This is a genomic window from Sporosarcina sp. FSL K6-2383, from assembly GCF_038618305.1.
Classification (GTDB): Bacteria; Bacillota; Bacilli; order Bacillales_A; family Planococcaceae; genus Sporosarcina.
Genome location: NZ_CP152017.1, coordinates 597,501 through 655,171, shown reverse-complemented (window position 1 = coordinate 655,171; position 57,671 = coordinate 597,501). Strand labels below are relative to the sequence as shown.

Annotated in this window: 58 protein-coding genes, 2 rRNA genes, 1 pseudogene and 3 riboswitches (2 of these 64 cut by a window edge); of the genes and pseudogenes, 32 read left to right on the top strand and 29 right to left on the bottom strand. The window is 40.2% G+C overall.

The features are described from left to right. Positions 1-82: the final stretch of a hypothetical protein gene (locus tag MKZ10_RS03455; RefSeq protein ID WP_342507886.1), read on the top strand. It extends 185 nt beyond the left edge of the window; 82 of the gene's 267 nt are visible here — the last part of the coding sequence; its start codon lies beyond the left edge, outside the window; its stop codon occupies positions 80-82. Between the two features lie 140 nt (positions 83-222). On the opposite strand, the gene MKZ10_RS03450 is transcribed toward MKZ10_RS03455, so the two are convergent. The 5 genes from MKZ10_RS03450 to MKZ10_RS03430 form a co-directional block, all read right to left on the bottom strand. Continuing rightward, a complete protein-coding gene (locus MKZ10_RS03450) occupies positions 223-645 on the bottom strand; it encodes a MarR family transcriptional regulator (RefSeq protein WP_342507884.1) in 423 nt (140 codons plus the stop codon). A 34-nt stretch (positions 646-679) separates the two neighbouring features. Further along, entirely contained in the window at positions 680-1,285 is a 606-nt protein-coding gene (locus MKZ10_RS03445; RefSeq protein ID WP_342507882.1) for a flavin reductase family protein, read from the bottom strand. Positions 1,286-1,302: 17 nt separating this feature from the next. Continuing rightward, a complete protein-coding gene (locus MKZ10_RS03440) occupies positions 1,303-2,241 on the bottom strand; it encodes a ring-cleaving dioxygenase (protein ID WP_342507880.1) in 939 nt (312 codons plus the stop codon). A gap of 267 nt (positions 2,242-2,508) precedes the next feature. Further along, a complete protein-coding gene (locus MKZ10_RS03435; RefSeq protein WP_342507878.1) occupies positions 2,509-3,105 on the bottom strand; it encodes an NADPH-dependent FMN reductase in 597 nt (198 codons plus the stop codon). Between the two features lie 17 nt (positions 3,106-3,122). Next, positions 3,123-4,106: a ring-cleaving dioxygenase gene (locus MKZ10_RS03430; RefSeq protein ID WP_342507877.1), complete on the bottom strand. Its 984-nt coding sequence runs from the start codon at positions 4,104-4,106 to the stop codon at positions 3,123-3,125. Positions 4,107-4,476: 370 nt separating this feature from the next. On the opposite strand from MKZ10_RS03430, the gene MKZ10_RS03425 reads away from it, so the two are divergent. The 3 genes from MKZ10_RS03425 (at position 4,477) to dapA (ending at position 7,498) form a co-directional block, all read left to right on the top strand. Further along, on the top strand, positions 4,477-5,196 hold the full coding sequence (locus MKZ10_RS03425; RefSeq protein WP_342507875.1) for a GntR family transcriptional regulator: 720 nt from the start codon (positions 4,477-4,479) through the stop codon (positions 5,194-5,196). A 26-nt stretch (positions 5,197-5,222) separates the two neighbouring features. Further along, positions 5,223-6,140, top strand: a complete 918-nt coding sequence (locus MKZ10_RS03420) for a haloacid dehalogenase-like hydrolase (protein ID WP_342507873.1) — start codon at positions 5,223-5,225, stop codon at positions 6,138-6,140. A gap of 110 nt (positions 6,141-6,250) precedes the next feature. Further along, a riboswitch (Lysine riboswitch) is annotated at positions 6,251-6,428 on the top strand. A 185-nt stretch (positions 6,429-6,613) separates the two neighbouring features. After that, entirely contained in the window at positions 6,614-7,498 is an 885-nt protein-coding gene (gene dapA / locus MKZ10_RS03415) for a 4-hydroxy-tetrahydrodipicolinate synthase (RefSeq protein ID WP_342509987.1), read from the top strand. A gap of 172 nt (positions 7,499-7,670) precedes the next feature. Here dapA and MKZ10_RS03410 read toward each other — a convergent pair whose 3' ends face one another. Beyond that, entirely contained in the window at positions 7,671-9,836 is a 2,166-nt protein-coding gene (locus MKZ10_RS03410; protein ID WP_342507871.1) for a PQQ-binding-like beta-propeller repeat protein, read from the bottom strand. A gap of 239 nt (positions 9,837-10,075) precedes the next feature. After that, positions 10,076-11,047 carry a DMT family transporter gene (locus MKZ10_RS03405; RefSeq protein ID WP_342507868.1) on the bottom strand — a complete coding sequence of 324 codons (972 nt, stop codon included), beginning with the start codon at positions 11,045-11,047 and terminating at the stop codon, positions 10,076-10,078. 139 nt (positions 11,048-11,186) lie between these two features. On the opposite strand from MKZ10_RS03405, the gene MKZ10_RS03400 reads away from it, so the two are divergent. Next, positions 11,187-12,059 carry a LysR family transcriptional regulator gene (locus tag MKZ10_RS03400; protein ID WP_342507866.1) on the top strand — a complete coding sequence of 291 codons (873 nt, stop codon included), beginning with the start codon at positions 11,187-11,189 and terminating at the stop codon, positions 12,057-12,059. A 98-nt stretch (positions 12,060-12,157) separates the two neighbouring features. On the opposite strand, the gene MKZ10_RS03395 is transcribed toward MKZ10_RS03400, so the two are convergent. After that, complete coding sequence (locus MKZ10_RS03395) at positions 12,158-12,496, bottom strand: helix-turn-helix domain-containing protein (RefSeq protein WP_342507864.1); 339 nt, start codon at positions 12,494-12,496, stop codon at positions 12,158-12,160. Between the two features lie 152 nt (positions 12,497-12,648). Here MKZ10_RS03395 and MKZ10_RS03390 point away from each other — a divergent pair, with 152 nt between their 5' ends. Further along, positions 12,649-13,704 (top strand): LLM class flavin-dependent oxidoreductase, encoded by a 1,056-nt coding sequence (locus MKZ10_RS03390; RefSeq protein ID WP_342507862.1) that lies wholly within the window; start codon positions 12,649-12,651, stop codon positions 13,702-13,704. 14 nt (positions 13,705-13,718) lie between these two features. Next, positions 13,719-14,285, top strand: a complete 567-nt coding sequence (locus tag MKZ10_RS03385) for an NADPH-dependent FMN reductase (RefSeq protein ID WP_342507860.1) — start codon at positions 13,719-13,721, stop codon at positions 14,283-14,285. 90 nt (positions 14,286-14,375) lie between these two features. Here MKZ10_RS03385 and MKZ10_RS03380 read toward each other — a convergent pair whose 3' ends face one another. Beyond that, a complete protein-coding gene (locus MKZ10_RS03380; protein WP_342507858.1) occupies positions 14,376-15,434 on the bottom strand; it encodes a C45 family peptidase in 1,059 nt (352 codons plus the stop codon). 311 nt (positions 15,435-15,745) lie between these two features. Here MKZ10_RS03380 and MKZ10_RS03375 point away from each other — a divergent pair, with 311 nt between their 5' ends. From MKZ10_RS03375 to MKZ10_RS03345, 7 genes are all read left to right on the top strand, one after another. Beyond that, a complete protein-coding gene (locus MKZ10_RS03375; RefSeq protein WP_342507856.1) occupies positions 15,746-16,222 on the top strand; it encodes a DUF2975 domain-containing protein in 477 nt (158 codons plus the stop codon). 9 nt (positions 16,223-16,231) lie between these two features. Beyond that, a complete protein-coding gene (locus MKZ10_RS03370; protein ID WP_342507854.1) occupies positions 16,232-16,450 on the top strand; it encodes a helix-turn-helix transcriptional regulator in 219 nt (72 codons plus the stop codon). Between the two features lie 42 nt (positions 16,451-16,492). Further along, positions 16,493-17,263, top strand: a complete 771-nt coding sequence (locus MKZ10_RS03365) for a DUF817 domain-containing protein (RefSeq protein ID WP_342507853.1) — start codon at positions 16,493-16,495, stop codon at positions 17,261-17,263. A gap of 26 nt (positions 17,264-17,289) precedes the next feature. Further along, a complete protein-coding gene (locus tag MKZ10_RS03360; RefSeq protein WP_342507851.1) occupies positions 17,290-18,030 on the top strand; it encodes a GTP pyrophosphokinase family protein in 741 nt (246 codons plus the stop codon). Positions 18,031-18,497: 467 nt separating this feature from the next. Beyond that, positions 18,498-19,250: a GTP cyclohydrolase II gene (locus MKZ10_RS03355; protein WP_342507849.1), complete on the top strand. Its 753-nt coding sequence runs from the start codon at positions 18,498-18,500 to the stop codon at positions 19,248-19,250. Then, positions 19,243-20,355, top strand: a complete 1,113-nt coding sequence (ribD, locus tag MKZ10_RS03350; RefSeq protein WP_342507847.1) for a bifunctional diaminohydroxyphosphoribosylaminopyrimidine deaminase/5-amino-6-(5-phosphoribosylamino)uracil reductase RibD — start codon at positions 19,243-19,245, stop codon at positions 20,353-20,355. Before MKZ10_RS03355 ends, ribD begins: the two co-directional genes overlap by 8 nt. Before the next feature lies 1 nt (position 20,356). Beyond that, a complete protein-coding gene (locus MKZ10_RS03345) occupies positions 20,357-20,923 on the top strand; it encodes an HAD family acid phosphatase (protein WP_342507845.1) in 567 nt (188 codons plus the stop codon). A gap of 600 nt (positions 20,924-21,523) precedes the next feature. On the opposite strand, the gene MKZ10_RS03340 is transcribed toward MKZ10_RS03345, so the two are convergent. The 4 genes from MKZ10_RS03340 to MKZ10_RS03325 form a co-directional block, all read right to left on the bottom strand. After that, on the bottom strand, positions 21,524-23,617 hold the full coding sequence (locus MKZ10_RS03340) for an MMPL family transporter (RefSeq protein WP_342507843.1): 2,094 nt from the start codon (positions 23,615-23,617) through the stop codon (positions 21,524-21,526). A gap of 88 nt (positions 23,618-23,705) precedes the next feature. Further along, positions 23,706-24,284, bottom strand: a complete 579-nt coding sequence (locus MKZ10_RS03335) for a TetR/AcrR family transcriptional regulator (RefSeq protein WP_342507842.1) — start codon at positions 24,282-24,284, stop codon at positions 23,706-23,708. Positions 24,285-24,541: 257 nt separating this feature from the next. Then, positions 24,542-24,847 carry a monooxygenase gene (locus MKZ10_RS03330; RefSeq protein WP_342507840.1) on the bottom strand — a complete coding sequence of 102 codons (306 nt, stop codon included), beginning with the start codon at positions 24,845-24,847 and terminating at the stop codon, positions 24,542-24,544. A 16-nt stretch (positions 24,848-24,863) separates the two neighbouring features. After that, positions 24,864-25,790, bottom strand: coding sequence for a DsbA family protein (locus MKZ10_RS03325; protein ID WP_342507838.1), 927 nt, complete (start codon positions 25,788-25,790; stop codon positions 24,864-24,866). Between the two features lie 149 nt (positions 25,791-25,939). Between MKZ10_RS03325 and MKZ10_RS03320 the strand changes: the two genes are divergently transcribed. Continuing rightward, complete coding sequence (locus MKZ10_RS03320) at positions 25,940-26,518, top strand: TetR/AcrR family transcriptional regulator (protein ID WP_342507836.1); 579 nt, start codon at positions 25,940-25,942, stop codon at positions 26,516-26,518. A 259-nt stretch (positions 26,519-26,777) separates the two neighbouring features. Here the strand turns inward: MKZ10_RS03320 and MKZ10_RS03315 are convergent, their stop codons facing one another. Together MKZ10_RS03315 and MKZ10_RS03310 are read right to left on the bottom strand one after the other, a co-directional pair. Beyond that, positions 26,778-27,851, bottom strand: coding sequence for a sorbosone dehydrogenase family protein (locus tag MKZ10_RS03315; protein WP_342507834.1), 1,074 nt, complete (start codon positions 27,849-27,851; stop codon positions 26,778-26,780). Between the two features lie 19 nt (positions 27,852-27,870). Continuing rightward, positions 27,871-28,758: a LysR family transcriptional regulator gene (locus tag MKZ10_RS03310; protein WP_342507832.1), complete on the bottom strand. Its 888-nt coding sequence runs from the start codon at positions 28,756-28,758 to the stop codon at positions 27,871-27,873. A gap of 122 nt (positions 28,759-28,880) precedes the next feature. Between MKZ10_RS03310 and MKZ10_RS03305 the strand changes: the two genes are divergently transcribed. From MKZ10_RS03305 to MKZ10_RS03295, 3 genes are all read left to right on the top strand, one after another. Further along, the gene (locus tag MKZ10_RS03305; RefSeq protein ID WP_342507830.1) at positions 28,881-29,450 is read left to right on the top strand and encodes a sugar O-acetyltransferase; all 570 of its coding nucleotides are present in this window, start codon (positions 28,881-28,883) and stop codon (positions 29,448-29,450) included. A 108-nt stretch (positions 29,451-29,558) separates the two neighbouring features. Beyond that, on the top strand, positions 29,559-29,927 hold the full coding sequence (locus MKZ10_RS03300; RefSeq protein ID WP_342507827.1) for a cyclophilin-like fold protein: 369 nt from the start codon (positions 29,559-29,561) through the stop codon (positions 29,925-29,927). A gap of 37 nt (positions 29,928-29,964) precedes the next feature. After that, entirely contained in the window at positions 29,965-31,026 is a 1,062-nt protein-coding gene (locus MKZ10_RS03295; protein WP_342509985.1) for an alkene reductase, read from the top strand. Positions 31,027-31,270: 244 nt separating this feature from the next. On the opposite strand, the gene MKZ10_RS03290 is transcribed toward MKZ10_RS03295, so the two are convergent. Continuing rightward, on the bottom strand, positions 31,271-32,599 hold the full coding sequence (locus MKZ10_RS03290) for a 6-phospho-beta-glucosidase (protein WP_342507825.1): 1,329 nt from the start codon (positions 32,597-32,599) through the stop codon (positions 31,271-31,273). Positions 32,600-32,783: 184 nt separating this feature from the next. Between MKZ10_RS03290 and MKZ10_RS03285 the strand changes: the two genes are divergently transcribed. The 3 genes from MKZ10_RS03285 to MKZ10_RS03275 all read left to right on the top strand — a co-directional run bounded on the left by MKZ10_RS03285 (position 32,784) and on the right by MKZ10_RS03275 (position 34,413). After that, positions 32,784-33,518 (top strand): MurR/RpiR family transcriptional regulator, encoded by a 735-nt coding sequence (locus tag MKZ10_RS03285; RefSeq protein WP_342507823.1) that lies wholly within the window; start codon positions 32,784-32,786, stop codon positions 33,516-33,518. 69 nt (positions 33,519-33,587) lie between these two features. Further along, a riboswitch (guanidine-I (ykkC/yxkD leader) is annotated at positions 33,588-33,685 on the top strand. Positions 33,686-33,757: 72 nt separating this feature from the next. Further along, the gene (locus MKZ10_RS03280; RefSeq protein WP_342507821.1) at positions 33,758-34,099 is read left to right on the top strand and encodes a multidrug efflux SMR transporter; all 342 of its coding nucleotides are present in this window, start codon (positions 33,758-33,760) and stop codon (positions 34,097-34,099) included. Beyond that, the gene (locus tag MKZ10_RS03275; protein WP_342507819.1) at positions 34,099-34,413 is read left to right on the top strand and encodes a multidrug efflux SMR transporter; all 315 of its coding nucleotides are present in this window, start codon (positions 34,099-34,101) and stop codon (positions 34,411-34,413) included. Before MKZ10_RS03280 ends, MKZ10_RS03275 begins: the two co-directional genes overlap by 1 nt. A 337-nt stretch (positions 34,414-34,750) precedes the next feature. On the opposite strand, the gene MKZ10_RS03270 is transcribed toward MKZ10_RS03275, so the two are convergent. Further along, a complete protein-coding gene (locus MKZ10_RS03270) occupies positions 34,751-35,374 on the bottom strand; it encodes an FMN-binding negative transcriptional regulator (RefSeq protein ID WP_342507817.1) in 624 nt (207 codons plus the stop codon). A 1,190-nt stretch (positions 35,375-36,564) separates the two neighbouring features. On the opposite strand from MKZ10_RS03270, the gene MKZ10_RS03265 reads away from it, so the two are divergent. Both MKZ10_RS03265 and MKZ10_RS03260 read left to right on the top strand, forming a co-directional pair. Then, positions 36,565-37,470: a LysR family transcriptional regulator gene (locus MKZ10_RS03265; RefSeq protein ID WP_342507815.1), complete on the top strand. Its 906-nt coding sequence runs from the start codon at positions 36,565-36,567 to the stop codon at positions 37,468-37,470. A gap of 151 nt (positions 37,471-37,621) precedes the next feature. Further along, positions 37,622-38,209, top strand: coding sequence for a LysE family transporter (locus MKZ10_RS03260; RefSeq protein ID WP_342507813.1), 588 nt, complete (start codon positions 37,622-37,624; stop codon positions 38,207-38,209). A 195-nt stretch (positions 38,210-38,404) separates the two neighbouring features. Here the strand turns inward: MKZ10_RS03260 and MKZ10_RS03255 are convergent, their stop codons facing one another. Further along, the gene (locus tag MKZ10_RS03255; protein ID WP_342507811.1) at positions 38,405-38,806 is read right to left on the bottom strand and encodes a helix-turn-helix transcriptional regulator; all 402 of its coding nucleotides are present in this window, start codon (positions 38,804-38,806) and stop codon (positions 38,405-38,407) included. A gap of 323 nt (positions 38,807-39,129) precedes the next feature. Here MKZ10_RS03255 and MKZ10_RS03250 point away from each other — a divergent pair, with 323 nt between their 5' ends. Both MKZ10_RS03250 and MKZ10_RS03245 read left to right on the top strand, forming a co-directional pair. Beyond that, positions 39,130-39,474, top strand: a complete 345-nt coding sequence (locus MKZ10_RS03250) for a toprim domain-containing protein (RefSeq protein ID WP_342507809.1) — start codon at positions 39,130-39,132, stop codon at positions 39,472-39,474. A 404-nt stretch (positions 39,475-39,878) separates the two neighbouring features. Next, entirely contained in the window at positions 39,879-40,241 is a 363-nt protein-coding gene (locus MKZ10_RS03245; RefSeq protein WP_342507807.1) for a hypothetical protein, read from the top strand. A 21-nt stretch (positions 40,242-40,262) separates the two neighbouring features. Here the strand turns inward: MKZ10_RS03245 and MKZ10_RS03240 are convergent, their stop codons facing one another. From MKZ10_RS03240 to MKZ10_RS03230, 3 genes and pseudogenes are all read right to left on the bottom strand, one after another. Next, a complete protein-coding gene (locus tag MKZ10_RS03240) occupies positions 40,263-40,526 on the bottom strand; it encodes a pirin family protein (protein ID WP_342507805.1) in 264 nt (87 codons plus the stop codon). An 87-nt stretch (positions 40,527-40,613) separates the two neighbouring features. Beyond that, positions 40,614-41,879, bottom strand: coding sequence for a hypothetical protein (locus tag MKZ10_RS03235; RefSeq protein WP_342507803.1), 1,266 nt, complete (start codon positions 41,877-41,879; stop codon positions 40,614-40,616). An 85-nt stretch (positions 41,880-41,964) separates the two neighbouring features. Beyond that, positions 41,965-42,072 (bottom strand): annotated as a pseudogene (locus tag MKZ10_RS03230) (hydrolase); the annotation flags it as partial. 270 nt (positions 42,073-42,342) lie between these two features. On the opposite strand from MKZ10_RS03230, the gene topB reads away from it, so the two are divergent. From topB to MKZ10_RS03215, 3 genes are all read left to right on the top strand, one after another. Next, positions 42,343-44,502, top strand: a complete 2,160-nt coding sequence (topB, locus tag MKZ10_RS03225; protein WP_342507801.1) for a DNA topoisomerase III — start codon at positions 42,343-42,345, stop codon at positions 44,500-44,502. A 57-nt stretch (positions 44,503-44,559) separates the two neighbouring features. After that, complete coding sequence (locus MKZ10_RS03220) at positions 44,560-45,000, top strand: GNAT family N-acetyltransferase (protein WP_342507799.1); 441 nt, start codon at positions 44,560-44,562, stop codon at positions 44,998-45,000. Positions 45,001-45,340: 340 nt separating this feature from the next. After that, positions 45,341-46,822 carry an MDR family MFS transporter gene (locus MKZ10_RS03215; RefSeq protein WP_342507797.1) on the top strand — a complete coding sequence of 494 codons (1,482 nt, stop codon included), beginning with the start codon at positions 45,341-45,343 and terminating at the stop codon, positions 46,820-46,822. A 117-nt stretch (positions 46,823-46,939) separates the two neighbouring features. On the opposite strand, the gene MKZ10_RS03210 is transcribed toward MKZ10_RS03215, so the two are convergent. Continuing rightward, the gene (locus tag MKZ10_RS03210) at positions 46,940-48,004 is read right to left on the bottom strand and encodes an LLM class flavin-dependent oxidoreductase (protein WP_342507794.1); all 1,065 of its coding nucleotides are present in this window, start codon (positions 48,002-48,004) and stop codon (positions 46,940-46,942) included. A 186-nt stretch (positions 48,005-48,190) separates the two neighbouring features. Continuing rightward, a complete protein-coding gene (locus MKZ10_RS03205) occupies positions 48,191-48,748 on the bottom strand; it encodes an NAD(P)H-dependent oxidoreductase (RefSeq protein WP_342507793.1) in 558 nt (185 codons plus the stop codon). Positions 48,749-49,037: 289 nt separating this feature from the next. Next, a riboswitch (TPP riboswitch) is annotated at positions 49,038-49,144 on the top strand. Positions 49,145-49,223: 79 nt separating this feature from the next. Here MKZ10_RS03205 and MKZ10_RS03200 point away from each other — a divergent pair. Genes MKZ10_RS03200 through MKZ10_RS03185 form a run of 4 tightly spaced genes read left to right on the top strand, consistent with a single transcriptional unit; the run spans position 49,224 to position 52,635 of the window. Beyond that, positions 49,224-49,829, top strand: a complete 606-nt coding sequence (locus MKZ10_RS03200) for a YkoF family thiamine/hydroxymethylpyrimidine-binding protein (RefSeq protein WP_342507791.1) — start codon at positions 49,224-49,226, stop codon at positions 49,827-49,829. Between the two features lies 1 nt (position 49,830). After that, on the top strand, positions 49,831-50,433 hold the full coding sequence (locus MKZ10_RS03195; RefSeq protein ID WP_342507790.1) for an ECF transporter S component: 603 nt from the start codon (positions 49,831-49,833) through the stop codon (positions 50,431-50,433). After that, positions 50,423-51,877, top strand: coding sequence for an ATP-binding cassette domain-containing protein (locus MKZ10_RS03190; RefSeq protein WP_342507788.1), 1,455 nt, complete (start codon positions 50,423-50,425; stop codon positions 51,875-51,877). Before MKZ10_RS03195 ends, MKZ10_RS03190 begins: the two co-directional genes overlap by 11 nt. Further along, positions 51,874-52,635, top strand: coding sequence for an energy-coupling factor transporter transmembrane component T (locus MKZ10_RS03185; RefSeq protein WP_342507786.1), 762 nt, complete (start codon positions 51,874-51,876; stop codon positions 52,633-52,635). The genes MKZ10_RS03190 and MKZ10_RS03185 overlap by 4 nt, the downstream gene beginning before the upstream one ends. A 62-nt stretch (positions 52,636-52,697) precedes the next feature. On the opposite strand, the gene MKZ10_RS03180 is transcribed toward MKZ10_RS03185, so the two are convergent. The 6 genes from MKZ10_RS03180 to MKZ10_RS03155 form a co-directional block, all read right to left on the bottom strand. Then, complete coding sequence (locus MKZ10_RS03180) at positions 52,698-53,093, bottom strand: hypothetical protein (protein WP_342507784.1); 396 nt, start codon at positions 53,091-53,093, stop codon at positions 52,698-52,700. Positions 53,094-53,169: 76 nt separating this feature from the next. Next, complete coding sequence (locus MKZ10_RS03175) at positions 53,170-54,549, bottom strand: HAMP domain-containing sensor histidine kinase (RefSeq protein WP_342507782.1); 1,380 nt, start codon at positions 54,547-54,549, stop codon at positions 53,170-53,172. Then, entirely contained in the window at positions 54,546-55,217 is a 672-nt protein-coding gene (locus MKZ10_RS03170; RefSeq protein ID WP_342509983.1) for a response regulator transcription factor, read from the bottom strand. Before MKZ10_RS03170 ends, MKZ10_RS03175 begins: the two co-directional genes overlap by 4 nt. Further along, positions 55,217-56,026 carry a YihY/virulence factor BrkB family protein gene (locus tag MKZ10_RS03165; protein ID WP_342507780.1) on the bottom strand — a complete coding sequence of 270 codons (810 nt, stop codon included), beginning with the start codon at positions 56,024-56,026 and terminating at the stop codon, positions 55,217-55,219. The genes MKZ10_RS03170 and MKZ10_RS03165 overlap by 1 nt, the downstream gene beginning before the upstream one ends. A gap of 402 nt (positions 56,027-56,428) precedes the next feature. After that, positions 56,429-56,544, bottom strand: a 5S ribosomal RNA gene (gene rrf / locus MKZ10_RS03160). A gap of 81 nt (positions 56,545-56,625) precedes the next feature. Next, positions 56,626-57,671: ribosomal RNA gene (locus tag MKZ10_RS03155) — 23S ribosomal RNA — on the bottom strand (it continues 1,887 nt past the right edge of the window).

Below are 57,671 nucleotides of genomic sequence, written 5' to 3'. Positions count from 1 at the left end.
CGCGTATTTAACCTCTACACTCGAAAAGTTTATCGAAACGTTTGAACATAGCGAAGGCGAACCGGCTTATCTGCTAACTTGACAATTTTGTCGAAATCAATCCCTTTTGGGTACGAGGGAAAGGGGTAGACGAAGCAATAAGACAGAGGAGGGATGCATTTCAATCCCTCCTTAAGCGGTCAAGCGTTGTTAAGAAGTTTCCCTATGTCAAGATATATAAGACTACACTCTTTTACTTACTTTACTCAATATCTTTACCATCATCTCGGACTCATTATCCGTTAAAGATCCAAACATATCATTAACCATATCTCGATGACTAGGCATGATTTTATCCATTAAGCGAATTCCATCTTCCGTTAACAGCACATGGATGACTCGTCGATCAGTCGGACATCCAATCCGATTTAATAATCCCTTATGTTCTAATTTATCTATCACATACGTCATAGAACCACTAGAAATCAGTATGCTATTGCCAATCTGCTGAATGGTTTGTTTCCCCTGCAGATAAAGCACCTCTAGCACAGAAAACTCCGTTATGTTCAGCTTATTATTAATCATTTCACGCTTCATTCGTTCCTGAATGGCTTTTGTTGTCTTCATTAACAACAAATAGGGCGCATTTTCACATTTCCTATTCATTTTATCACCTCGCAAGAAGCTAACTTAAAATCAACTACTTTGGTCTTTCTATAGAAAAAACATCTCCTATTTTCGCGTAATTGGCACCAGCTAAGCGACTTACCGCATTTAAACCTCTAGGGTCAATTCGTCCATCTTCATAAATTGCTTCATCCACATGAAACCGAACAACTTCTCCAATAAACAAATCACTACCAGGTCCTTCTCCCCCCAATGGAATAGCTTGAACAAGTCTACATTCCATTCGAACTTTCGCTTCCTTCACGCCTGGTACAGATACATTTTCACTTTGCACAAGCGTTAAGTTCGCCAATTCGATTTCACTTTCAGTTGAAGGTAAGGAAGCTGCGGTTTCATTGATTTTCATCACATTTTCCTCATCGACAATATGCACCACGAATTCACGATTGCTATAAATATTTCTTGCAGTGTCTTTCAAAACATCGCCAGGCCTTTGGATAGCGAGTGAAACCATTGGCGGGTTGGATGAAACAATATTGAAATAGCTGAAGGGTGCACCATTTACGATACCATCCTCAGATTGTGTCGTCACAAAAGCAATCGGTCTAGGAATGATAGAACCAATGAGAAGTTTATAATTATCTCGCTCACTATTTTTTTGAGGATCGATAGAAATCAAATTCTTCAGCCCCCTTATTAGTCGATTGGACGTACTTGAATTGGAATAAGCGAACTTACTAATTGCTCACGACGTTGTTCATATTGTTCAGGTAACATTAACTGATCCCCCATCGTTTCAAGTGTTTCATCATGTGCAAATCCTGGTGGATCTGTTGCGATTTCAAATAGAATTTTTCCTGATTCACGGAAGTACAGCGCGTTGAAATAGTTCCGGTCTTTCAGTTCAGTTACGTGTTGGCCATGGTTCCCGGCATGTTGTTGCCATTCAAGAAGATCCGCGTCATCTATTGCACGCCATGCAATATGGTGAACGGTACCAACACCCATTGTGCCACTTACACCCGTGACCATTTTTAAATCTATGATATTACCGATAGTAGCTGGGGCTTTATAGCGTGTATAATCGCCTTCCGTTCCAACTAATTCAAGTCCCATTACAGTCGTTAAGGTTTCAGCAGTTTCCTCTGGCTGGCTTGAGTATAATGTTGCACCACCAAATCCTTTAATTGCGACTTCTGGCGTTACTTCACCAAACGTCCAGTTATTTTGTTCACCTTCTGCACGTGCAACAAGCTCTACACGTAAACCATGCGGGTCATCAAATTGAATGACCTGTTCTCCAAAACGCTCTACTTTTTTAAATTCGATGGTAAATTTCGTCAAACGTTTTTCCCAAAAATCTAAAGATCCTACTGGTACTACATACGTTGTCACGCCAACTTGTCCGTCCCCAATTTGTCCTTGGTAGGCATCTGCCCAAGGGAAAAATGTAATAATTGTTCCCGGCTTTCCTCCTCCATCGCCAAAATAGAGATGATAAGTGCCAGGATCATCGAAGTTCACGGTTTGCTTAACTAAACGTAAACCCAATACCCCCGCATAAAAATCAATGTTTTCCTGTGGATGACCGACGATGGCTGTAATATGGTGAATACCTGCTGTTTGTTTTTTCATTATTATTTCCTCCCTTTTCTTTCTACTATAAATTCCGAGCAAAACCTTCAATTTATTTGATATGATTTTGCTCGAAATTTATTTATCTTCATTCAGCGGGTATCCAAACTCCCGCTGAATGAAAATAAAGCCTCCGGCGGATGTCACAGATTTTGAAAGGAGTTAGAAGGTAACCTAAGTTCGCCGCGTCCTGCGGCAACGGTTCCATGACCAGCCTCGTGCTGGCCTCAAGCTCTATTCAAAATGTAGACATTACATACGTTCTAATTATTTACGAATTGTATTTAATGCAGTTGTCCAAGGAATAACTTGGTCTAGCATTTGGTTTACTGAATCTGCTTGTACAGCAGCTGGTTTGAAGTCTGTACCGTTTTCGAAGTCTGTAAATAAAGATAAAGCTGGATGCACACGAACATGCGCTACGGATAATTCACTTAAAATACCACGTAAATGTTCTGTTGCACGAGCTCCACCTACTGAACCGTATGATACAATACCTGCAGCTTTGTTATTCCACTCGACACGTAAGTAATCTAATGCGTTTTTAAGCGAAGCTGAGATCGAGTGATTGTATTCTTGAACGATGAATACAAATCCGTCTTGTTTTGCAATGATTTCTGACCATGCTGCTGCACCTGATGCGTCGCCGCCAACTTCACCTAACAGTGGTAATTTATAGTCCGCAATATCGATAATTGTATAATTTGCATCTCCACGTTTATCTGCTAATTCTTTTACCCATGCCCCTACTTGTGGACTTACGCGTCCCTCACGTGTTGATCCTAAAACAATACCTATATTTGATTTTGTCATTATTTTTTCCTCCTCTTGTTTTGCTCCAAATAATTTATCGAAAAATCCCATTTTTTCATTTCACCTCCTTATAAATACTCTTTTTCTATAGTAAGCGTACTGCGTACTGTGTCGATTGGTCTTACCATTGCTTCAATTTCATCCCGTTTTTCTTCGAGGAATGGTGGTAATGATAAAATTTCACCTACCGTTTCGTAAGGTTCATCCCCCATGAAGCCTGGACCATCTGTTGCCCATTCAAAAAGGATGCCTTGCGCTACACGCGCATATAATGATTCAAAGAAGAATCGATCTACATAGCCTGAAGTACGGAAACCAAACTCTTCCATACGTTCAACCCATTCATGTAATACTTGCGTATTTTCTACACGGAAAGCCGCATGATGCACTGTGCCAAATCCTTGTCGACCAGCTGGTAAAGTCGTATTATGCTCCACAATTACCTGCGCACCATTTCCACCTTCACCAACTTCGAATAAATGAAATAAACCCTCCTGAGCGATTTCACGCATTAACATCGCTTTTTCCAAAACTTCCTTTAAATAATCAAATTCTTCAATACGAATATGGATCGGTCCTAAACCTGTAATGGCAAACTCCAATGGTACTGGCCCATTCTGCCAAGGCGTCCCCGACTCAACCCCCTTGTTGAATTCATCAGACACTAACATATATTGTTGATCATCAAAGTCCACAAATGAAATCGTTTTTTTACCAAACACTTCTTCAATTCCATTATTGGCTACTTCGTATTTATCAAAACGCTTCAGCCAATATTCTAATGCGGCATCTGTCGGAACACGGAAAGCTGTTTTATAAATCTCATTCGTTCCATGCGTACCTTTTGGAATACCAGGAAAATCAAAAAATGTCATATCCGTTCCTGCTGAGCCTTTATCGTCTGCGAAGAATAAATGATACGTTTGAATATCATCCTGATTGACCGTCTTCTTTACAAGACGCATTCCTAGTACATACGTGAAAAACTCGTAGTTTTTCTCTGCACTACTTGTGATCGCCGTTACATGGTGCATTCCTTTTAAATGGTTCATTCTATTTCCTCCTATTATTATTTCGAATCAATATACCTAGAATTCAAGGTATATTGATTCGAAAAAAATTTACTGTTCTTATACAAACTTATATAGGTTCCATTAACGCCTTGAATTCAATTATCTCGAATTCAAACTAAATTTAACATAGATTCAATCTGACTGTCAACACTTTAGTTTTAAAGCTGTGACGATAGACACTTCGAACATAAATATCTGCTATCTATGGGGAATGGTATTTTCAAGCCACAATCTTAACTTCCGAGAGAGATGTATTCCGTTTAATTAATCCGGTGGTATAGACAACTATACCACTTAGCGTTAAAATGAAATTAGAGGTTATATCTTGAGAATGAAGGGAATTTACAAAATGATAAACAAAAACTCTCCAACGCCAATTTATTCCCAGTTGGAACAATTGATAAAGGAGCTGATCACTAAGCAACTCAATCCAGATGACTTAATCCCCTCTGAGCGTGAATTTGCTGAGAAGTACCAAGTTAGCAGAATGACAGTGAGACAAGCGATTACTAATCTTACAAATGACGGGTATTTACAACGTAAGCGTGGAGTAGGAACCTTTGTTGCATTGAAGAAGCTCGAGCAAAATTTAGATCACTTAACGAGCTTTTCTGAGGATATGCGTTCACGTGGAATGGAGCCAGGCACAAAGGTATTAGAATTCAACAAGATTGAAGCAAATGAAAAGATAGCGCAAAAATTAGGGCTAGAAGAAGGTTCACCTATTTATGAAATCAAAAGATTACGCCTAGCCGACCATTTACCAATTGCCTTACAACTATTTTATACATCAGTGGACCTCGTGACTGGGTTAACAAAGGAAATTGCAGAACAGTCGATCTATCAATACGTTGAAAGTGAGCTTAACTTGAGTATATTGTCTGCTCAACAGGATGTAGAGGCAATGGTTGCCAAGAAGCGTGAAGCGGAAGCTCTTCATATTAAAGTGGGGGACCCCGTACTCTATATTTCCCGAGTAGGTCTTGCTGAAAATGATATACCATTAGAGTTTGTACAATCATTTTATCGTGCTGACCGCTATAAATTCAAAGTGAAAGTGACAAGATAAAATACTAATTAAATGGAGGAATTTCTGTGAAAAGATTATTAGATTGTACCGCTTCCGATTTTCAAAAAATGAATGGTCAAGACTTAAAAAAATCGATACGCGCATGTGAAGGAAGAGTGATGTTATCGGAGACGATGACTTCTGTAGCACCATTGTATCCAGGTATTACAAATGCTGAACTTGCTGCTTCCTTTGGCGCGGATTTACTATTATTGAATTTATTTGACGTTTTTAACCCTGCTGTTGAAGGATACAAATGCGATGAGAATGAATCAATCATTCAAAAGGTAAAAGAATTAACAGGGCGTCCTGTCGGCCTAAATTTAGAACCTGTTGATCTGAACGCTGAACAAATTGAAAAGCTAGATACTGTTTCAAAAGGTCGAACGGCTACCGAAGAAGCATTACGTGAAGCAAAAAAGTTAGGCTTTGACTTTATTTGTTTAACTGGGAATCCCAAAACCGGAGTGACAAACGAGGAAACAGTCGTTGCCATTAAGAAGGCTCGGGAGATTTTTGGTGAAGAAGGATTAATCATCGCTGGGAAAATGCATGGTGCTGGTGTCGCAAACGAAACAGGGAGCGGCATTATTTCAGAGGCGACTCTTTCAAGCTTTATCGAAGCGGGCGCGGATGTTATTTTAATGCCCGCTCCGGGAACCGTGCCAGGAATCACAGTGAATACAGCCGAAAAGTATGTTCGATTTGTGCATTCAAAGGGTGCATTAGCCATGCTTACAATCGGCACAAGCCAAGAAGGTGCGGATGAGGCAACAATACGCCAAATCGCACTCAATAGTAAAATGGCTGGTGCAGATATTTACCATATCGGTGACACAGGCTTCTACGGGATTGCGGTACCAGAAAACATTATGACCTATTCAATCGTCATCAGAGGAAGACGGCATACTTATGTAAGAATGGCTGCATCTGTAAGGCGCTAAACGAAGATTTATAGTGCAGCCTAAATACCTCATTTCACTTTCACCTTGTAATTGTACCGAATTACGTGTAAGGTAGTAATAATTTAATACTACTTATTTCGAAACTTTGAAGTAAGGATAGAGGTGCAAAAACCATTAGTAGACAATCCGAGGATAATGAGATCCTATGAAGATTGTAGAAAGGGGGATTTGCCGAAGTGGAGAGACACTCATCATCTCGAAGCTGGTTCTGCGTTGAATAAGTGCAGGATTGTCATATAGGAAACTATATGGAGGGCTATCTTATGCAAAGAAATAATCCATTATTTCACTGCAACAACGAGCCCTCGTTGTTGCTTTTTTGCGTCAATTTATCTGAGCCTAGATAAAGCCTCCGGCGGATGTCACGTAATTACGCCAAGGTATCATTGACAAATGCCCTCCACCCTCTATTTTATTTTTTATACAAAAAAATGAATAGGATGTGGAGAATGATGAATTTCGGACAAATTGTAACGGCGATGGTAACACCTTTTAATGCGCAGGGAGACATTGACTTTGAAGCAACAAAAAATTTGATTGAGTATTTAATTGCCAATGGGTCGGATAGTTTAGTTGTATCGGGCACGACTGGAGAGTCTCCGACGTTAACGACGGAAGAAAAAGTAGCCTTATTCAAATTTACAGTGGAGGTTGTTAGCGGAAGGGTGCCGGTAATCGCTGGAACAGGTTCAAACAGTACAAGAGAATCGATTGAACTGACAATGTCGGCAGAGGATGTTGGCGTTGACGGTATTATGCTCGTCGCCCCCTACTATAACAAGCCATGCCAGGAAGGATTGTTTCAACACTTCCAAGCAATTGCGGCGGCTACCTCCTTACCAATTATGCTGTATAATGTGCCAGGACGAACAGTTGTTAACATCGATGTCGACACAGTCATACGCCTGTCAGCAATCCTAAATATCATTGCGATTAAGGAAGCAAGTGGTAATTTGGATGCTATGGCTGAAATCATCGAGCAAACACCCACAGAATTCCTCTTGTATAGCGGTGATGATGGCCTAACGATCCCAGTACTATCAATTGGTGGGGCTGGCGTCGTTTCCGTCTCGTCTCATATTATAGGAAATGAAATGCAAACAATGATCAAAAACTTCAAAATGGGTAATATCAAAGAGGCGGCTGCAGACCATCGTAAATTATTACCCGTTATGAAAGCACTTTTTGCCGCCCCGAATCCTTCACCAGTAAAAGCGGCATTGAATCTCAATGGAATTCCTGTCGGCGGCGTCCGGTTGCCAATGATTCCATTGAATGATGGGCAGCTTCATTCATTGCAGCGTACATTAGCAATTTATGGTGGAGTGAGTGTTTGACGAATGAAATATCTTGAAACTCACTGACTTTGAGACAACCATTTCACGAATCGAATTTTGGGTGAAATTTTCAAAAAATGCTTGGTTATGAAAAAGTCCCACAGTCACCCATGCACATACCAAAAACCAACGACATTCGTATGACGCAAATGTCGTTGGTTTCGTTTAAATTCTATTCATCCCCGAGTGGGGCAATAACGGTTGTTATATAGCTGGTGAGTGCTTCGACTTCTTCAGTCGATAAAAGATTTTTAAACGGAGGCATTGCCCCACTACCTTCATTTATTTGTGCGATTATTTTATCTTTATCGTGCCTCATGGGACTCGTTTGTAAATTGGGACCGTTATGCCCATTAACGCCTTGATCTCCATGACAAGCGATACAGCTTTGTCTGTAGAGCGCTAAGCCTTTTTCAGTATCAGCCAATGCTGGTTGTTCAGGCTTTTCTTCTTTTGGTTTATCCTCATTGCTATCAGCTACGGGAGCCTCTTTTAGCTCGCCATTCAATTTGAACGTGTAGACTTTATCGCCATGTTTTGATCCGGCAAGTGAATTCCCTGCCGCTAGTATAGAAATGTATTGAACACCGTCCACTTCATACGTGACGGACGGGGCATTGGCTCCCGCATCCATTTTGTATTCCCAAACTTCTTCACCAGTCTTTGCGTTAAACGCAATCAGTCTGCCGTCATTATGACCCACAAAGACCAAATTCCCTTTCGTTGTCAACACACCACTGTATGCAGTCGAATCCCAATCGTGTTGCCATGCAATCTTATTCGTTTTAACGTCGATTGCCGTGACAGACCCACGAAGTGGGGCATCTTTCACACTTTGGAGAAGGCTTCCGATGTAAATATCGCCTTCCACAAACTCCTCATCACTGCGTGTGAATGAAAAATAGCCATCTTGTGCTAATACATACATATATTCAGTATCAGGATTATAAGCCGATGGTGGCCAGTTAGCACCACCGCCAGGACCCGGTTTAAGAACGAGTGGATCTTCCCAGAATGGATCGAATATCCCTCCGAACTCCATATCAAGCCCACCTGGGAAATCCCTGTCCAAATCTTCTTGCGTAATACGTTGAGGTACAAATGCATCTCCGACTGGGAAAGGCTGCGTAGCTGCTGTTTTTTGCCTTTCGTCTTGCGGAACGGCTTTTTCTTCAATGCCAACAAGGGGTTCTCCAGTTTCACGATCCAGGAAATAAACCCAGCCTGTTTTCCCTGCTTGTGCAATTCCTTTTCTCATTTTTCCATCCATTTCAACATCATATAAAATGGTAGGATTCGCAGGGTCCATATCCCAGATGTCGTGATGAACCTCTTGGAAATGCCATTTGTATTCTCCAGTTGAAGCGTCCAGAGCTAAGATAGAGTCCGCGTATAAGTTCTCCCCTTCACGGTTACTGCCATCTAAATCTGGCGCAGTATTTCCTGTAGCAAAGTAAAGATAACCAAGTTCAGGGTCAACTGAAGGTGTTTGCCAGACCGGTGCTCCACCTGTCATCCACGCTTTATTATCCGCCGGCCACGAGTCATGATCTTTTTCACCTGGACCAGGGATTGTATTGAAACGCCATATTTCCCGCCCGATTTCAGCGTCGTAAGCCATAATACGGCCCCTAATTCCATATTCACCGCCTGCAACGCCTGCGTAAACTTTACCATCATAGAAAAGTGGAGCGCTCGTCATCGTATAACCTTCTTCCCAGCGAGCAACTTCATTTTCCCAAAGAACTTCACCTGTTTTGATGTCAAGAGCTACTAATCTAGCATCTAATAGCGTTACGTATACTCTTCCATCTCCAACCGCGACACCACGATTTGTCCATCCACAACAGACAGTATCCATTTCTTCTGGGATGTCTGGTCTATATTCCCAAAGCTGTTCACCTGTCACCGCATCCAGTGCAAGTACATCATTCGCTCCTGTTGACACGTACATAATGCCGTCAACGACGATAGGAGTCGCTTCTCCTGAATACTTAAATTCCAAGCCTGATCCAAGACTCGCGGTCCACACAGGACTTAAGTCGCCAATATTAGATACGTTAATTTGATCAAGCAGGGAGTAACGGCGGTTATACAAATCTCCACCATGTGTAGCCCAATCACTTGTCGGATAGGCAAATTCGGTTACAGTCCCCCCTTCCTCCACGTCCCCCGATTCATCCTCAGTACCTTCGACCTCAGAATTTTCTTCCGGTTGAACTGTTTCACTACTACCCGCTTTGTCTTGGTTATCGGTCAACTGCCAAGCAATGAAACCACCAATTAATGCTATTACTAAAATAATAAAAATCCACAATCCTTTGTCTATCTTCTGCATGTACTCACCCCTTCTTTTTATATGAATCAAAGCATAAAAAATAAACTTAATAATGTAGTATGCATGTATATTGGTTTATAAAGTATCAATATAAAGTACCAATATACACTACTAAATTACTAATATTTTTCTCTTCCCTTTCAAGAAAAACTTTAAACTTATATATGTGAATTGAAGAAATAATCCAAACAAACAATTATCCCAGAGAAAACAAAAAAACGACTTCATCTGAAGTCGTTTTACGTTTCCTGTAACCTTCCTTTGAAATTCTCTTTTGGTTCCGTGCTTCTTTGCTGTAACCTCTGGAAAATGTTATTTGAAAGTAAGGACACAATAATGAAAATTGTACCAACATAATCATATAGCGTAATGCTCTCACCTTGAAAAGCTTGAATGACCAACGTTGTGACGGGTACAAAGTTAAGAAATAATAAACCATTTAACGGCGTGATGACACTCACGCCATAATTCCATCCTACCAAGGCAATAACGCCTGGGAAGATCACCATAAAAGCAATATGTGGGCTCGTTATGATCAACGTTTCAACGGTCGGAAACGAGACATATCCAGAAAGCGTCACACCGAAAACGACAACAACTGCTGTAGCCGTTCCAAGTAAACAGCTTAGTGCAGAGTAGCGCAATGCTGACCAGCCATCCTTACTAAATCGGCCTCCACCCATCGTGTAAACAACCCACCCAACAACTGCGATAAAAATCAATAAAGAAGGAATAATATCATTTGACGCAGTAAAAAAGGCACCCAAATCACCTTTTGTTACGACTAATGATGCGCCGACGAACCCAATAAACACACAAAACATCGTAACTGCATGAGGCCGTTTTCTTACGAGTACCCAGACAATGATGATTGAAATCATCGGCATTAAGGATTCCATAATTGAGGCTATCATTGTACCTGGATTGCCCAATAAGTCTTGTCCCCAGAAAATCAGCAAATTATAAACCGTAAAGGCCATTGTGCCAAAAAACCAGAGGTACCAACCTTTCCCTTCAAAGCGAAAAGCTTGCCTACCTTCCTTCCATAACAGCCACACCATTAAAATAATCGTTACAAAAACATACCGGAAAATCGTAAAGTAAAATGGGTCTATATGATGAAACGCATGATTCGCTACTGGAAACATTGCACCCCAAGATATCGCTGAGATTAAACATAAAACAGCACCCACTAATACATTGTTATTCATTAAGCCCTGTCCCCTTCAACTATCTTCTACCTATATCATTAAAACACAGGTTTGATATCTCTCAAAATGAACAATATCGATGTTACCTATCATTAATAGTGATAACATAAGAAGTGATTGAGCTGAAAGGGGTAATAATATGGAGTTTAAAGACTTAGAAATCTTTCAAATGGTGGCAAAAAAAGGGACGATTACTGACGCTGCAAAAGAATTAAGTTACGTCCAATCCAACATTACAGCAAGAATCAAGAAGCTTGAGACTGAAATGAATACACCACTTTTTAACCGGAACAACCGCGGAATGACATTGACGCCTGAAGGAAAAAAACTACTTGTCTATTGTGAGAAAATCCTATCGCTAACAAATGAAATGAAAAAGGTTGTCCAAAGTAAAACTGAACCAGCAGGCAAACTGGAAATCGGATCTGTTGAAACAGTCATTAAATTACCGGTTATATTATCTTCTTATATCAAAAAATATAAAAATGTGGACTTATCGCTTTTGACAGGTGTTACTGAACAACTTCAAAAAGATGTATTAAATCACAATTTGGACGGTGCTTTCGTGACAGAAATCGACCAGCATCCTGAGCTTGTTTCCCATGACGTTTTTCAAGAAGAGCTTGTCTTAATATCCGACAACACGAAAACATCATTTGAACAATTAAAAAAAGAACCCTTCTTATGCTTTAGTAAAGGGTGTGGATACCGCGCTAGACTAGAAACATGGTATAAAGATCAAAATATGACGCCACAAAAAGTGATGGAGTTTGGGACCTTAGAAACAATCTTAGGAAGTGTTGTCATGGGGCTTGGTATTACGTTTGTTCCAAAATCAGCCGTTTCTCACTTGGAAAAACAGGGTCTTATTCAGTGTCATTATTTACCTGAAAAGTACAGTGAAATCAATACCGTATTCATAAGAAGAAAAGACGCATATTTAACCTCTACACTCGAAAAATTTATTGAAACGTTTGAACATAGTGAAAGCGATCCAGAAATTGGCCAGTAAAAATGGTGGTTTCAAGCCATTGTTCAGCTGCAATTTATGCAAGTAAATAGTTAATCAACAGAGGTCATAAACTATCGTTGTGTACTTTGAAAGCCCAATTAGATATGGGCTTTTTTCAATTTCCGATGTGTATGTGCCGTTCCCCAATCATGCATAGCTACTAAAATAGGCTCTAAACTCGTTCCATATTCAGTAATCGAGTACTCTACCTTTGGTGGCACCTGTGGGTATACTTTACGTGTAACTATATCCTCTTCTTCTAATTCACGTAGTTGCTTTGTTAACATCTTTTGTGTGATTCCTGGTACCCCTCGTTTCAACTCACTGAATCTATGCGTGCCTTGCTGCAATAGAATTAATAAAATAATTGGCTTCCATTTCCCTACTAATATACCGAGAGCATCTTCCACTCTGCATAGTTCCGGTTTCATTTCCATGTACATTCACCTCATTAGTATCCTTTTGTATACTATACCACTTTAAAGTACGTACTTATAATGAATGTCATTATAGCTTATACTATCCTTGTTCATAAGTATTCTAAAGCCATTATGGAAAAATAGAGAAAATGATAGAAGGGTTGATAACAATGGAAAAATATCGTATTGATCAAAGCAAGGGGTTAGAATTTGGACTTTATACACTTGGGGACCATATCCCAAATCCACTTACAGGAGAACGTATTTCTGCAGGACAGCGTATTCACGAAATCATTGAGTTAGCGAAGCTGGCGGAGCAAGCTGGCATTGATTTTTTTAGTGTTGGAGAAAGTCATCAGGAATATTTCACAACGCAGGCGCATTCCGTTGTGCTAGCAGCAGTTGCTCAGGCAACTAGTAAAATTAAAATCGCAAGTTCCTCTACGATTATTAGTACATCGGATCCTGTTCGGGTATACGAGGATTTTGCAACGATTGATTTAATTTCAAAAGGACGTACTGAGATTATTGCTGGTCGTGCTTCGAGAGTTGGGCTTTTTGATTTATTAGGCTATAATGTTCGGGATTATGAAGAGCTGTTTGAAGAAAAATTCGAGTTATTATTGAAGATAAATGAAGAGGAAGTTGTCAATTGGAGTGGGCAATTCCGTGCTCCACTAAACAATGCAAGTGTTCTCCCACGTCCACAAACTGGCTCATTACCAATTTGGCGTGCAGTAGGAGGACCACCTGCAAGTGCCATTAAAGCTGGTTATGCAGGGGTTCCGATGTTCCTAGCTACTTTAGGTGGGCCCGCTACAAGCTTCAAGGCTTCTATTGATGCTTATCGGGAGGCTGCCAACCGAAGTGGTTTTGATTCAGCGACTCTTCCAATTGCAACAGCGGGCTTTTTCTATGCTGCGGAAACGACACAGCAGGCGCAAAGCGAGGCTTATCCTCATGTTAACCAAGGGATGCAACTCATTAACGGACGTGGTTATCCGAAGCAACATTTTGCACAAGGCGCAGATCCGCGTGATGTCATGAATATCGGTAGTCCGCAACAAATAATCGAAAAAATCCTCTATCAGCATGAGCTATTTGGTCATCAGCGTTATATCGCACAAATGGACTTTGGTGGTGTACCATTTGATAAATTGATGAAAAATATTGAGTTAATTGGCACAGAAATTTTACCGGCTATTAAAAAATATACAGCTAAATAATAGGAGTGGGCAACATGAAAATCGTTGGAATATCGGGTTCAATAGTGGGCTCAAAAACGCGCACTGCCATGAACTACACAGTAGAATCACTCACTAAAAAATATCCAAACGCAGAAGTTACATTACTAGACTTAACTGACTACGATATTCAATTTAGTGATGGCCGCAACTACTTGGAATATGAAGGTGATACAGGATTTGTTACAAAAGCAATAATGGAAGCAGATGCCATTATCATTGGTACACCTATTTTTCAGGCTTCCATTCCAGCGACATTAAAGAACATTTTTGATTTACTACCAGTCAATGCTTTTCGCGATAAAGTTGTGAGTATGCTTGTAACAGCTGGTTCACCCAAGCATTACTTAATTGCTGAACAACAATTAAAGCCGATTTTAGCTTATATGAAAGCGCAGATCGTTCAAACGTTCGTTTTTATTGAAGAAAAGGACTTCCTTCGCAAAGAAATTGTAAATGATGATGTGTTCTTCCGAATCGAACGTTTAGTCGAGGATACTGTTGTGTTAACAGAAACGTATACGAAAATTCGAGAAACCAAAGAAGCAGAATACGATTTTTAAAGCACCAGTCAAACAATAAGAGTTCAGTTTCTCGAATGTTAGTTGTAACGCGCATTCACATTTAAAAAATAGCTAGTAGTATCGGACAGTTTATCTGTCGTCCATCCTAGCCATATTGACAAAGGGTGTATGGTAATTTAGTACGCCCTTGATTTTCTTAACTTGTATTCTCTCACCTGCTAAATAACGATTAAAATCAAAGATAACCGGCATTCGACTGCCCCCAATTGCAAACAGAGCCTTCCTGTCCCTTGGAATATAGGCAGATGTGTGTATCGTTCCCGCGGAAGCATCATATTTACTAGAAAATATCTCTTTTTCTTGATCATTCAATAGGCGATAGGCCTTATATGCATCTAGATCATTACTTTGCTGACTTTCTAATTCCTTCTGCCTTCTTAACGAATCATCCGTACGATAGCGGTTTTCTTCCGTTAACACCTCAAAATGATTCGTACTAATATTCGACTTCCTCACTTCTACCTTTCTTGGTGAAGCTTCTACAACGAATGTTTCGCCACTTGGATCTATCAAAACATAACTAAATGACGTTCGATGGGGAATTTCCTTCAACAAAGTGATGGCTTCCTCTACATTCGCACAAGTCTCTAAAATAATTCGGCCAATCATATTACAGACAAATCCATCAGCTGAGCCCATCCGATTTATAAAGTTATAGCCCATTGCAAGTCCTTTTTCATTCATGCCATCCGTACGACCTGTTATTTGCATAGAAGGACCGATTGTTGCATAGCCCGCATCTGTTGGCTGATATATGATATACCGTCCTTCATAGTAACCAGGATGGCTATCATAATTTCGGATGATAAATTCGGATCCCGTTAAAATTGAGCATCCACTTCTCTCATACTCAACATAATAACCGCCAAATTCTCTTAAAGCATCCTCCATCGACCAGTTTAGCGCATCTGCCAACCCCTGTAGCTCATCCAACATACTCGGAAGAAATTTGGTGAACAGCTGAATCGCTTCTTGTTCATTGATAGTAAAATGACGTTTTCTCTTGGCAGCCCACTGCTTTTCACGATTAAACAAGATAGGAGATTCTTTTAACAACCCACCTTGCATATAACCAAAATCATAATGATTCCCTGTAAACTGAATAACATCGCTATAAACGTGATTCATCTGTCAAACCTCCCTCATTATATTGGAGAATTATTGAACACCACTTTATTACACAAGTATAGTGAATCAAGAAAACAACCTTTTAGCAAGACATGCGTCTTAATAAAGGGTTCAGTCAGCCACACTCCATTCTTTGATGAATCGTCATGAATCAATTGCATCATTTAAAGTAATCGAGCATTCTTCTGTAATATGGAATGCTTTTATCTTTATCTAAAATTAAAAACGTCAATAAAACGATAATATTTTATTGTTAAACGATAAATATTGTGTTATATTCAACTTCATAATAACTAAATGAGGTGCTTTTTATGAAACGAGGATCAACACTATTTTTAAGGTTGGCTGTTTTTCTAATGGGAATCCCGGTCCTTGCTTTGTGTACATTTGCGGTATATCAGCTCGCCAATAACCCAGTAAACCCAGATTATGCCCATATACTATATCCTATTATAATAGGTGTCTATGTCTCAGCTGTACCCTTTTTCATCGCATTGTATCAGGCTTTTAAACTGTTAAACTATATTGACAAAAACCAATCCTTCTCTGGGCTGTCTGTTATAGCGCTCAAAAATATCAAATTCTGTGCAATGATAATTAGTGGGTTGTATTTGATCATTCTGCCATTTGTATTTCTCGTTGCAGATCTAGACGATGCGCCAGGACTCGTCATAGTTGGAATGATTCCTGTTTTTGCTTCAATGGTGGTTGCTGTCTTTGCTGCTGTTCTTCAAAGACTTTTACAAGAAGCGATTCATATAAAATCAGAAAATGATTTAACGGTCTGAGGTGATAATATGACGATTATAATTAATATTGATGTGATGCTGGCTAAAAGGAAAATGAGCGTAACTGAACTGACAGAGAAGGTCGGTATAACGATGGCGAATATATCCATATTAAAAAATGGAAAAGCAAAAGCGATTCGTTTATCTACTTTAGAGGCGATTTGTAAGGCTTTGGACTGTCAGCCCGGAGATATTTTAGAATACCGTAGTGATGAAGACGCGCAATAAGCAGGACTACTATATTCGGAAAAATCCGTGGTGGCATAAATCATGAATGCACTTAAACAACTTGTACGTTTCGGTTGGGAACAGGCTCTATCCTGTTTGTTTCCCGTCGTTATTTTTGCCTCTTTGGCTTTGACACAAACCATTCCGCTGCCCTTCCTACCGCGGTATGACTGGATTCTTATCATTTGCCTTCTGATGCAATGGTGGATGGTGCGTTCTGGGCTTGAAACTCGAGATGAATTAAAGGTTATTACACTGTTTCATGTTATTGGACTTGCTCTTGAAATTTTCAAGGTGCATATGGGCTCGTGGTCTTATCCAGAGGAAGGCTATGTCAAAATTTTTGGCGTACCTTTATATAGCGGATTCATGTATGCAAGTGTCGCAAGTTACCTCTGCCAAGCGTGGAGAAGGCTTGATGTTGAACTCGTTAAATGGCCTCCTTTTCTTCTAGTCGTTCCTCTTGCAGCTGCGATTTATTTAAATTTTTTCACCCACCATTATTGGATTGATGTACGTTGGTGGCTATCTGCACTTGTCATAATCGTCTTTTGGAAATCATGGGTCACATATGCGGTTGGAGGGACTCGTTACCGAATGCCCCTCGCGTTTTCTTTTGTGCTCATTGGATTTTTTATATGGGTAGCTGAAAATATCGCAACATTCTTTGGAGCTTGGCAATATCCTAACCAAGCCGATACATGGAGTCTCGTTCATCTAGGCAAGGTAAGCTCATGGCTTTTATTAGTCATTGTGAGCTTTTTGATTGTAGCGACATTAAAGCGGGTTAAGAGGAAAAGTGCTAGTATTTAATAAGGAAAAGAAATGAGGAGTTTATATTGAAGCTGACAAATGAATTAAACTATAGCCAATTGAATCATCTAAAAAAAGAAGTGACGCGATTCATGCTAGCTTATAAATTTGCGTTAGACGAAGTGAGCACCAAGATCAATATCTTAGAAGAAGAATTTCAATTGATACATGAATACAACCCAATCGAACATATTAATACCCGCTTGAAAACACCAGAGAGCATTATCCAAAAGGCGCTTCGCAAAAATATCGGACTGTCCCTATCTTCCATCAAGGAAAATATGCGGGATATCGCAGGGATTCGGATTAACTGTTCCTTTAACTCGGACATTTATAAACTAAGTGAAATGATTCAAAAGCAGCAGGATATTGAAGTGATTGAGTATAAAGATTACATACAAAATCCGAAGCCTAATGGTTACCGGAGCCTTCATTTGATATTAAAAATCCCTGTATTTATGTCAGATCGAGTGGAACACGTCTTTGTTGAAATGCAGATCAGGACAATCGCTATGGATTTTTGGGCAAGCCTAGAGCATAAGATTTTTTATAAATTCGACAAATCTGTTCCTGAAAAAATGCTAAAAGAATTGAAAGACGCTGCGGAATCCGCCAACGAATTGGATCAAAAAATGGAGAATCTCCATAGAGAAATCAATGAAATTAAACGAATGGACGAAGAATTTACGCCAACCCTTTTTAATGAAAAGAATGAAATCAATATCCCACTTAAGTTCCTTGAAATGATGAATGAGAATAGTAACTAAAAAAGATGCCAGCCGCTCAAACATAAACGTTTGAATGACTGGCATTATTTATTAAAGCGGCAAATCCTTGCCCTTAAAGAAACGTATACCCATGATTTAAAAAACCCTTTTGAAAGTGATTTTGATATTATAAAGGCAAGAATCACCGTTAGAAACGGCTCGAATTCTATCAAATAATTTGAAGTTGTAAAGCACTCTCCTGTAATGGAAAATGCTTTTATCTTTATCTAAAATCAAGCCCTATCTTGCTTGTTTCCGGTCATCTTAATAGCACCAATTGTTTGACGATATTCTTGAAACGGTGTTATGTTTACAAGAAACAAGTAGTTCCATAAAATACTTTTGTCCACACCTTTATTTACCGGTAAGAATATAATGTAGCTATAAGAGTGTACAACCTATGTAAATAAAAATTGTCAACACTTAATTTACACATTAACCCAAATTCAAATAAAAGGAATGATTTCATGGTACAGGCGAAACTAGAACCGGAAGTTCTTGATATTTTAAAAGAAAAAATTCAATTAATCGAAACAGATGAGGGGGCAATTTACTTGGTTGGCCCCATTAAATTACCCGTTAATCTTCACGGAGAAACGGTTGTTTTCCAATGGTATTGCTGGTTAAATCGCTGCCAAGTAACCGAGAATTATCAAGAAGTTATTGATCAGCTGTCTTCCGCTAATTTGGCCGAGTACCAACAATCAAGCGTGCTTGTTTACGGGGATTTTAAAGAGGCAGATGACGCGCTCATTCGGATGCATTCCATTTGCCACACTGGAGACATATTTGGTAGTAAAAGATGCGATTGCGGTTATCAATTAAAACAATCCATGCAAAATATTGTCGATCATGGGACAGGGGCATTGTTTTATTTAGCTAATCATGAAGGCCGCGGAATCGGTTTATTCAGCAAGGCGATGGCGTACGTACTCCAGGAGAATGGTTACGATACAGTGGAAGCGAACGAAAGCCTCGGCTTTGTCGATGACTCTAGAAATTACGACGATGCTATTCGTGTTTTAAAGACACTTCGTACAAAACCAGTCAAGCTAATGACGAATAATCCAAAGAAACTGGAAGCAATGAAGAAGGCAGGTCTTCCTGTTTCAGGTCGTGAGCCATTATGGGGCGATCAATCAGAGTTCAACGAAAAGTATTTACAAACAAAAATTCAGCGCTCTGGACATCTAGAAGAAGGGAATCGCCCAAATGACTAACCATGAATTTTACATGAATTTGGCCCTAGAAAATGCACAAGCCATGAAGGGACAGACTGATCCAAATCCACTTGTCGGTGCAGTCATTGTCAATGAAAATCGAATCGTTGGGGTGGGTTCGCATTTGAAAGCTGGCGAACCACATGCTGAAATACACGCCATCCGAATGGCCGGCGAAAAGGCAAATGGTGGAACAATTTACGTCACCCTTGAGCCATGCTCACATACCGGTAGAACGGGACCATGCGCAAAAGCGATTGTTGAAGCGGGAATTAAAACCGTTGTCATTGCCACGCTCGATCCGAATCCAGTTGTGGCTGGAAACGGGGTTAAAATATTACAAGACACAGGAATTGAAGTCGTTATTGGTATATTAGAAGAAAAATCCCGAAGGATGAATGAAGTATTTAACAAATTCATCGTTGAACAGAGACCCTTCGTCACGATGAAAGCCGGAAGTACATTGGACGGTAAAATTGCTACACATACCGCTGACAGTAAGTGGATTACATCCCCCGAGGCAAGAAATGATGTGCATGTATTGCGCAATGAGAACATGGCCATTTTAGTCGGTGTCAATACGGTAATTGAGGATGATCCCGAACTAACAACAAGGATTCCAAATGGCAGAAATCCGGTTCGTATCATTTTAGATTCTACATTACGCATTCCACTCAATTCGAAGGTAGTGACTGATGGACAGGCGGAAACGTGGATCTTCACTGCACATACGTATAATGAAGATGCGAAGAAAAAGCTGGAAGGTAGAGGTGTGTTGATTTATCACACTTCCGGTATTAAACAGGTAGACACGGACGAAGTTCTTCAAATTCTCGGTGAAAAACTTGTTTCTTCCGTCTTGATTGAAGGTGGGGGTTCGATTCATGCCGCTTTCCTTGAAAGGCAACTTGTCGACAAGGTAGAAATTTATATAGCACCAAAATTAGTCGGAGGTACACAAGCGCCTACATTCCTGGAAGGGACAGGTGTTGAATTCATGCGTGATGCTGTAGATTTAGAAGACCTCCATATTACGCAAATAGGTAAGGATTTTAAGTTTACTGGCTATCCGAAATATACTAGACAACAAACTGAGGGTGATTAATATGAAGTTTGGTTTTGATATCGATGATACATTGATTAATCTAAGAGAGCATGCCTTTCATCTATACAATAAAAAATTGAATCAGGATGTGCATGTAGACCTCTTTCATGCGTTAGACAAGGTTGAAATCCATGAAATCTTCGGCATGACGAATGAAGAAGGCAGTAACATGTGGAATCGTTCACTCGAAGAAATCTACTATACATCGTGCCCACCTTACCCTGATGCTGTGGAAACATTACAACAGCTAGAAAAGGATGGCCATGAAGTCTACTATATTACGGCAAGGCCAAAAGAACATGGCGAGCGGACAATGGAATGGATGATTGAACAAGGCTTTCCCGTTCAGAAAGAACGATTTTTTTACGGGATGAATGACGAAGACAAGGTTCATATTATAAAAGAGTTTGAGCTTGACTATTATTTCGATGATAAGCCCGCAGTTCTTGAAACATTGAGAGATTGTCAGCTAAACGTGTTTGCGAAGGCTCAGTCCTACAATAAGCATTTAGCTATTCCACAAATCACAAATTGGTCTGAACTAGCCGATTTGCTCAACGAGAAATAACTGGCCACCATTTCTGGACATTTCCGGTTTACTTTCGGCAATAGATGGACGACAGTATAACAGCAGGAATCGTGTTGCCAGCAATGACTCCGTCATCGCTGGCAACACCGTTCTCGATTATCCTATTGTGCATCATTGCCTGTCGTAAACCTCCAATGCACAAATGAAAAGTACAGGTACTGGGAAAGAAAAGAAGTGATGAAATTGTTAAAGTGTGTAAGTTCCCGAAGATACAATTTCGGGAACTATTGCACATTGAACAAAGCATTTTTTCTTAACTTTTCTAAGAAAGTGACATGATTTAAAATAAGAATTGGAAACATGATAGGAATAGCAGTAGCCGCCAAAATTGCATCTTTGGCGGCTTTTATAAAGTTAGAAATCCTCTATTCTTTGTTCCCAAAAAGCATTGGTGCTTGGTGTAGTATTTCCTTTGGTTAGCGACGGATAAACGACCACCATACGATTATCGAAAAGAACGTATAGGGATGCGGCGAAGTCGCATCCCTATACGCAAAACAGTACGGTTATTGTATAGAAGTCGTTCAATCCAAAGCAAACCAAAATCGATTGATCACAGAGCACCTAGTATTGATTATGTTATTTTTTATCTTTTTCAAACAACACGATTAATGCGGGCAGTAGAATTCCACGAATTAAGAATGTATCTAGGAGAATCCCTATTGCTACGATAAATCCAAATGTGAACAACAATTGCATGGGTTGCGTCATAAGCACAGCGAAGGTAGCTGCAAGCAAAATACCTGCGGAAGAAATAACCCCACCTGTATTGGCCACTGCAATTTGAACGGATTCTTTTACTGAGTGTTTTTTACGCTCTTCCATAAATCTTGAGATTAAAATAATATTGTAATCTATTCCGAGTGCAACTAAGAATACGAATGAGTATAGCGGAACTCGATTACTAATCGTATCCAGATCAAAGAATAAATTAGCCAAGAACATCCCTAGACCTAATGCTGCTAAAAATGACAGCAAAATGGTTCCCATCATATAAATAGGCATCTTAAATGATTTTGTTAAGAAAATGAGCATGATGAATATGAGGATTGTTTCAAGTAACACAATGATTAATAAATCACGATCATTTACCGCTCGATCATCCACTTTAGTTGCCGTCTCCCCAGCAAAATGTAATTCTCCCCCTAGCTGACTATCCTGCACAAGGATTGCTGCATTCTCTCGCATGTTTTCTAGTGCATTCATTGATTCAACTGAGTAAGGGCTATCTTTAAACGTTAATTGATACTGAATAGCTAAACCATCCTCCGAGACTCCAGTTGGACGTACATTGTTTACGAAGTCTTGATTGGCTAACGTCTCCATTAAACTTGTTTGTGCTTCAGGTGTGACTTCATTCTTTGATTCAAATAAAACAGTTGTTGGGGCAAGGTCACCCTTTTCAAATTCCTTTTCAATTATCTCATAGCCTTCACGAGAAGGCATATCACTTGGGAAAGATTTGATCGTATCAAATTCATATTCCAGATTGAACATATTTAAAGCGGATACCAATAAAAAGACCAATATTGCTAATGCAGAAAAAATAGGTTTCTTCACAATAAATGAACCAATTCTGCTCCACAAAGTATTCGTTTTCACCTCTGTATCTCCAAATTTCGGAACTTTAGGCCAAAATGATTTTCTTCCGAAAAGTGTAAATAACGCAGGGATTAATGTAATGGTAGCGAGCATAATAACGAACATCGTCGTTCCGAAGATTGGTGCAAAGTTACGGTAATCACCGAACTCCGCGAAAAATAGAACAAGCATGGCAGCAAGTACAGTACCACCGGCAAAAAATACTGGGATTCCCGTTTCACGCATTGCCCACTTCATTGCATCATATTTACTATCATAGTTTTTCAGTTCTTCTCGATAACGTGAAAAAACAAATAAGGAATAGTCAATTGTGGCAGCAAATAATAAAATGGACATGATAGATGTCGATTGACTTGCTAAGTCTAATCCCGCTTTACCAAATAAACCGAGTATTTGGTTCACTACTTCATAAACAAATGCCGTAGCTAATAGAGGAATCAAAGCGAGTAACGGCGAACGATAAATAACAATCAATAATATCAAAATAATGCCAACCGTTGATAAAATTAATACAAGATCGGCTCTAGAAAATAAGTTTACAGTATCAATTGCAATTCCGGCAGGACCCGTCATATAAACTATCATGTCCGTTTGCTCTTGAACGATACCTTTTATCTTCTCTACACTGACCTCTAATTCTTTCGTATCTAACGATGGATCAAAACTTAAAGGGATGACCACTGTCTCTTTATTTTCCGAGAAAAAACTTGTGAGAGCCTGTGGTGGTAGACTACTAAAAGGTAGCATCTCTTTTAAACCATTGATTTCAGTAGCACCCACATTATCTAGTACCTCACCAATAACTTCTGGTTTAATTTCCCCATTTTCCGATTGCAGAACGAGAATGCCTGGAATACTTTCAGCACCTTTAAAGTGTTCATCAATCTTCTCTTTCGCAATAACAGATTGTGCATCGTCCGGTAGAGATTGGACACTCGACACTTTGTACTCACTCGCACTCGGAGCAAATACAGCCAGCAATACAGTAATTGCTAACCAAATTCCTAGTGTCATCCACATTCCCTTTTTTGTAGTGACAAAATCTGTGACGTGGCGTATGACCATCTTCATGATTTCACTCTCCAATAAACAAGGTTAGTGACACAAGTGTCACATTTATAATATTACCATTAAACATTAAAGGTGACACTTGTGTCAATTACTCATTTATGAACATACCGTGACATAATATTTCTTTTATGGAGGCAATCCATTCCTCTTTTGGAATACCAAAATGATTGGGTATTGCAATCGTTTGAAAGATCATTCCTAATAAAATCGCTGTCGGCAAATGACTTTTAATCACTTTTTCTTTTCTCCCTACATCGACAAATCCTTGGAATTGCTTATACATATCAACATAGTACTCACTTAGTCTAGATTGCGTAGCATCTTCTATCGTCCTTGTTGAATTGACCTGAATTTGTTTAATAATATCTAAAATATGATTGCTATTATTATACTCAAAAATAAAATCAATTAGCACTTGAAATTGAGTTTGAAAATCCGCCTCTTTATCAAGTGTATTAAACTCATTTAGAAAATGGTTCATCTCGAACATAAGAAATTCCGCTATTAGTTCATCTTTATTTTCATAATACTTATAGATACTTCCTCTAGATACGTTTAAAACAGTCGACAATTTACTAAAGGTAAATGAATCATAGCCATCTCTAATGAATATCACTTTAGTAGCAGCAAACAACTCCGCATCTGTAAATTTCCGTTCCCTTGCCATACTATTCACCTCACTACTTGCTTATCTATCTAGTATTGTACATAATATCTCCCTTCTAAACTATCCATAAAAAAACAACACGGCTGTTGATTAAATAAAAAATGACCTAATTAAATATTAGGCCGCTCTATATATAGACGCTTTTGGTCGCTTTCTTAAATTGAATAACTTCTATTTAAAATAACCGTGCTGTTTTTTGAATAGGGGTTGTCCAGCAAGTCAGTGAAACTGATTCCCTAGACAGCCCATTCTTAAGATTATTTTATCGGTCCTTTGGTAATCTCAGTCAGTTTAGAATTGATGGCAAATATTTTGGCGTTGACGTCTGTAACTCCGAAGCCAGCTAATCTTTTCGTGTGCATATCTAAATACTTTTCGGCTGTTTCTTTTGTTTCGAAAATATAAATTCCACCGGCTTCATTTGTTTCAGGGCTTTCCGTCCAAATTTTCCACATGAAGCCCTCTTCTTCATTGATGCTTTTTGCTAAATCAGTAAACGCCTCGGCCATTTCATCTCCGAATGGCCCATTCATTTTAAAATCTACTTGTAGTACGTATGCCATCGTCATTTCCCTCCAATTATTTAGTAGTTGTAAAGTAGGATTCCCCTAGAATTTCCTTTGTTTGATAGCTATCTGTTGTAAGCTCTTTTTCGATAAAAGAGTGAATATCTGATTGCTCAACATCATACATGACTTCAATTTCCTTAGAAAATAGTAATTTTTCTTTTTCAAGCAAGCTAGAAAGAGATGGTTGTTGTTTTGGTTGAAGATCTTCCTTGCCCAGCACTTGTTTTAATCCGTCAACATAGTATTCAAACGGACGTCCGCCAACAATTTTTACACCCTTATTTTCCTCATTCATCATAATAATTGTAGGAAAACCTCTGGCACCTAAATTTCTAACTAGAGCAAAATCTTCATTCAATAATTGTTGTCCAATTGGTTGTTCAGCTTCTTTAACAATCGCTTCCCCATCAAGACCCATTTTATTGACGATATCAATCAGAACGGATTCATCTGAAATATTTTTATTAAATGCAAAAAGTTCTTCTCTCGCACGACGCAAATAGTCAAATGCAATTGCATCATTATGATTTTTTTGGATCACTTTAAATACACGAGAGGCTGGGTAAGAGGATTGAACTGGATTATCAATCATTAAGCTACCGTCAATTGGCATTCTTGAGTGCTCTCCAACTTCCCTCCAGTGACCCGCAACGTCGGCTGGTTTATGAATTCCATTAGCAGGATCGATGGGTCCATCATGCCATTTTTCCAGTAACCCACCCATAACCGTGTGCATGTTGAAATGGTGACCATATTGCTCTGTAAAGCGACGGAATGTCGGTTCAATTGCCCAGCAATGAGAACAAATAGGGTCCGTCACATAATAAAGATTAATATTTTTTTCTGGTTGGTTAAAATCAATGATTTCCATTTCCTCTTCCCCTGCTACTCCACATACACCTGTTTCTAAATCACACATCATATTATTATTGTTCAATTTATGTCTCCTCATTTCTTTGAAAGTTAAGTATTTGCTTACAATTGAATTGTAGACCATAATTACAAGTACCAACACCAATAGTTCAGCGAAAATGTCGTTTATCCAACACATTGAAGAATCTGTTTGAAAAGTAGGAGGAGATTGGCATGACTCAACCAAAGACTGATCCTCGAGTTCAACGAACCCGCAAATTAATTATGGATTCTTTTATGGAGCTTTCGGGTGAAAAAGAATTTAAGGATATTACCGTTAAGGATATTACTGCTGAGGCTATGATTAATCGCGCCACGTTCTATTATCATTTTGAAGATATATACGACTTATTGGAAAAGGTATTATCAGAAGTTTTGTTAGTTAATTTAGATTTTGATTACTACCAAAATAACGAGTTAAATGAAGAAGTGTTGGTTGACATCTTTAAAGCCATCACAAATTTTCAAAAGTCATTATCCAATCGCTGTCATAGAGGATACGAAGATACCATTGCCCGTATCATTCGGGAACAGCTTGAAATCATTTTTTATAAAATGCTGTTAACACAACATAATTCTGAAGAAGATGAAGCACTAAAAGTAACGGCCGTCCTATTAAGCTGGGGAATGTATGGAGCTTCTGTAGAATGGAAAAGAAATAGTAAGCAGCTACCACCAGAGGAATTTATCAAATTAGCCATTCCTTATATTATTTCTGGGATAGATTTTGGGTCTACTAGCGAACAAATCTAACTTGATTCAGCAGAAGTCCTCCACTTCTATAAGTGGCAGGATGAATGCCAGAAAAGCATTTCAATCAGAGGAAGTTCAAAATCCCTGCTGATTCAAGTTAAGCCTCCGGCGGATGTTAGGGATTTTGAAGGGTGTTAATTGAGCAAGCTCAATTCAAAATCCCAACGCAATTACGCCGAGGCGCAATAGATTTAACGCTTATACAAAAGGGAGTGATTTGTCTTCACACACGACAATTCAGCTCCCTTTGTATATTCTTTCATTTTAGTTCAATTCTATATAGCTTATCATCATTTTCCTGTGGAGCACCACGCCCATCTGTATTATTCGTGATGAAATAAAGGTAATTATCTTCAATGAGCACATCCCGAATTCTACCGAGTTCAGTGATGACTTCCCATTGTTTACCTGTTTCAGGATTGAACCCTATTATTGCCGTTCCTCTCAATGCCGCCACGTACAAATTACCGTTATAATAGCCCATTCCAGATGGTGCCCAAGTTGCTTCCTCTCCGGAAGTGAATAGCGGCGAAACCATACCTTCTTGTTCCTCATGGCCTTCAATAGTCGGCCAACCGTAATTTTGACCGCCTTCTATTTGATTGATTTCATCATTTGCGGAGTTACCGTGCTCGCTTGCATATAGCGTACCGTCAGGCGACCAAGCAAGCCCTTGAGGATTTCGGTGCCCATAACTATAGATGTAAGAATTTTGAAATGGGTTATCGCTTGGAACAGACCCATCAAGATTCATTCTTAAAATTTTTCCACCTAATGAATCGGTATCTTGTGCTAGTCCAGGCTCAGATGCATCACCCGCCGTTGCGTACAGTTTTCCGTCAGGTCCAATTTTAAGTCTACCCCCATGATGATAGGAACCACTTGGGATTTTATCGAGAAGCAAATTCTCTTCCTGCCAACCATTATCCTCTAAGCGCAGTGTAATCATACGGTTAAATTGTCCGGCATTGTCTCGATATGTGTAATATGCATAGGCTCGATTCGATTCCAGAAAATCCGGGGCTAACACAAACCCTAATAACCCCGCCTCTGAAGCTGTCGCTAGTTCTTTCTCTAGTTCTACGCTTTGCCGTTCCGTTTCTCCATTTTCTATTTTCACGATATTTCCTGTTCTTTCCGTCATATAGAATGTACTGCCAACTTTAGCAATAGACCAAGGAGCCACAAGATTTTCTGCAATTATTGCTAGTTTTTGATTTTCCTGCTCATCCGTAGAACTTGTCCGTTCTTCCAAAGGATCTTGTTGTTCATTTTCGGAACATCCTGCGATGAGAAGGGTTGCTAACAAAGAGATTGCTAAAATTTTTTTCAAGTCCAATCACCTCAACCTTTCACAACAAATTAGTTAAATCATGTCGCAATTCCTGTAAGAATGCTTGACTTGCAGGTGATAATGCTTGGTTTTTCTTCCAAGCAAGATTTAAATTAGCTTTCAATGGCGGGGCGAATGGTACAAATTGAAGTGTTTGATTAGATGATGTATCGATCAATTGATCTAAACATAAAGCATACCCCAAACCTTCTTCGACCATAATTGCAGCGTTAAAAATAAGATTATAGGTTGCAACAATTGGGTTCTGGTTAATACTTCGACCAAGCCAACCAGAAAGCTGATTATCCACAATACTTTGACGGGATACTAGGAGTGGCTGATCGACGATGTCACTCGGATGTATAACATCCTTCTGCGCAAGTGGGCTATCGCGTCGCATGAGAATTCCCCAACGATCTTGATAAGGAAGTTTAATGAAGTCATATTGATTTTTGTCGGTAGGATCGATGAATACTCCAAAGTCGAGTAAGCCTTTTTCTAATCGTTCTGAAACATCATCTCCATTACCACTATAAAGGTGAAAGGTAATATTGGGATGCTTGGTTTGCAGTCTATGAAAAGTCTTCGCAATAATACGCATGCCTTCCGTCTCACCACAACCAATTGCAATTTCACCATGAATATCTTCAGAGGATTTACTTAGATTTTGTTCAGTTCGATCAACTAAAGCAAGTATTTCTTTCGCTTTTTGAAGTAAATAATGACCTGATTCTGTGAGTATAATTTCACGATTACCACGAATAAATAAAGTCGTTTCTAATCGTTCTTCCAATTCTTTGAGCTGGCGAGAAAGAGTCGGTTGCGTTAAATGCAGCGATTCAGCCGCTTTTGAAATGCTGCGCTCATTGGCCACAGCAATAAAATAGCGTAACACTCGAATTTCCATGTTAACCTCCTTTCCCATGCCCGATTGGCATACGAGTGCATTTGTTATAGGTATTTGTTTTCTTAATCATATCATTTTACAATTGAATAAATACAAAAAACATTAAAAGGTGGTTTATAAAAATGAATATGGATGATTTTATTGAGTTTTGTAAGCAAGGAAATCCAATAACAGGGGAGGATAAAGAATTACATGGGCTATTAATTCAAAATAGCTATGAAGCCATAAGGATAACGACGCAATTAAATACATCCTCTCATTCTAGAGAAGAAATCGTAGACATTTTTAGTGAACTTACGGGCAACAAAGTAGATCCTTCATTTATGTGTTTTCCACCATTTCATACAGACTTCGGCAAGAACATTACCTTTGGAAAAAATGTGTTTTTAAACACAGGGTGCTCATTCCAGGATAGGGGTGGAATTCGTATAGGGGACGGTTCAATGATTGGCATGAACGTCGCAATTGCTACACTTAATCACGGGTTGGATTTAGAGACGAGAAACACAACATTTCCCTCTCCAGTTGTCATTGGGAAGAATGTCTGGATTGGATCAAACGCAACAATCCTCCCCGGCGTGACGATTGGTGACAACTCTGTTGTGGCCGCAGGAGCAGTTGTCACAAAGGATGTTCCAGAAAACACTGTCGTTGCAGGCGTCCCTGCTAAATTTATGAAGGAAATAAAGTAATTGAAGAAGTTAAGTATCGCTTTAATTATTTTAACAATGATCGCCTTATTTTTCATAATTCTTTTCAGTCAAAAGGAAGTTTCACCCGATATCAAGGAGGAACCACAATTGCTTACAAGAAATGTAGAGAAAAAAATACGATTGGAATTTGCCGACAAAGAGATTTTAGTAATACTTAAAAACAATCCTTCCGCCAATGCATTTTATGATCGTCTTCCTTTAGAATTTGAATTCAAGGATTACACACACACTGAAAAAGTAACAGATTTAGTAAAGCCCTTACCTAAGCCAGAAGGTAATTTTGGCTATGAGCCGAACCTTGGAGATTTTGCCTACTATGCACCGTGGAATGGGCTTGCATTTTATTATAAGGATTTCCAATACTCTACTGGGCTTATTAAGTTAGGTGAAATTGTAAAAGGGTTAGACGACCTTACGAATATGGAAGGAATCGTCTTGGTATCAAAGGCAGATTAATGATAGCTTATAAAATAAACATTGAGGAGAATGTATGATGAGTAAATTATGGACAGAATTAAAAATTGGAAATATGATATTACCGCATCGTTTAGCAATGGCACCCATGACAAGAAGCCGCGCTTTAGCTGATGGCGTGCCTGGAGAACTTACCGCGGAATACTATGGACAACGCGCAAGTTTAGGTTTGATTATTAGTGAAGGGACACAGCCATCAGATGACGGTCAAGGGTATATGAACACGCCTGGAATTTATACAGAAGCACATATTGAAGGTTGGAAAAAGATCACTAGCCGTGTTCACGAGGAAGGCGGCCACATTTTTATACAACTCATGCATGTTGGACGTATCTCACATCCCGATAATACGCCCCATCACCGTCAGCCTGTCGCACCATCTGCTATTGCACCTAAAGTAGAGATGTTTACTGCTGAAGGAATGAAAGAGGCTCCAACTCCTAGGGCATTCAGCAAAGAGGAGATTAATGAAGTCATCCAAGAATTTCGTACAGCTGCTTCTGCTGCAATAAAAGCTGGAGCTGATGGTGTTGAAATACATGGTGCAAATGGTTATTTGATTCAACAATTTCTAAGTGAAAATGCAAATCAACGAAATGATGAGTATGGCGGCACGATTGAAAATCGAGCACGTTTTGCCATTGAAGTAACGAAAGCCGTTGTGGATGAGATTGGTGCAGATAAAACCGGATTTAGAATATCACCTTCTTCCACATTACATGACATTGAAGAGGGGGAATTTGGCCCTGATGTATACCGTTTCCTTGTTGCCGAATTAAAAAAATTGGATTTAGCTTATCTTCATGTCATGCATGTCGGTAATGAGCCATTGTTAAAAGAACTTCGTCAGTTATGGTCAAATCCATTGCTCGTCAACCGAGCTGGACGCCCCCTTGAGCAACTTACAACAGATCTCGATCATGACTTAGCAGATGTGGTTCCTGTAGGCAGCTGGGCGCTTGCGAATCCAGATTTTGTAGAGAGAATCAAGAATAATGCTTCCCTTAATGATCCAGATCGTAATACGTTTTACGGTGGCGGTGCTGAGGGGTATACGGATTATCCGTTTTTAAGTAAATAATTAAATTCATAAAAAGTCACTCAAACAAACACGTTAATTCGAATAAACGTGTTTGTTTGAACTTTCACGAGTGACCGAGTGACTATGAAATAAGAAGAGACAGGAAAAATAACATTTCCCTGTCTCTTCTTCGTTAAAATTAATCAATCGTGCCTCGGCGTGACATCCGCCGGAGGCTTTAACTTAATTCAGCCAGGGTTGAACCCCTGCTGAATTAAGTTAACATGCTTTGTCAGCTCAACAATTACACATCTACACGTTGAAAAAATTGTGGCAAGTGTTCTTTATGTGCTTCCAGCATTTCATCCAAAATGGCTTTTCCAACTGTATCTGATGGAACGAGAGGATTGATTGTCATGGCAAGCAGTGCTGTGTCATAGTTTCCTGTCACTGCCGCCTCGGCTGCCACTCGTTCAAAAGATTTGATTTGCTGTACTAAACCTCTAACTGCAACTGGCAAATCGCCAACACTTAATGGAATTGGACCTTCTTTAGTAATCACACAACTAATCTCAACAGCGGAGTCAAATGGTATACTAGCAATGGCCCCATTATTGATGGTATTAACCGGCTGAATATCTCGTTTATCATTATAGATCGATGAAATTAAACGAACAGCCGCATCACTATAATACGCTCCGCCTCGTTCCTCTAACTGAGGTGGTTTAATTGCTAAATTAGGGTCTTTATATAGCTCAAACAATTCTTCTTCAAGCTTTTTCACGACTTCCGCTCTCGTTGTACCATTTTTAAAGTTTTCTAGCTCCTTTTGCAGCATGTCATCTTTTTTATAATAGTACAGATGATAAGGGCAAGTTAGTACATTTAGGGCACGAATAAATTCTGGTTCCCATCCTTGCCCTTTCACGTTTTTAACAAAGCTACTATTTTCCGGATCAGCGATCAGTTCAATGACTCGTTCTTTTACACTAACCCCATCTAGATAAACATCCAATCCATATACCATATGATTTAAACCAGCAAAATCGATACGGATGCGCGAATGATCGACATCTAAAAGTTTTGTAACTCCCATCTCAATGCCGATCGGAACATTACATAATCCAACGATTTTCTTATGATCTGTATACCTAAGAACAGCTTCTGTCACCATGCCTGCTGGATTTGTAAAGTTTATCAACCAGGCGTCCGGACATAATTCCTTAATATCTTTAATGATATCTAAAATGACCGGAATCGTACGCAATCCTTTTAAAAGCCCACCTGGCCCATTTGTTTCTTGTCCTAGTACGCCATGGCTTAACGGAATTCTTTCATCTTTTGCACGCGCATCTAGCAAACCTACACGAAATTGTGTCGTAACAAAATCGGCATCCTGTAAAGCTTCTTTTCGGTTGAGTGTTAAATGGACTTGAATCGGCAGACCTGCTTTTTCTATCATTCTTTTCGCAAGGTTCCCGACGATTTCTAATTTTTCCTTACCCGCTTCTATATCCACCAACCACAATTCCCTGACAGGCAATTCATCATATCTTTTAATAAACCCTTCAACTAATTCCGGAGTATAGCTTGAACCTCCACCAATCGTGACAATTTTAATCCCTTTACTCATTGTCCATCCTCCTAAAAGTTAATTATAAAGACTATACTATGAGGAAAAAGAGCAATAAGATATAGCTGAGGAGGCGTTAGATTTGTTTTTCAATGAAAGATATTTGTTTCTCGAAAGTAACACTGCGTTTCCCGCGTGATGTATAGTAGAAGATAAAGGAAAACAGATGAGGAGTGAGGAGCCTTTGTTTACAAACGAAGTAATCACGACATTCAACGAACTTGAGATGTTACTTTATAAATACATCATGAAAAACAAGGAAAAGGTTGTTTATATGCGGATACGTGACCTTGCTGACGAAGCGCATGTTTCCACTTCAACAATCATGCGTTTTTGTAGAAAATTACATTGCGAGGGCTTCTCAGAATTCAAGGTAAAACTTAAGCTTTTAATTGATATAAAGCCTACCCCAGCCATTAAAAGCAACGAGTATGTATTAGCGGAGTTTTTTGAGCGGACTCAAAATAAGAAGTTCCTGGCTAAGTTAGAGAATGCAGCAAGTATTATTGCTAAAACAGAGACAATCATTTTTATCGGATTTGGTAGTTCAGGAACATTCGCTGAATATGGTTCAAGGTATTTTTCAAGCGTGGGTAAGTTCTCCATGTATATAAAAGATTGGTTTGTGCCCATTCATACCGACTTGAATAGTAGTATCACGATTGCTCTTTCCGTTTCAGGAGAAAGTGCTTTTACTTTGTCTCACGTTCAAAAGTTAAAGGAGCAGGGCAGTAAGATTTTAAGTATTACCAACAATGAACAATCCACTATGGCAAAACTAGCTGATATTAATATTTCCTATTATGTAACGGAGGAGTGGATTGGGAGTATGAATGTCACTACGCAAATTCCTGTTGTTTTTATATTGGAGGAAATGGCACGAAAGGTGTATGAAATAAATAGGGAGGCGCAGGAATAGATCCACTCTCTAAAGCATTACCCTTGAATTGAATCAAAATTTGTGTATAATCGAGGGTAATTGCATAAGCAAAATGTTTTCTAGGGTTCCGTAACGAGTTTTTTAGTCTGGTCCGAGAGAAAACTCATAGCTCTGCTATGCCACGGAAGGATAAAAGCCTGGGAGAAACTGTTTAACAGTTGTCTCTTAGGCTTTTTCTCGTTTTCCGGGGTAAGAATAAAATTGGAGGTGTTGTTTGCATGAATGCAAACTGGGTGAAAGTGATTATCGCTGCTTTTTTTGAAGTTTTTTGGGTCATTGGATTAAAGCATGCGGATGATTTCTGGGCTTGGACTGGAACCATTATTGCGATTATCATTAGTTTTTACTTAATGATTATGGCTGGAAGAGAATTACCCGTTGGAACCGTCTATGCGGTTTTTGTAGGTCTGGGCACTGCCGGAACCGTTTTTTCGGACACCCTATTTTTTGACGAACCGTTTCAACTCGCAAAAGTGCTGTTGATTTTAGTTTTATTAGCTGGGGTAATCGGTTTGAAATTAGTGACAAAAGACACCGTTGAAGAAGGGGTTGAATCATAATGGCTTGGGTTTCTTTAATTGTTGCAGGGCTGTTTGAAATGTTTGGTGTATTAATGATCAATAAATTGCACAATGATCGAAATTGGCAATCAGTGCTATTTCTAATTCTTGGATTTGGCGCAAGTTTTATGTTTCTTGCCTATGCCATGAAAACATTACCGATGGGGACTGCATATGCTATTTGGACAGGAATTGGTGCATCTGGTGGAGCAATTTTAGGCATGATTTTTTATGGCGAATCAAAAGAATGGAAAAGAATCATTTTCATTGCCATGGTATTGGGGGCAGTAGTTGGTTTAAAGCTCGTCTCGTAAACACACTGGTGGGAAAGTTGATTTTCCGCCAGTGTGTTTTAATCTGCATCATTGTGTTTGATGCAAAATAAAAGGACAGGGTTATGAAACGAAAAAGTACATAACGTTGCAACAAGAATTTAACAAAAAGAAAGGAAGTACTACATCAGTAATACTCCCCTTTTGGTTGACATCGGTCTTCTGCCCGAATCATTGTGAGAGGTATCCTCCAAGCGCCAAGCGTTACTAGTAGGATTCTTTAGTTCAACATATATAGTATCCATCGCTCCAATGAAAAGATACGATTTCAATTATTTAGTAACTATTACTGTTTTGGTAGAGATCCAAAACATCATACTTATTTATCTTTTTTTAGCTTTTCGTTCATCACTTTGGCCATTTGCTCAGAATTTATGCCCTTTTCCTCATAGAGTTTAGTAACAATATTATGATAGTCTTCTTCATTCCGATTTTGACTTAGTTTATTCGCCGCTTGAATTTCCTGTACTTTAATCTTAAATCCAACAATCCCTTTTATTTGTTTTTTAGTTTGTGAAGAAAGATTTTCCCATACTACCGCATTCTCTCGATGATGTTCATATTTTTTTAATAATAATCTAAGGTCTTCTTCTAGCTCTTGTTCACTCATAATACTAGCTGTTCCATATACATGGACAGCTTGATAATTCCATGTGGGTACATTTTCATCTTTATACCAAGATGATGAAATGTAAGCATGCGGTCCTTGAAATATAACGAGGACATTTTCATTCTCAACCCCGAACGTTCTCCACTGGGGGTTTCCATAAGCCATATGTCCATTAATATAGAACTCATCACCTTGCTTATGTAACGCCAAGGGTAAATGGGTGGCAATTGGTGTTCCTTGTTTTGTTGTCACAAGCGTACCAAAAGAGTTTTCCTGAATAAATCCTTGGATTTCATCAAAATCTGTCACTTTAAAATGTTTAGGGATATACATGATAATCTGCCTTTCAAAAGACTATTTGAGTTTTTTGGTCATTATAAAGTCTGCTTGTTCTTCGTTGCCCATACAAAAAGAATGAGTTACTGTTTGGATAAAACCCTACTCTTTTAATTTAAAAATAGCACGTCTTAACTTAAGTCAATGAAACCTTTTACCCCTCCGATTAATTGTAACATTCAAAAACTCGATGATGAAATTTTGTCACTTGGGTGATCGAGAACATGGTTGCAACACCATTTACTATTGTAATGTAAGCACTGCTCGCTTATATTATTTTTGGATAACGCAAAAAGCACGAACACCTCTGGTTGGGGCAATTCAATTTTATGGCATGGAGGTTCAAGCAATCTCACAATTTTATGGCTTTACCCAAATTGAAAACCGTGGAAAGGCCTTAGCGAAGATTTTATATCCGATTTAAAAAATCTACATGGGCTCAACAAACCACATTTTAATTTATTAAAATCATTAAGAAACCATCTTAATTAATGTGGAGATTTAAGGACTTTATGTAGATTTTTTTGTGGCTACTACCATCGTTTTTTTGTCATTTAAAGTGCTAGACTAGTAGTTGCAGCAAAATATAGCGGATGGGCGGTTGGCGCTCCCTTTTAAGGTGAGGCAGACTAAGAACGTCGCGTCCTGCGGCAACGTCTTCATGACCCACTTCATGTGGGCCCGTGTTTATATGGCGACTTATGATGCAATGAATATGCGATTCCAATTTGGCATATTTCTCGCAACAGCAGCAACAGCTGTTATTGCGATGCTTGCTCTTTACACCAATAGAAAAAAGTAATCACCCTCCGCTACCGACTAAGTATGCAGTTGGAAACGATCCCACTAATATGCGATAATACAACTAGCAGAACTAACGTTTCATCGCAAAGAAAAGAGGTGTTTCCATGAAAATGGTCATCCTTTTGTGTGGATGATAAGGGTCAAAGCTACAGCATAACCTCCAAAATGCTATGAAAAACCTTGTTTAGTAAGAAGCGAAGGTTATATTTACGATAGACTTCTCAAACAAAATAGTCGAGGATAAAAAGATACTTGCTAATATTGAGATTCGGATCATTTCCTTAGTGGGATTGCAACAGTAGATGAGGATACAGATATATAAGAAGAATACCCAGACGTTTGATTACGAATATATTCGGGTCTTTGAAAAGGTGGCGTTTAGTTTGACTTTACAACAATTAAAATATGCATTAGAAGTAGCTAGTAAGCGATCCATGAATGAGGCAGCAAAGAGTTTATTCATCTCCCAGCCAAGTTTGTCGAATGCGATTAAGGAATTAGAGAAGGAAATAAAAATTACCATATTCATTAGAACGAATAGAGGCGTTACGGTTTCTAATGAAGGAGCTGAATTTTTAGGCTATGCTAGGCAGGTATTACAGCAGTTTAACATGCTCGAAGAAAAATATATGAGTGAAAAGCCAGCCAAACAACATTTTTGTATTTCAACACAGCATTATACTTTTGCAGCCAATGCTTTTGTGGAACTTGTAAAAGAATTTGGGGCTTCTGAATATGAGTTTACACTTCGTGAAACGAAAACATATGAAATCATTGAAGATGTTAAAAATTTACGAAGTGAGTTGGGGATTATTTATTTAAGTAACTACAATGAATCAGTATTATTAAAACTGTTAAGAGAAAGAAACATAATTTTTTCAGAACTATTCACTACAAAACCCCATGTATTTATTCATAAAAGACATCCATTAGCCGAAAAAGAATCTATTGATTTGGATGAATTAGATGATTATCCATGCCTATCTTTTGAGCAAGGAGAGTATAATTCTTTTTACTTTTCAGAAGAAATTTTAAGTACACGAAGTGTAAAGAAAAGTATCAAAGTAAGTGACAGAGCAGCCATTGTTAATTTCATGATTGGTCTTAATGGGTATACCATTTCCTCCGGAGTTTTCCCTACATATCTTCATGGCGATGAAATTATTGCAGTACCTCTTAATGTAGATGAAGTCATACGGGTTGGAACAATAAAGCATAGAGATGTCACACTAACGGGGCTTGGCGAACTATATTTGGATGCCTTAAAAAAGATTGCACAGGAATTATAAATGAAAATGGACGTGACTCTCAGCTTGATATAGTTATTACCTATATCAAGATATATATTTTTAATATTATGCTATATCAAAACCATTCATTATACTTTAAATGACTAAAGAAATAATAAGTTGAATGATGGAAAGAAGAGTGAATTTTGATATGGGCGTTCAAACATTATTGTCATTTGCTATATACGTTATAATAAATGCCTTTACACCGGGACCCGGAAATATCCTAGCATTAAATACAATGACCAACTACGGATGGAAAAGAGGGAAACCTTTATTCTTCGGGATCTTTATCGGTTACTTTTTTGTACAAACAGTATGTGCAGTATTTATTTTCGGGTTAGAGAGCTTCATAAATCCACTAATGTCTGTCCTTAAATATGCAGGAACTATTTATATTTTATGGCTTGCCTATCAGGTCGCCATTAGTAAGCCTGACAATAAAACTGCTGGGAAACAACCTTCTTTTTTGACTGGTTTTGTTTTGCAAATTGTTAATGTGAAGATATTTTTATTTGGCATAACTTCTCTAACAGGATACGTTGTTCCATATTATTCATCATTTGGATGGCTGTTATTTTTTGAAATAATCATTGCCACAATAGGTACGATTGCTACCTTAACTTGGATACTTTTTGGGGGGGTATTTCAAAAGACCTATTTCAAACATTTCCGAGTAATAAATAGTATATTGGCGTTATTACTCCTGCAATGTGCGGTCGGACTTTTATTACAGTAAAGAAGAATGTAAAGGTGCACAGTCACCCAAACTTAAAGGTATTTTATCTTGTTCAATATTTTGGGTTAGCACCTGTAGGTAGTATTCGGTTAAGATACTTAGTGAATAATGATCAATAAACTAACAAGGGCAGACATTTATAAACGTCTGCCCTTTCTCCACTACTAAGAGTAGAGAACTACCAATTTCATTATTTCATTTAGTTTTTTCTTTTCCAATTGAATCAATAACTACTCCAAATATTCCTCCACTCACTAATCCAAAAATAATAATTGAGGCCCAGTTGTCGAATGAAAAGTAGCCAACTAATGTCATACTAACAATCGTCAAAAAAACGATATAATATTTTTCGACAAAATTACCCTTTTTAATTTTCTTGTCCATAGATGAAACCATTTTTTCATCTCCTCTCAGTAACTGATCTAAAGAGATATTTAATTCGTCAGAAAGCTTCACTAGAAGTTGAATATCGGGATAATTTCTTCCCACTTCCCAATTTGAAATTGCTGCTCTTGTTACATTTAATCGTTTAGCAAGTTCTTCTTGAGTAATATTCAATTCTGTTCTTCTTTTTTTTATTTCCTGCCCAATTTCCACTAAATATCTCCTCCTAGATTTATCTAATCACGCTTACTCTTTATTTACTAGAAAGGAATTCTTTCATCTTTATAAATAGCACGCTAGAATCTGTGTCATCCTTGCCCCAATCGTATTTGCAACCTTTTTTTCCTGAACAATTATCTCGGATAAATTTGAAATCCTACATACCAATCTTCATAACAGTTCGGTGCCAGTCACTCAAACACTTCTCAAAAGTATACACTAACCACCCATCCTTAATTTGGAAACCTCCTTAATTTATGCGATACTATGACTATAAGAACGAACGTTTCATCGTGAAAAAGAAATGAGGTGTACTCATGAAAACGGTCATCCTTGCTGAAAAACCATCCCAAGCAAAAGCCTACGCGGATGCATTTACTGTGACAAGTCGGCAAAAAACACATATTGAACTCGCGCAAAGTCAACTATTTCCGCATGGCGCAATTATCACATGGGGCATTGGCCATCTCGTTGAATTAAAAGAACCGAAAGCCTATGACAAAAAGTGGACTCGCTGGACGCTTAATAGTTTACCGATTTTACCGGAACGCTATGAATTTCAAATTGCTAAGGGGAAGTATGCCCAGTTTCAAGCTGTGAAGAAGTTCATACTTGCGGCAGATACGGTCATTAACGCCTGTGACCTCGATATATCTCTATAAAATAATGTGTACATAATAAATATTCTTATCCATATTAAGGTATTCCCTAGATATCTCGTTAAATTTTGAATCGCACGTAAATAAAAAATGCACATAACCAGATTTAATCGCCGGATTTATGTGCATTTCAAAAAAGATAACGACTTAAAGGGGATTGATAAAAAGTAATCTTCTCCCTGTATTATTCACCAACCAACACAAAACCCCACCGAAAAGCGATTATGTCAGCTTTTTAGTGGGATTCTTATTTTCACTTAAAAAATGAAAAAAGAATCCGTTTCTGTTATGGTTAGATCGACCAAGAACTAACCAATAGAAAGGATTCTTCTAATTTCTAATGACTAAACTACCTCAAATGACGCTACAATTCAATCGAAAACTGAAATTATCTAATGAGGAGACAAATGATGAAATTATTTTCGAGGTACAGTGAAACTAAGGTCAAAAAATTCACCAATAAGAAGTTGTATGAGCGACTTACACAGCTGAACAATGAAGAGCCCCGCGACTCGAAGTCAATAAAGGTGACCCTTTCGGAAATCGCACAGCGAGACCCAGCTGATTATGAATTGGGAAAAATCGCGGCAGAAGTAGAGAAGTCCAAACGCCATGCCGTTATGGAGACAACTGACATCCTCTATCTTGAAATCAAGTATAACGAGGACTATCTCGCTAAGCCGGAATCCGAAACTGATCCATACGAGCGTAAACTCCGATCTGCCATGCTTGAAATGATTCAGAAGGAACTAGAGCGTCGGAGAAACTAGGACAATCGAGTCGCTTTTGAGTTACTCAACCTGCACGTTAATCATGTTCCGGTTCATTTTGCTCATCGAAGGCTTTTCTGCATGTAATATCCCACTGCCTGCACGTATCCATTGTGAATCACCTTGCCCAAGGACATCTTTAAAACCTCTGCTATCACTATGTTCCATCCTACCTTTAATCAAATAGGTATAAACTTCAATACCTGCATGTGGGTGCGGCTTGTCCCCTATGCCTCTTTTAGAATTATGCTTGTAATGATCGAGGAATACAAATGAGCCTAACAATTTGAGGCAGTGCCCTAAAAAGTGTCATATCTCCATCGCCAATTACTTTTGACCTTGAATAACACTTTCAATAGTTCGATCCAAAGTTCATTCCTCCATTAGTTGCCGTTGTGAATTTTCCCCGTTAGCGATCATTTCACCGCCAATAGTAAACTTCGTTACTTCTCCGCCTTCCAATGCATAATTCGTCACATTGTCGCCGTAAGTAATGATGTCACCATTTATAGTCAAACTTTCAACTTTGCCGCCCTCTTTAATACTGATTGCATTTGCCGCCAGCTCTGTTAGTACACCTTTTACTAATGAATTACCTACAGAGCCATACGTGGTTACGTTTTCTTCCACAGTCATATTTCCAATTGGTTTACTGACTTGTATGCCTATTGAGCCATCACCATGGGTTGTAATGGATTTAAACGTAATATTTTCAACTGTACCGTCATATTGATTAAACCCTCTAGCGCCTAACCCATATGTAGTAATATCTTGTGCCATAAAATCTTTTACTGTGCCAAAGTTCACGAATCCTATTCCGCTTGGTCCATAAGATACGATTGAATCATCGCTAACCCATCTTTCAACTTTTCCCCAAGTATCCAAGACCATATCGTTTACACCGTAAGTCACAAGCTCCCCGTGATGTTCAACTTTTTTTGCCTCAACACCATAGAGAATGAAAACAGCAGCGGTAATGATATTGGCCGTACCATAGGGTAACATACCATTTGAAAAAATAGCCCCTGTGGTGAGTACTTCTAAATTAACCTTCCCACCTTCATCGCCAAAACCACAAACAAAAATACCCGATCCAATAACAGGAGAATTTTTATAGCCCAAGCTAATATTCGTCAAGGTGCAATCAATCTTACTGTTTTTATCGGAATTAAAATTATATACAGTCAGCGCACCTTGATAGACATTAACACCGTACTTTTGCGGCTGCTCACTGTAATGTCTTGAATCGCAGGATGTAATGTGTATATTATTTGAAACAAGATTAATCTTATCTGTTCCTGGCCTAGCAATAATTGAAGCCTGCCCTGTAATATTCAAATTTTCAAGGACAATGTCTCCCATATCCGGAATGCCGCACACCGTATATATAGCTCTGTTAGTTTGTTTTGTCATAACTGTTAAATTTGAAATGGTATTGTCTCGAGTCACACCAAACCCATCACTATTGTTAAAGCACACTAGACATGACTCGTTACTTTTTCCTGTTATTTTGTAGCCTTCAGGTAAAGTAATAGAGTGGGGTGAAAGAATGGATGTTTCGATTTCCAAAGTTTGCGGTATATTTTCCGCTATCGCTTTCAACAATTCTAAAAGTGTAGTTACTTTTGTTATCTTCATTTTAAAATTCCCCTTAAATTTATTATCTGAAGTCTTCGACATAAGGATATTGCGGTGGTTTAAAAAAGGACGCAGTCTATATAGGCTCGTCCCTATCCCAAGCGTTGATTTGGCCTGGGGGTGAGATCATTTGTGCATTTGGGAAGAGCTCGACCAGCCCCTGCTTTAAAGGACGGTTGGGACCTGCTTGAAATTATTCTTGCCAAGGAACCTCTTCCCTATACGCAGACTTTATCGGCTGCTGCAGACAGCCCAATATTAAGGGTCACAGGTGATAACGTGCTTTAAGATCAAGTATCCATGAAGAGGTCTAAACTACATGTATTAAATATAAAAGGGAAATTGCCGACATTATATAAATAAAAACCACTTACTACCCCCCCTTACCAATTTGGCACTCTCCTCAATTTATGCGATAATAATAGAACTAGCGTTTCATCGTATAAAGAAATGAGGTTTACTCATGAAGACAGTCATTTTAGCTGAAAAACCATCCCAAGCAAAAGCCTACGCGGATGCATTTACTGTGAAAAGTCGGCAAAAAACACATATTGAGCTCGCGCAAAGTCAGCTGTTTCCGCATGGGGCAATTATCACATGGGGCATCGGCCATCTTGTGGAATTAAAAGAACCGAAAGCCTATGACAAAAAGTGGACTCGTTGGACGCTTAATAGTTTACCGATTTTACCGGAACGCTATGAATTTCAAATTGCAAAGGGAAAGTATGCGCAGTTTCAAGCCGTGAAGAAGTTCATACTTGCGGCAGATACGGTCATTAACGCATGTGACGTTGATCGCGAAGGATCGAATATCTTCTATAGTATTTACCACCAAACAGGTGCAAGAGGAAAAACGATTAAACGACTGTGGATCAATTCACTTGAGGTGGATGAAGTGCGGAAAGGCTTTGCGAATTTACATGATAATCGTAAAGACTTACTCATGTATGAGGAAGCGAAAGCTCGTCAAATTAGTGATTGGCTTGTGGGTATGAATGGTTCGCGGTTGTATTCTTTATTGTTGAAAGAGCGAGGTGTTCAGGATGTATTTTCTATCGGACGTGTACAATCGCCGACGGTTTACTTAATTTATCAGCGCCAAAGAGAAATTGAGACCTTTGTTTCTGAGCCGTTTTTTGAAATTGAAGCTACTTTTATGGCTGCTAATGGGACGTATAAAGGAAAAGCGAAGGCGAAGGAACCGAAGCGGGAAATCATTCGGGAGTTGTTGTCGAAACATGATATCCATCCGAAATCGCCTGGGACGATTACCTCTGTAGAGAAAGTCGATAAGCGAACGCCGCCCCCTCAACTTCACTCCCTGTCAACGTTACAGGCAACAGCAAACCGGTTGTGGAAAACGAGTCCGGCAGATGTGTTGAAAATTATGCAAGGACTATACGAGAAGAAAATTGTCACGTATCCAAGAACAGATTCTCGCTATATTACGCCTAACGAGTTCTCTTATCTTGCGGATCAAGTCGGCGATTACCAACAACTTATCAATCATCCTTTTCCAATTGAATCACTTGCGCCAAAAAAGCGCTATGTGGATAGCTCGAAGGTCCAGGAACATTATGCCATCATTCCGACGAAGAAAATCCCGTCGCAGGCGGTACTTGGCAGGCTATCGACTATCGAACGTCATTTATATGAAGAAGTGGTCCGCACGACACTCGCCATGTTCCACACCGACTATTTGTATACAGAAACGAAGGTGACGACTGACGTCAACGGACTTCCCTTCTTCACAGTCGGCAAAACGGAACGTGACAAAGGCTGGAAAGCATTATTCGTTCGTTCATCTGCCAAAGAACATGACAAGGACGAGCCTACATTGCCACCACTTACACTACATGAACCTGTTGACAGTGACATTGGCATTAAAGAAGGCAAAACGATGCCGCCCAAACCGTATACAGAAGGTCAGCTCATCGCCATGATGAAAACCTGCGGGAAGCTCGTTGAGGATAAAAACGAGACAGAAATTTTGAAAGAGGTAGAGGGGCTTGGAACAGAGGCAACCCGCAGTGGCATCATCGAAACGATCAAACGCCATGGCTATATTAGTGTAACGAAAAACATCGTTTCGATTACGGATAAAGGGCGTATTCTATGCCAAGCCATCGAAGGCAATCTACTGGCAAGCCCGTCGATGACTGCTAAATGGGAAACCTATTTACGTAAAATCGGCAATGGCGAAGGGACGCAGGAACGTTTCCTCGGCAGCATTGCGAAGTTCATCAATAGTTTATTGGAGGAAGTACCGGGCCAATTAAACGCTAAACCGATTGATGCAAAACTAGCGGCTAGTGTTGTCGGTAAAACAACTTCACGAACTTCCTACAAACAAGTCGAAGTCGCACCATGCCCCGCTTGTAAAGAAGGCATGATTATGGCACGCAAAGACTTTTACGGTTGTAGCGCATATAAAAGTGGCTGCAAGCAAACATTTCCAGGGGTGTTTTTGAAGAAGAAGCTGACCCCAAGTCAGGTTAAGCTCTTGTGTACGAAGGGGAAAACCAATGTGATTAAGGGCTTTACGGCGAATACGGGGAATAAATTTGATGCACAGCTGACACTCGTCGATGGGAAGATTAATTTGGAATTTATCGGGAAATAAAACGAGACTACTCGGAAATTTGGTTTCTACTAAATCTAGAAAAAGGACTGAAGCACATTGGAATCTAAAAGAATAACACTGGAAGACGACTTACAAATAGCTTTTCATATTAGAAAAGAAGTATTCGTCAAAGAACAAAACGTCCCTTTTGATGAGGAGTTTGATGAATTCGACACACTGAATGAGCTTGCTGAACACATTTTAGTCTATTATAATGAACAACCTGTCGGAACTGGACGAGTAAGATGGGTCGATGGCTTCGGTAAATTGGAGAGAATTTGCATCTTGGAGTCTTACCGGAAATTTGGACTGGGTAAAGTAATCATAGGGACATTGGAAAATATTGCAGAAGAGAAGGGGCTATCCCGAGTTAAATTACATGGGCAAACACATGCGGAAGGTTTTTATGAAAAACTGGGCTATCAAACTTCATCCGACGTATTCATGGAAGCCGGGATTCCACATATTGTAATGACGAAAGAATTGGCTGCTAAATAAGGTCGTTTAGGGTCCCAACACAATTCAACGTTATGAATTGTGTCGGGGCTTTAATTTCTGCTGTTTCATGCTAGTAAAGTTGACTTTCTATCCCTCGACAAGCACCACTGGAAACTTATCGATCAATTCAAAGTCGTTATTGATCAATTGGAGAGTCTTATCGATCAATTAGGTAGAGTTATCGTCATTTCGGGACCTTCGACTCACACCAAAATTGATACATCGACATGATTGGTAGCTCCTCTTTTACTTTTCTAAAACTTAACATTCAGCCCCTTTCTCGTTGATACATTTTTAGTGTATGATTAGGAAATGCTATAATATAGAAGGAGTTTTGCATATGAACGACAATCAAGAACCAAAGAAATATGAGTATTTATCGGAGAATCCAAATGCCAAGGTACTGCCGATCATGCTGTCCCTTATTATTGGGGCATTTTTTGCGATATTAAACGAAACGCTCTTAAATATTGCGCTTGTCACGTTGATGGAGGAGTTCTCAATTTCCTTAACGACTGTGCAGTGGATGGCGACAGGATTCATGCTTGTGATGGCCATTGTAATCCCTGTATCTGCCTTGTTACTCCAATGGTATACGACACGGCAGTTATTTTTAAGTACGATGATTGTCTTCACCCTTGGAACCATCATCAGTGCGAGTGCACCAACATTTGCAATTTTGTTAGTCGGCCGATTAACCCAGGCAGTGGGAACAGGATTATTAATGCCCATCATCTTTAATGTGTTTTTACTCATTTATCCACCCCATAAGCGTGGGAAAATCATGGGTATCGTAGGGCTAGTCATTATGTTCGCGCCCGCGATTGGACCAACACTTTCCGGGGTAATTGTTGAATATTTAGGATGGCGTTATCTATTTATCGTTGTGATTCCATTTGCAATATTTTCAATCGCATTCGCTTATAAATATTTGATTAATGTGTCAGAAGTAACGAAGCCAAAGATTGATATCATCTCCATTATTTTCTCTACAATTGGTTTTGGCTCTATTGTGTATGGTTTTAGTTCTGTAGGAGAAAGTACAAATGGATTTTTGAGTACGAATGTCTTAATAGCCATTAGTGCTGGGATTATCGGAGTTGTGTTATTCGTCATTAGGCAATTACAGCTTGAAGAGCCTGTCATGGATTTACGCGTTTTTAAATATCCGATGTTTACACATGCCGTTTTGATGTTTTTAATTATTATTATGGCTATGTTTGCTTCAGAGATTATTTTACCGATTTATATGCAAGGTCCGTTAGCTTTAAGTGCGGCTACAGCTGGTCTTGTGCTATTACCTGGGGCTATTTTGAACGGCATTATGTCGCCATTCATGGGGCATCTGTTTGATAAGTTCGGTCCTCGAGTATTGATGATTCCAGCATCACTTGTGTTAAGTGGAACGATGTTTATGATGAGCAGATTAACAGCTGAAACTGCATTATGGGTTGTCATCGTCGGTTATATTTTATTAATGTTAGCTGTTTCGGCAATCATGATGCCTGCTGAGACGAACGGCTTGAATCAGTTACCTAAACGATTGTACCCACATGGAACCGCAGTTATGTCGACACTACAACCTGTAGCAGGTGCGATTGGTGTGTCTGTATTTATTGGCATTATGAACGCTAGGCAACTGAAGTTTTTACAACAAGCAGATGCACCTAATGACCCCGCGACACTCGTTGAAGCAATGGTAGCTGGCGTCGAACTTGTCTATTTCATCGCTTTCGCCATGTCTCTCGTAGCCGTTCTTTTGGCGTTTATCGTTTATCGTGCGAAGCCAAGTGAAGAAGATGAGCTGGTGCAAAAAGAATAACCGCCATTGAAAAAGACCCATTTCTCCAAAATACTTTGTGGAAATGAAAAAGTGGGAATACCGTATTGTCGATTAATCGAAAATACGGTATTCCCACTTATTTTAAAACTACTACATTCACTTTGCAGTCTCTCTTCGAACAACCGGCGCCACTTCTGTCGCCAGCATTTCAATACCTTCAGCAACCCTTGCGTACGGTATGCCTCCAATATCCATTTGCGCGATAAACCGTTGGTGCCCAAACAATTCATGCTGTTGGAGTATTTTCTCAATAATTTGTTGAGGACTTCCTACAAATAATCCGGTTTCAGGGCTAGCCATTTGCTCGAAATCAGAGCGGGCTATCTTCGTGCTCATTCCGCGCTGTTTGTTCACATACTCCCAATAACTTGTGTAATAGGGGTAAAATTCATCTTTTGCTTGTTGCGTAGTTTTGGCGATAAATGTATGCCCCGTCACTGCTACGTTTAGGGCATCGACGCTATGCCCCGCCTCTAATCCAGCTTGGCGATACAAATCGACAAGTGGCTTGAAGCGTCTTGGATCGCCGCCAAGAATAGCAAGAGCCATTCCTGTGCCAAGTCTACCTGCCCGAATTGCACTTTCCGGTGTTCCGCCCACACCAATCCAAAGCGGTAATTTTTCTTGTGCCGGACGAGGTGCAATCATGGCGTTCTGTAGCGATGAACGGAAAGAACCTTGCCAATTGACAACTTCACTCGTATTTAACTGTTGGAGTAACTGCATATGCTCCTCAAACAGTTCATCATAATCGTTTAAATCATAGCCAAATAGCGGGAAAGATTCTACAAATGCACCACGACCTGCAATAATTTCTGCGCGGCCATTTGACAGTAAATCAAGTGTCGCAAAGTCTTCGAAAAGACGGACAGGATCGATTGTACTTAACACAGTCGTTGCACTCGTTAACTTAATTTGCTTCGTATGCTGTGCCACTGCTGCGAGCGTAACAGCTGGAGATGACACCGCGTAGTCTAAACGATGATGTTCACCTACCCCAAAGACATCAAGTCCAGCTTCATCTGCTAGCTTTCCAGCAGCCAGCACCTCTTGTAGGCGCTGCTGAATGCTAATTGTCTTTCCTGTATGTGGATCTGGGCCGATATCCCCAAACGTATAAATGCCTATTTCGATTCCCGGTTTGCCTACTTCATTTGTCATTATCTGTACTCCATTTCAGAGAAAATGTAAAATGTTCGTTTCTATGTTATGCATTTGCTATTTCATCTAGAACAGCTATCTCCTTTTGTATGTACGATTTTTAGTCCTACTATACAACACTTACGAAACGCACTGTATGTAGACATAGTTTTGAATTATGTCTGCATACAGTATGAACATCCTTTATTATCGTACAGTTTTTAATGCGCCACTCCAAGCAAGAACTTGGTCAAGCATAGCGTTTGCATTGTCTGCATGGTAATCAGCAGGCTTGAATACGCTCATGTTTTCAAAGTCGGACATCAGGGAGAACGTCACCGCTGTACGAACGTCAGCAACTTGTAGTTCACCTAGGATTAGACGTAGATTTTCATGTGCACGTGTACCACCCAAGCTACCATATCCAACGAAGCCAGCTGCTTTGTTGTTCAATTCTGGGTTCAAGAAGTCCAACGCATTTTTTAGTGCGCCACCAATTGCATGGTTATATTCAGGTGTAACGAAAACATAACCATCGAAAGAAGCCATTTTTTCTGACCACGCTTTGATTTGTGCTTCAGCATCCGGTTGTGCATTTGCTGAGCCTAAGAATGGCAGGTTGTAATCAGCAAGGTCTACAATTTCATACTCTGCATCATTACGTTTGTTTGCGAACTCATTCATCCATTTTGCTACAGCATCACCGTTGCGTCCTACACGTACACTACCTTGAACAATACCGATTTTCAATTTTACATTTGTCATTGTTTTTTCCTCCTCAGTTGATCTACCGAATAGTCTGTCGAATAGTCTGTCGAAAAATCCCACTTTGATAACCACCCATATAATTTATTTACTTTTTCAAACGACAATACTTACTTTACGTAACAAACTATATAATTGTAACCACGTATTGTCAAGCAAGTAGTTTCGAGAGTCATCTGGAACTGGTTACATTTATCTTACACTTTACAAACGCCATTCCTTCCTTTACACTGAATGCGCTGGAGTCGATTCAGCATAATACAAACTTTACAATCAAAATCACATACGTTTTCTGCACTAGGGGTGCCTATTTTCGGCTGAGATGAGAGCTTTTGCTCCGATCCCTTATAACTCGAACCAGGTAATACTGGCGTGGGGAAGTGCGGTTACTTTTGCCGTAGGTCACCTATGCGCAGGAGGGCTGCATCTTCACGGATGTGGCTTTTTTTGTGGAGTAAAATAGGGGGAAATAGTTATGGAAACAGCATTTTCTTGTGGAACGAGCCCGATTATTGGATTGCGGTTTTCGCTTCATCCAATGGCGGACAATTTTGTAGAAATCATTAAAGGCGCATTATCGAAAGCAGATACGTCCAATGTGTGGATGCACACCGATGATGTCAGTACGGTCATACGTGGCAAAGAGATTCATGTTTTTGATACGGCCAAGGCTATTGTGTTACACGCTGCAAAAACGGGGACACATGTCGCCTTTAACGGTACTTTTTCAGTCGGCTGTCCTGGTGATACTGCGGGGGATGTTTATTTAGAAAAAGATGATGTTCGATTAAATGAACCACTAGTGAAAGACTTACGACAATATGTATCCTCACAGTTTGCTTTGTATCCGATGAACAATCCGGATTATATGTCGGTCATTTATAAAGAAGTAGAGCGTGCGAAGGAACAAGGTGTCTTTAACACGAGTATGCATTATGCCAGCGGCTTGCACGGGGATATTCATGAGGTTTTTACATTTTTAGAAGAGTCTTTTTCCGAGGCACGCTCCGCGGAACATCGACATCTCGTCATGACGGTTAATATGAGCATCAATAGTCCTTCACACAAAGGCGGTGCCTGACTTGTTGAAGTCCTGGAAGCTGAAAGAAGTTGTGTTATTGTCGGTGCTGGCCGTTGTATTTGCTGTTGTCTATTTACTATTCGTCCATGTCGGAAATATTTGGGCTGGCTTCATCGGCCCGATTGCGTATGAATGGATGTTTGGCATTTGGTTTATTGTGTCGATTATTTGCATGTACATCATTCGCAAACCTGGTGCCGCCGTGTTGTCTGAAACCGTAGCTGCCGCCATTGAAGTGATGATTGGTAATGCAGTTGGCCCGCGACTGATTTTAAGTGGACTGATTCAAGGATTAGGGGCAGAAGCTGCCTTTGCCGCCACAGGCTACAAACGATTCAATACATGGGTGCTCATTTTGGCGGGCGTGGGATCAGCGGTATTTAGCTTTGTCTACAGCTATTTCGTGTCGGGTTATGCAGCGCTCTCCCCTTCTTATGTTGCTCTCATGTTTGGTCTACGAATTATGAGTGGTGCGCTGATTGCCGGACTTGGTGGGAAATGGGTATCTGACGGTCTTCTTGCGACAGGTGCACTACGTGGCTATGCCATTTCTAGGGATAAACCAAATCGCAAGCAGAAAGTAACAGTTCAGCATGGTCGTTGAATGGGCAAAGCAAGTACTAGCAATTGAGTCCGCCATTGTCATGGCATTCGCTAACGTCACCTTCCGCTTTCCTGAGGAGGATAATCCCGTGTTACAAGACGTTTCTTTGACCATTCGGCAAGGGGAACGTGTCGTCATTACAGGTGCAAGCGGCAGCGGCAAAAGCACGCTACTTTATTTGATGAACCGCCTGTACCCGGCGAGTTGCGATGGCATTCTGTCCGGAACCATTACGTTATGGGATAAAGACCATGAAGACTACGCCCCAGGTGAGGTCAATGCCCGTGTTGCCACTGTGTTTCAAGATCCTGATTCGCAATTTTGTATGCCAACTGTAGAAGAGGAAATGGCTTTTACACTTGAAAACTTACATGTACCACGTAGAGAGATGGAGCAGCGAATAACGGAGGCATTAGAAGTCACACAGCTAAGTAACTTAAGGCATACAGTCATTCAAACACTTTCAGGTGGGATGAAGCAGCGAGTCTCTACTGCCTGTGCCATTCTGATGAAACCAGAAGTTCTGTTATTGGATGAACCCTTGTCACATCTAGATCCGGTGACGGCACATGAATTTGTTGGCTGGTTAGATGCACTTCAAAGAGCGTATGGCTGGACTGTCGTTGTAGTTGAACATCGTCTTGATACTTGGGGAAATTTTTTCGATTGGGGTTTACAGGTTGTAACTGGCGGGTTTGTCGAACGAACCAATTGCACTGTGGCAGCTCCGATTTTATTCGAAAAAAGAAGGTCTTCGAGGGGTGCTGCAACAGTCTTTGACATGCAGAGTGTGTCTGTGAAAATGAAAGGGAAAATGTTGTTAGAAGATGTGTCTATCCAGTTGAATAGCGGAGAGGTGGCTGTACTAGCAGGGCATAACGGCAGTGGAAAGTCGACGCTGTTGAAAGCAATTTGCGGCATTATGCCGATGACAAAGGGACGAATTGTAGGAGAAGCCGTCCTTCCAGGCTATGTGCCCCAATCGCCTGAGCATTTGTTTGTGACACAGCGGGTTGAGGATGAGATTGTCTTTTCTAGGGGCGTAGCACCTGAATTGGTTGAGGATATTATGCGACGTTTAAAGTTGGAGGATATCCGGCAGTCCCACCCATTTGCAATTAGTCATGGGCAAAAACGGCGAACAGCCATCGCGGCGATGCTGGCTGAAAGACGACCTGTCCTTCTTTTGGATGAGCCGACGAGTGGACAGGATGAAACTGCCTTGCAGGAACTGCATCATCTTGTTCACACACGTGCAGAGGAGGGACTTGCTTTGCTCATCGTAACGCATGATATGGAATTTGCCGCAGCCGTTGCGGATACAGTATTTTTATTAAAAGAAGGGCGGTTGACCGGGCGCTATGATGCGGGAGATGTATGGGAAGATGAAGAATTATTGCGGGAGCACTCCTTATTGCCACCTACTGGAGGTGGTAATCTGTGAAAATTCGTGACCAGCTGCATGATATGAATCCTGCGTTAAAATTTCTTTTTGTTGTCATTTCGATGCTGACACTTGCTTGGTTTTTCAATCCTTGGACACCAGCATTGTTTTTTATAGGCATCCTCACTGTGCAATTGTTGTGTAGCGCGGTCAATTGGAAGTTATGGCTCTTGCTGATGATTCCTTTTTCGATGACAGCTGTCGGGTATTTGTGGACGACGATTGTATTTGCTGCTGATTCAAGTGGAACCGTGATTTGGACTTGGAACAGCATTGTGGTGACTGATGAACAGCTATCACGAGCATTATCGCTGGCATTGCGGGTTATAGCATTTTCTGCTATTTCCCTGTTGTTCATTTTGACAACACAGCCTGTCAAATTCATCATGAGTTTAATGCAACAGTTGCGATTATCGCCCAAACTCGCCTATAGCATTCTCGTTGGTTATCAGTTTCTACCCGTTATTAAAGACGAATTTATCCAAATCCGTCACGCTCATAGACTGCGGGGTGTCGGAGCAGAAAAGTGGTGGTGGCAACGACTGTATGGCATGAGAAGATTGCTCATCCCCCTGCTAGCAGCTGCAGTCCGAAAAGCTGAACGTGCGGCATTCGCCATGGAAGCACGTGGTTTTACAGGTCAACCACGCTCCGAATTCTTTAAGCCTGTCACCGTACGCCTCACTGACTGGATGCTACTGACTTTATTTTTGACACTACTGACAGCGTGCTGTTGGCTAGGTGTTTTATTTACATGATAAAAACACTGTGGCCTGGACATAAAAAAAATACCCTCCCATTCTATTTTGGGAGGGCATCATTATGAACCCTTTTTCTCCGTCATAAATGTAATGACCACAAACAATGCAAAGCTAATTAGTAATACAGTTCCACCTACAATATAGAAAATCAGTGCCACGGTGTCATTGACATTAAACGGCTTCATAAATTGAAGCCACATACCTGACGTTAGACCAATCGCTCCGATAATACCCGTCCAACCATGTAGTGCCACCAGCTTTTTCGCCCGAACTTTGTAAATCTTGTAAAAAACGCCCCATGCAAATAACGACAACCAGCCGACCAATAAAATATGCGCGTGAATCGGACGGAATGCGTATGATCCCGCTCCTGCCATATGTGATCCTAAAAATGTCCCGATCAAACCAAAAATTGCCGCGACACGTATTAACCGTAAACTCCATTTTTCTTCCATCTATAATTCCTCCTATGTCATCCATGTTATACCCTTTATTGTAAACACCCAACATGAACGGAAGATGAACGGGACATTACAATTTTGGCAATCGCACCGTGAAAGTCGTACCTTCTCCTATCTGACTAACAACATCAATCGTTCCATCATGCAGCTTCACAACCTGTTGAACAATCGATAATCCAAGTCCCGTCCCACCCGTTTCCTGCGTTCGCGAATCATCCGCCCGGTAAAAACGGTCGAATATCCGTCGAATCGACTCCTCGCTAATCCCAATACCCGTATCACGAACCATTACCGTAATCTCGTTATTCTGTTCCGTCAATAAAATATCAATGGTCCCGCCAATTTCCGTATATTTCAACGCATTCAGCACCAGGTTCTCCCATACTTTTTCAAGAAACGCTGGATCACCCATATAACGGACCTCATCAATGTCCATCGACAATGACTTTTCCTTTTCTTCCAGCAACCATCTATACTTACGAACAATCTCCATCAGCTGTTCATCCAAAGCAAAGGTTTTCATTTCCAACGGAGACGATAACTGATCCAACGAAGTCAACAACAATAACTGCTTCGTCAATGAAGACAAGCGTTCCGTTTCAGATTGAATAACATTTGCATAATTTCTTCGCAACTCCTCCGTCAACTGATCATCTAATAATAGCTGTGCATAGCCTTTTATATTGAGCAATGGCGATTGAAAATCATGCGACACATCACTGATAAACTCTTTGCGTATCCGATCATTTTCACTCAGCTTTTCCGTCATCTGCTGAAAACTGTTCGCCAGCTGCCCAATCTCATCTTTTCGATTGATATCAAGAGTACCCGTAAACTGCTCTTCTCCAACCCTTTTCGTCGCAACCGTCAGCGCAGTAATCGGATCAATCAGCTTCTTCGCCACTATTAACATTGATAACAAACTAATCACCGCCATGACCAACACCATACCTCCAAGGATATAATGCACTTCAGTAAATAGCATTTTAATATCTGGACGTAAAAAAAGAGCGTAGGCTTTTCCCTCATAGTCAAACGGCACACCCACTGTATTGGCCGACTCATTCGAGAAAAAACCTGTCACAAACGTTTCGCCTGGAAGATCCCTCATCCCGTGATAGATTTCCCCATTCAATACCTGATCTATCGCTTTTTCTGATAAATTTTCAACACGAAATGGCTCTCCATACTCTATCACCTGTCGTTGTTCATCCACAACATACAACTTATAGCCCACTGCCGACTGTGTCGTTAAATAATCATCGAGATCCAATCCCTCATTCGATTGGATAAAAGACGCAACGTTCTTTGCAATGGTCATATTTTTCTCATCGTTTTGCCCCTTCAAATACTGGTGATAATATGTATTGATCGACAAAAATGCAATAAGGCCACTAATCACCATAATTGCAGCCGTCATAGCAATGAACTTACCGTACAACGACCTCACGAAGAAACCTCTAGCTTATATCCAACCCCACGTACCGTCGAAATCTTCACTTCTTCCGTTAGCTTGCCCAGTTTTTCCCGCAATCTTTTAATATGCACATTTAATGTCTGTTCATCACCTTCATAATCATAACCCCACACCCGCTCTAACAATAGTTCACGCGCAAACACATGATTCGGCTTTGACGCTAACACTGACAACAACTCAAACTCTTTCAGCGGTGGAAGCAATACCTTTTTGCCTACGGCTATCTCATAGCTCTGCCGATTAATTTTCAGTGGTCCCGCCTCAATAAACACATCGACCGCCTTATCATATCTACGTAAAATAGCATTGATCCGAAATAATAATTCCTTCGGCTCGAACGGTTTCACAACATAATCATCAGATCCCGCAAGGAAGCCCTTCTCTTTATCTTCCAATTCTCCCTTAGCCGTCAGCAATAAAACCGGTATATCTGCCTCGGCTCTTAGCTTCTTCGTCAATGTATAGCCATCCATTCTCGGCATCATCACGTCTATTACCGCTAAATCTGGCATATCCGTCTCCAATAGCTCCATTGCCTCGAGGCCATCCGCCGCCTTGAGAACCGTATATCCTGCCTGCATCAATTGAATACTGACCAACTCTAAGATATTTGGATCATCGTCCACCACAAGTATTTTCATCATCTCTTCCTCCTCCCTCGCCATTCTGCATTCAACAAACCCGATAATAATATAATAACTGCCGATAAATAAAACCAAAGAACAAGTAATATAATTCCTGACAACTGGCCATATAACAATGTGTAATCAACATTCGATACATAATCCCCAAATACCAATGAAAACAATTGCCAGCCAAGCGCTGAAAAAATAGCACCCGGAAGTACTTCCTTCAACCTCATTTTTCCTGTTGGCACAACCATATAAAATAATAGGAAAAACAACAACAAAAAAAGTGTGCCTAGCCCCCATTTCACATTGGGCCAAACATATAACCACCCTTGCCACTGTTCAATCGTATCATAATAAGTTACAACTCTATACAATGCCTTCTCGATGATTGGCAGGAACAGCGACAGCGGTATGACAAGCATAAAGACAAGCGTCACTCTAAGATCACGTAGGAGTACTTTCCAAAATGCATAGCGTCTCTCATAGCCATTTGCTAAATCCAATGATCGGGCTAACGACTGAACTGCCATCGAGGATATCCAAAATGCCGCTGCAAGGCTCGTATACAGCAGTTTCCCCTGTCCTTTATTCAAAACCATTTGGACATTTCTTTCAATAATAACGAATGCTTCATTCGGAGTAAAGGGTCTAAGAAACAACAGAAGCATTTCTTCATTCACCGGAAACAAACTTAGCAAGGAAAAGATAAAAATAAGAAACGGAAACATCGACAGTAAAAGATAATACGCTGTCTGCGCTGCCTGATCAAAAAAACGCTCCTTGAAAAAGCGACTTACGACATTTCGAATAATAAACATCCATTCACCTCTCTACTTCAATATACCCTATTCGGAATAAGACAACAGGATAACCAAAGGAAAGGATAAGAAAGTTTACGGATTAAAAATAAGCATAAAAAAAGCCATTACCCAGTGGTAATGACCATGTGCCCGGCGACGTCCTACTCTCACAGGGGGAAACCCCCAACTACCATCGGCGCTCGAGCCTAACTTCCGTGTTAAAATCCATGCTCTCAACGCTTCGCTTTTGTTTGCAAAAGCCGTTCTTCGTAACGGCTTTCGCTCCGATCCTCCTACCTTCGCTTCCTCGAACTCCACCACACCTCACCTTTCTCGCATTCCATTGAACTAGTTCAAAAGATGAACCTTTGGTTTTTTTAGGTACTAAAAAAGCCATTACCTAATTGGTAATGACCATGTGCCCGGCGACGTCCTACTCTTGCAAGGGGAAACCCCCAACTACCATCGGCGCTGAAGAGCTTAACTTCCGTGTTCGGGATGGGAACGGGTGTGACCTCTTCGCCTTCGTCACCAGACTATGTTGAGCTTGTTCACTCAAAACTGAATAATACGACAGTGTGTTTCACAAATCAGGGCCAACCTGCCCTTTTTACTAGAAGGTTAAGTCCTCGTTCGATTAGTATCTGTCAGCTCCACACGTCGCCGCGCTTCCACCCCAGACCTATCAACCTCATCTTCTTTGAGGGAACTTACTTACTTGCGTAATGGGAAATCTCATCTCGAGGGGGGCTTCATGCTTAGATGCTTTCAGCATTTATCCCGTCCACACATAGCTACCCAGCGATGCCTTTGGCAAGACAACTGGTACACCAGCGGTGTGTCCATCCCGGTCCTCTCGTACTAAGGACAGCTCCTCTCAAATTTCCTGCGCCCGCGACGGATAGGGACCGAACTGTCTCACGACGTTCTGAACCCAGCTCGCGTACCGCTTTAATGGGCGAACAGCCCAACCCTTGGGACCGACTACAGCCCCAGGATGCGATGAGCCGACATCGAGGTGCCAAACCTCCCCGTCGATGTGGACTCTTGGGGGAGATAAGCCTGTTATCCCCGGGGTAGCTTTTATCCGTTGAGCGATGGCCCTTCCATGCGGAACCACCGGATCACTAAGCCCGTCTTTCGACCCTGCTCGACTTGTAGGTCTCGCAGTCAAGCTCCCTTATGCCTTTGCACTCTACGAATGATGTCCAACCATTCTGAGGGAACCTTTGGGCGCCTCCGTTACTCTTTAGGAGGCGACCGCCCCAGTCAAACTGTCCACCTGACACTGTCTCCTGCCCCGATAAGGGGCATGGGTTAGAAGTCCAATACAGCCAGGGTAGTATCCCACCAACGCCTCCTCCGAAGCTGGCGCTCCGGAATCTTAGGCTCCTACCTATCCTGTACAGGCTGCACCGGAATTCAATATCAGGCTACAGTAAAGCTCCACGGGGTCTTTCCGTCCTGTCGCGGGTAACCTGCATCTTCACAGGTATTATAATTTCACCGAGTCTCTCGTTGAGACAGTGCCCAGATCGTTACGCCTTTCGTGCGGGTCGGAACTTACCCGACAAGGAATTTCGCTACCTTAGGACCGTTATAGTTACGGCCGCCGTTTACTGGGGCTTCAATTCAAAGCTTCGCTTGCGCTGACCTCTCCTCT

Bases quoted from the DNA above. Each gene is read 5' to 3' on its own strand.
- MKZ10_RS03450 (WP_342507884.1), bottom strand. From the start codon at position 645: ATGAATAGGAAATGTGAAAATGCGCCCTATTTGTTGTTAATGAAGACA.
- MKZ10_RS03440 (WP_342507880.1), bottom strand. From the start codon at position 2,241: ATGAAAAAACAAACAGCAGGTATTCACCATATTACAGCCATCGTCGGT.
- MKZ10_RS03435 (WP_342507878.1), bottom strand. From the start codon at position 3,105: ATGGGATTTTTCGATAAATTATTTGGAGCAAAACAAGAGGAGGAAAAA.
- MKZ10_RS03430 (WP_342507877.1), bottom strand. From the start codon at position 4,106: ATGAACCATTTAAAAGGAATGCACCATGTAACGGCGATCACAAGTAGT.
- MKZ10_RS03425 (WP_342507875.1), top strand. From the start codon at position 4,477: ATGATAAACAAAAACTCTCCAACGCCAATTTATTCCCAGTTGGAACAA.
- dapA (WP_342509987.1), top strand. From the start codon at position 6,614: ATGAATTTCGGACAAATTGTAACGGCGATGGTAACACCTTTTAATGCG.
- MKZ10_RS03410 (WP_342507871.1), bottom strand. From the start codon at position 9,836: ATGCAGAAGATAGACAAAGGATTGTGGATTTTTATTATTTTAGTAATA.
- MKZ10_RS03405 (WP_342507868.1), bottom strand. From the start codon at position 11,047: ATGAATAACAATGTATTAGTGGGTGCTGTTTTATGTTTAATCTCAGCG.
- MKZ10_RS03400 (WP_342507866.1), top strand. From the start codon at position 11,187: ATGGAGTTTAAAGACTTAGAAATCTTTCAAATGGTGGCAAAAAAAGGG.
- MKZ10_RS03395 (WP_342507864.1), bottom strand. From the start codon at position 12,496: ATGGAAATGAAACCGGAACTATGCAGAGTGGAAGATGCTCTCGGTATA.
- MKZ10_RS03390 (WP_342507862.1), top strand. From the start codon at position 12,649: ATGGAAAAATATCGTATTGATCAAAGCAAGGGGTTAGAATTTGGACTT.
- MKZ10_RS03385 (WP_342507860.1), top strand. From the start codon at position 13,719: ATGAAAATCGTTGGAATATCGGGTTCAATAGTGGGCTCAAAAACGCGC.
- MKZ10_RS03380 (WP_342507858.1), bottom strand. From the start codon at position 15,434: ATGAATCACGTTTATAGCGATGTTATTCAGTTTACAGGGAATCATTAT.
- MKZ10_RS03375 (WP_342507856.1), top strand. From the start codon at position 15,746: ATGAAACGAGGATCAACACTATTTTTAAGGTTGGCTGTTTTTCTAATG.
- MKZ10_RS03370 (WP_342507854.1), top strand. From the start codon at position 16,232: ATGACGATTATAATTAATATTGATGTGATGCTGGCTAAAAGGAAAATG.
- MKZ10_RS03365 (WP_342507853.1), top strand. From the start codon at position 16,493: ATGAATGCACTTAAACAACTTGTACGTTTCGGTTGGGAACAGGCTCTA.
- MKZ10_RS03355 (WP_342507849.1), top strand. From the start codon at position 18,498: ATGGTACAGGCGAAACTAGAACCGGAAGTTCTTGATATTTTAAAAGAA.
- ribD (WP_342507847.1), top strand. From the start codon at position 19,243: ATGACTAACCATGAATTTTACATGAATTTGGCCCTAGAAAATGCACAA.
- MKZ10_RS03345 (WP_342507845.1), top strand. From the start codon at position 20,357: ATGAAGTTTGGTTTTGATATCGATGATACATTGATTAATCTAAGAGAG.
- MKZ10_RS03340 (WP_342507843.1), bottom strand. From the start codon at position 23,617: ATGAAGATGGTCATACGCCACGTCACAGATTTTGTCACTACAAAAAAG.
- MKZ10_RS03335 (WP_342507842.1), bottom strand. From the start codon at position 24,284: ATGGCAAGGGAACGGAAATTTACAGATGCGGAGTTGTTTGCTGCTACT.
- MKZ10_RS03330 (WP_342507840.1), bottom strand. From the start codon at position 24,847: ATGGCATACGTACTACAAGTAGATTTTAAAATGAATGGGCCATTCGGA.
- MKZ10_RS03320 (WP_342507836.1), top strand. From the start codon at position 25,940: ATGACTCAACCAAAGACTGATCCTCGAGTTCAACGAACCCGCAAATTA.
- MKZ10_RS03310 (WP_342507832.1), bottom strand. From the start codon at position 28,758: ATGGAAATTCGAGTGTTACGCTATTTTATTGCTGTGGCCAATGAGCGC.
- MKZ10_RS03305 (WP_342507830.1), top strand. From the start codon at position 28,881: ATGAATATGGATGATTTTATTGAGTTTTGTAAGCAAGGAAATCCAATA.
- MKZ10_RS03295 (WP_342509985.1), top strand. From the start codon at position 29,965: ATGAGTAAATTATGGACAGAATTAAAAATTGGAAATATGATATTACCG.
- MKZ10_RS03290 (WP_342507825.1), bottom strand. From the start codon at position 32,599: ATGAGTAAAGGGATTAAAATTGTCACGATTGGTGGAGGTTCAAGCTAT.
- MKZ10_RS03280 (WP_342507821.1), top strand. From the start codon at position 33,758: ATGAATGCAAACTGGGTGAAAGTGATTATCGCTGCTTTTTTTGAAGTT.
- MKZ10_RS03275 (WP_342507819.1), top strand. From the start codon at position 34,099: ATGGCTTGGGTTTCTTTAATTGTTGCAGGGCTGTTTGAAATGTTTGGT.
- MKZ10_RS03270 (WP_342507817.1), bottom strand. From the start codon at position 35,374: ATGTATATCCCTAAACATTTTAAAGTGACAGATTTTGATGAAATCCAA.
- MKZ10_RS03260 (WP_342507813.1), top strand. From the start codon at position 37,622: ATGGGCGTTCAAACATTATTGTCATTTGCTATATACGTTATAATAAAT.
- MKZ10_RS03250 (WP_342507809.1), top strand. From the start codon at position 39,130: ATGAAAACGGTCATCCTTGCTGAAAAACCATCCCAAGCAAAAGCCTAC.
- MKZ10_RS03245 (WP_342507807.1), top strand. From the start codon at position 39,879: ATGATGAAATTATTTTCGAGGTACAGTGAAACTAAGGTCAAAAAATTC.
- MKZ10_RS03235 (WP_342507803.1), bottom strand. From the start codon at position 41,879: ATGAAGATAACAAAAGTAACTACACTTTTAGAATTGTTGAAAGCGATA.
- topB (WP_342507801.1), top strand. From the start codon at position 42,343: ATGAAGACAGTCATTTTAGCTGAAAAACCATCCCAAGCAAAAGCCTAC.
- MKZ10_RS03215 (WP_342507797.1), top strand. From the start codon at position 45,341: ATGAACGACAATCAAGAACCAAAGAAATATGAGTATTTATCGGAGAAT.
- MKZ10_RS03210 (WP_342507794.1), bottom strand. From the start codon at position 48,004: ATGACAAATGAAGTAGGCAAACCGGGAATCGAAATAGGCATTTATACG.
- MKZ10_RS03205 (WP_342507793.1), bottom strand. From the start codon at position 48,748: ATGACAAATGTAAAATTGAAAATCGGTATTGTTCAAGGTAGTGTACGT.
- MKZ10_RS03200 (WP_342507791.1), top strand. From the start codon at position 49,224: ATGGAAACAGCATTTTCTTGTGGAACGAGCCCGATTATTGGATTGCGG.
- MKZ10_RS03190 (WP_342507788.1), top strand. From the start codon at position 50,423: ATGGTCGTTGAATGGGCAAAGCAAGTACTAGCAATTGAGTCCGCCATT.
- MKZ10_RS03180 (WP_342507784.1), bottom strand. From the start codon at position 53,093: ATGGAAGAAAAATGGAGTTTACGGTTAATACGTGTCGCGGCAATTTTT.
- MKZ10_RS03170 (WP_342509983.1), bottom strand. From the start codon at position 55,217: ATGAAAATACTTGTGGTGGACGATGATCCAAATATCTTAGAGTTGGTC.
- MKZ10_RS03165 (WP_342507780.1), bottom strand. From the start codon at position 56,026: ATGTTTATTATTCGAAATGTCGTAAGTCGCTTTTTCAAGGAGCGTTTT.